59 protein-coding genes (1 of these 59 running past the window's edge) are annotated in these 57671 nt (G+C 45.6%); 11 read left to right on the top strand and 48 right to left on the bottom strand.

The window, feature by feature from the left end; genetic code table 11:
* The 3 genes from QGT46_RS09670 to QGT46_RS09660 all read right to left on the bottom strand — a co-directional run.
* Positions 1–891, bottom strand: partial view of a DNA topoisomerase III gene (locus QGT46_RS09670; RefSeq protein ID WP_024727223.1) — the beginning only. The gene continues 1230 nt to the left of window position 1, outside the view; only the first 891 of its 2121 coding nucleotides appear in the window; it begins with the start codon at positions 889–891; its stop codon lies off the left edge, out of view.
* A 15-nt stretch (positions 892–906) separates the two neighbouring features.
* Positions 907–1641, bottom strand: coding sequence for an ankyrin repeat domain-containing protein (locus tag QGT46_RS09665; protein ID WP_148459743.1), 735 nt, complete (start codon positions 1639–1641; stop codon positions 907–909).
* Positions 1642–1857: 216 nt separating this feature from the next.
* The gene (locus QGT46_RS09660) at positions 1858–2283 is read right to left on the bottom strand and encodes a putative ABC transporter permease (RefSeq protein WP_024727221.1); all 426 of its coding nucleotides are present in this window, start codon (positions 2281–2283) and stop codon (positions 1858–1860) included.
* A 154-nt stretch (positions 2284–2437) separates the two neighbouring features.
* Between QGT46_RS09660 and argH the strand changes: the two genes are divergently transcribed.
* From argH to QGT46_RS09640, 4 genes are read left to right on the top strand one after another with little or no spacing between them, the layout of a single operon-like run.
* Entirely contained in the window at positions 2438–3817 is a 1380-nt protein-coding gene (gene argH / locus QGT46_RS09655; RefSeq protein WP_270430764.1) for an argininosuccinate lyase, read from the top strand.
* Positions 3818–5551: a hypothetical protein gene (locus QGT46_RS09650; RefSeq protein ID WP_270430766.1), complete on the top strand. Its 1734-nt coding sequence runs from the start codon at positions 3818–3820 to the stop codon at positions 5549–5551.
* Positions 5552–5558: 7 nt separating this feature from the next.
* Entirely contained in the window at positions 5559–5807 is a 249-nt protein-coding gene (locus tag QGT46_RS09645) for a class I SAM-dependent methyltransferase (protein ID WP_270430767.1), read from the top strand.
* Between the two features lie 37 nt (positions 5808–5844).
* Positions 5845–6120: a hypothetical protein gene (locus tag QGT46_RS09640; RefSeq protein ID WP_270430768.1), complete on the top strand. Its 276-nt coding sequence runs from the start codon at positions 5845–5847 to the stop codon at positions 6118–6120.
* Positions 6121–6162: 42 nt separating this feature from the next.
* On the opposite strand, the gene QGT46_RS09635 is transcribed toward QGT46_RS09640, so the two are convergent.
* The 10 genes from QGT46_RS09635 to QGT46_RS09590 form a co-directional block, all read right to left on the bottom strand.
* The gene (locus QGT46_RS09635; protein ID WP_024727216.1) at positions 6163–7023 is read right to left on the bottom strand and encodes a mechanosensitive ion channel family protein; all 861 of its coding nucleotides are present in this window, start codon (positions 7021–7023) and stop codon (positions 6163–6165) included.
* A gap of 90 nt (positions 7024–7113) precedes the next feature.
* Positions 7114–8157 (bottom strand): Ig-like domain-containing protein, encoded by a 1044-nt coding sequence (locus tag QGT46_RS09630; RefSeq protein WP_024727215.1) that lies wholly within the window; start codon positions 8155–8157, stop codon positions 7114–7116.
* A gap of 172 nt (positions 8158–8329) precedes the next feature.
* Positions 8330–9415 carry an aspartate-semialdehyde dehydrogenase gene (asd, locus tag QGT46_RS09625; RefSeq protein WP_024727214.1) on the bottom strand — a complete coding sequence of 362 codons (1086 nt, stop codon included), beginning with the start codon at positions 9413–9415 and terminating at the stop codon, positions 8330–8332.
* An 11-nt stretch (positions 9416–9426) separates the two neighbouring features.
* On the bottom strand, positions 9427–10587 hold the full coding sequence (locus QGT46_RS09620; RefSeq protein WP_024727213.1) for a phosphoglycerate dehydrogenase: 1161 nt from the start codon (positions 10585–10587) through the stop codon (positions 9427–9429).
* 12 nt (positions 10588–10599) lie between these two features.
* Complete coding sequence (serC, locus tag QGT46_RS09615) at positions 10600–11682, bottom strand: 3-phosphoserine/phosphohydroxythreonine transaminase (RefSeq protein ID WP_024727212.1); 1083 nt, start codon at positions 11680–11682, stop codon at positions 10600–10602.
* 18 nt (positions 11683–11700) lie between these two features.
* Positions 11701–13389 (bottom strand): biosynthetic-type acetolactate synthase large subunit, encoded by a 1689-nt coding sequence (gene ilvB, locus QGT46_RS09610; protein ID WP_024727211.1) that lies wholly within the window; start codon positions 13387–13389, stop codon positions 11701–11703.
* 12 nt (positions 13390–13401) lie between these two features.
* Positions 13402–15072 (bottom strand): dihydroxy-acid dehydratase, encoded by a 1671-nt coding sequence (gene ilvD, locus QGT46_RS09605; protein WP_024727210.1) that lies wholly within the window; start codon positions 15070–15072, stop codon positions 13402–13404.
* Positions 15073–15156: 84 nt separating this feature from the next.
* On the bottom strand, positions 15157–16239 hold the full coding sequence (leuB, locus tag QGT46_RS09600; protein WP_024727209.1) for a 3-isopropylmalate dehydrogenase: 1083 nt from the start codon (positions 16237–16239) through the stop codon (positions 15157–15159).
* A 16-nt stretch (positions 16240–16255) separates the two neighbouring features.
* The gene (locus QGT46_RS09595; RefSeq protein WP_024727208.1) at positions 16256–16573 is read right to left on the bottom strand and encodes an AzlD domain-containing protein; all 318 of its coding nucleotides are present in this window, start codon (positions 16571–16573) and stop codon (positions 16256–16258) included.
* The gene (locus tag QGT46_RS09590) at positions 16570–17277 is read right to left on the bottom strand and encodes an AzlC family ABC transporter permease (protein WP_024727207.1); all 708 of its coding nucleotides are present in this window, start codon (positions 17275–17277) and stop codon (positions 16570–16572) included. Before QGT46_RS09590 ends, QGT46_RS09595 begins: the two co-directional genes overlap by 4 nt.
* Positions 17278–17579: 302 nt before the next feature.
* Here QGT46_RS09590 and QGT46_RS09585 point away from each other — a divergent pair, with 302 nt between their 5' ends.
* Entirely contained in the window at positions 17580–19043 is a 1464-nt protein-coding gene (locus QGT46_RS09585) for an N-acetylmuramoyl-L-alanine amidase (protein ID WP_270430770.1), read from the top strand.
* A 154-nt stretch (positions 19044–19197) separates the two neighbouring features.
* Positions 19198–20679: an N-acetylmuramoyl-L-alanine amidase gene (locus QGT46_RS09580; RefSeq protein WP_024727205.1), complete on the top strand. Its 1482-nt coding sequence runs from the start codon at positions 19198–19200 to the stop codon at positions 20677–20679.
* 103 nt (positions 20680–20782) lie between these two features.
* On the opposite strand, the gene QGT46_RS09575 is transcribed toward QGT46_RS09580, so the two are convergent.
* Positions 20783–21082 carry a LysM peptidoglycan-binding domain-containing protein gene (locus QGT46_RS09575; protein WP_270430771.1) on the bottom strand — a complete coding sequence of 100 codons (300 nt, stop codon included), beginning with the start codon at positions 21080–21082 and terminating at the stop codon, positions 20783–20785.
* Positions 21083–21233: 151 nt separating this feature from the next.
* Between QGT46_RS09575 and lexA the strand changes: the two genes are divergently transcribed.
* Entirely contained in the window at positions 21234–21851 is a 618-nt protein-coding gene (gene lexA, locus QGT46_RS09570; protein WP_024727203.1) for a transcriptional repressor LexA, read from the top strand.
* 306 nt (positions 21852–22157) lie between these two features.
* Here the strand turns inward: lexA and rsfS are convergent, their stop codons facing one another.
* From rsfS to QGT46_RS09485, 17 genes are all read right to left on the bottom strand, one after another.
* Entirely contained in the window at positions 22158–22511 is a 354-nt protein-coding gene (gene rsfS, locus QGT46_RS09565) for a ribosome silencing factor (RefSeq protein WP_024727202.1), read from the bottom strand.
* Entirely contained in the window at positions 22508–23080 is a 573-nt protein-coding gene (yqeK, locus tag QGT46_RS09560) for a bis(5'-nucleosyl)-tetraphosphatase (symmetrical) YqeK (RefSeq protein ID WP_024727201.1), read from the bottom strand. Before yqeK ends, rsfS begins: the two co-directional genes overlap by 4 nt.
* Entirely contained in the window at positions 23067–23672 is a 606-nt protein-coding gene (gene nadD / locus QGT46_RS09555; RefSeq protein ID WP_024727200.1) for a nicotinate-nucleotide adenylyltransferase, read from the bottom strand. The genes yqeK and nadD overlap by 14 nt, the downstream gene beginning before the upstream one ends.
* A 29-nt stretch (positions 23673–23701) precedes the next feature.
* Positions 23702–23992: a ribosome assembly RNA-binding protein YhbY gene (gene yhbY, locus QGT46_RS09550; RefSeq protein WP_270430775.1), complete on the bottom strand. Its 291-nt coding sequence runs from the start codon at positions 23990–23992 to the stop codon at positions 23702–23704.
* 9 nt (positions 23993–24001) lie between these two features.
* Positions 24002–25285 (bottom strand): GTPase ObgE, encoded by a 1284-nt coding sequence (gene obgE, locus QGT46_RS09545; protein ID WP_024727198.1) that lies wholly within the window; start codon positions 25283–25285, stop codon positions 24002–24004.
* Positions 25286–25384: 99 nt separating this feature from the next.
* Complete coding sequence (gene rpmA / locus QGT46_RS09540) at positions 25385–25666, bottom strand: 50S ribosomal protein L27 (RefSeq protein WP_006566702.1); 282 nt, start codon at positions 25664–25666, stop codon at positions 25385–25387.
* Positions 25667–25670: 4 nt separating this feature from the next.
* Complete coding sequence (locus QGT46_RS09535) at positions 25671–25997, bottom strand: ribosomal-processing cysteine protease Prp (RefSeq protein ID WP_024727197.1); 327 nt, start codon at positions 25995–25997, stop codon at positions 25671–25673.
* Between the two features lie 15 nt (positions 25998–26012).
* Positions 26013–26321 (bottom strand): 50S ribosomal protein L21, encoded by a 309-nt coding sequence (gene rplU / locus QGT46_RS09530; protein ID WP_024727196.1) that lies wholly within the window; start codon positions 26319–26321, stop codon positions 26013–26015.
* A 120-nt stretch (positions 26322–26441) separates the two neighbouring features.
* Complete coding sequence (locus QGT46_RS09525) at positions 26442–27575, bottom strand: ribonuclease E/G (RefSeq protein WP_270430780.1); 1134 nt, start codon at positions 27573–27575, stop codon at positions 26442–26444.
* A gap of 3 nt (positions 27576–27578) precedes the next feature.
* Positions 27579–28775, bottom strand: a complete 1197-nt coding sequence (fabV, locus tag QGT46_RS09520; RefSeq protein ID WP_024727194.1) for an enoyl-ACP reductase FabV — start codon at positions 28773–28775, stop codon at positions 27579–27581.
* Between the two features lie 63 nt (positions 28776–28838).
* A complete protein-coding gene (locus QGT46_RS09515) occupies positions 28839–29069 on the bottom strand; it encodes a hypothetical protein (protein ID WP_024727193.1) in 231 nt (76 codons plus the stop codon).
* Positions 29070–29454: 385 nt separating this feature from the next.
* Complete coding sequence (locus QGT46_RS09510) at positions 29455–29916, bottom strand: C40 family peptidase (protein WP_024727192.1); 462 nt, start codon at positions 29914–29916, stop codon at positions 29455–29457.
* A gap of 120 nt (positions 29917–30036) precedes the next feature.
* The gene (locus QGT46_RS09505) at positions 30037–32079 is read right to left on the bottom strand and encodes a transglutaminase-like domain-containing protein (RefSeq protein ID WP_270430782.1); all 2043 of its coding nucleotides are present in this window, start codon (positions 32077–32079) and stop codon (positions 30037–30039) included.
* 26 nt (positions 32080–32105) lie between these two features.
* Positions 32106–33098 carry a DUF58 domain-containing protein gene (locus tag QGT46_RS09500; protein ID WP_270430784.1) on the bottom strand — a complete coding sequence of 331 codons (993 nt, stop codon included), beginning with the start codon at positions 33096–33098 and terminating at the stop codon, positions 32106–32108.
* Between the two features lie 9 nt (positions 33099–33107).
* Positions 33108–34040, bottom strand: a complete 933-nt coding sequence (locus QGT46_RS09495; protein WP_148459756.1) for an AAA family ATPase — start codon at positions 34038–34040, stop codon at positions 33108–33110.
* A gap of 10 nt (positions 34041–34050) precedes the next feature.
* Positions 34051–35535 (bottom strand): Na+/H+ antiporter NhaC family protein, encoded by a 1485-nt coding sequence (locus tag QGT46_RS09490; protein ID WP_024727188.1) that lies wholly within the window; start codon positions 35533–35535, stop codon positions 34051–34053.
* A gap of 12 nt (positions 35536–35547) precedes the next feature.
* Entirely contained in the window at positions 35548–37836 is a 2289-nt protein-coding gene (locus tag QGT46_RS09485) for a hydratase (protein WP_270430785.1), read from the bottom strand.
* Between the two features lie 171 nt (positions 37837–38007).
* On the opposite strand from QGT46_RS09485, the gene QGT46_RS09480 reads away from it, so the two are divergent.
* Complete coding sequence (locus tag QGT46_RS09480; protein WP_148459758.1) at positions 38008–38538, top strand: ECF transporter S component; 531 nt, start codon at positions 38008–38010, stop codon at positions 38536–38538.
* A gap of 65 nt (positions 38539–38603) precedes the next feature.
* On the opposite strand, the gene rhaD is transcribed toward QGT46_RS09480, so the two are convergent.
* The 12 genes from rhaD to QGT46_RS09420 form a co-directional block, all read right to left on the bottom strand.
* A complete protein-coding gene (rhaD, locus tag QGT46_RS09475) occupies positions 38604–39434 on the bottom strand; it encodes a rhamnulose-1-phosphate aldolase (protein WP_270430787.1) in 831 nt (276 codons plus the stop codon).
* Positions 39435–39446: 12 nt separating this feature from the next.
* Positions 39447–40694: an L-rhamnose isomerase gene (locus tag QGT46_RS09470; protein WP_270430789.1), complete on the bottom strand. Its 1248-nt coding sequence runs from the start codon at positions 40692–40694 to the stop codon at positions 39447–39449.
* Positions 40691–42115, bottom strand: a complete 1425-nt coding sequence (rhaB, locus tag QGT46_RS09465; RefSeq protein ID WP_270430791.1) for a rhamnulokinase — start codon at positions 42113–42115, stop codon at positions 40691–40693. Before rhaB ends, QGT46_RS09470 begins: the two co-directional genes overlap by 4 nt.
* Before the next feature lie 16 nt (positions 42116–42131).
* Positions 42132–42449 carry an L-rhamnose mutarotase gene (rhaM, locus tag QGT46_RS09460; protein ID WP_024727182.1) on the bottom strand — a complete coding sequence of 106 codons (318 nt, stop codon included), beginning with the start codon at positions 42447–42449 and terminating at the stop codon, positions 42132–42134.
* Positions 42412–44157, bottom strand: a complete 1746-nt coding sequence (locus tag QGT46_RS09455; RefSeq protein WP_270430793.1) for a purine-cytosine permease family protein — start codon at positions 44155–44157, stop codon at positions 42412–42414. Before QGT46_RS09455 ends, rhaM begins: the two co-directional genes overlap by 38 nt.
* A 209-nt stretch (positions 44158–44366) precedes the next feature.
* The gene (locus tag QGT46_RS17280) at positions 44367–44537 is read right to left on the bottom strand and encodes a Txe/YoeB family addiction module toxin (protein WP_369882343.1); all 171 of its coding nucleotides are present in this window, start codon (positions 44535–44537) and stop codon (positions 44367–44369) included.
* Positions 44538–44546: 9 nt separating this feature from the next.
* Positions 44547–44729, bottom strand: a complete 183-nt coding sequence (locus QGT46_RS09445) for a type II toxin-antitoxin system Phd/YefM family antitoxin (RefSeq protein WP_024727180.1) — start codon at positions 44727–44729, stop codon at positions 44547–44549.
* A gap of 66 nt (positions 44730–44795) precedes the next feature.
* Positions 44796–45776 (bottom strand): AraC family transcriptional regulator, encoded by a 981-nt coding sequence (locus tag QGT46_RS09440; RefSeq protein WP_024727179.1) that lies wholly within the window; start codon positions 45774–45776, stop codon positions 44796–44798.
* Between the two features lie 35 nt (positions 45777–45811).
* Entirely contained in the window at positions 45812–46594 is a 783-nt protein-coding gene (thiD, locus tag QGT46_RS09435; protein ID WP_270430796.1) for a bifunctional hydroxymethylpyrimidine kinase/phosphomethylpyrimidine kinase, read from the bottom strand.
* On the bottom strand, positions 46591–47211 hold the full coding sequence (gene thiE / locus QGT46_RS09430) for a thiamine phosphate synthase (RefSeq protein WP_270430820.1): 621 nt from the start codon (positions 47209–47211) through the stop codon (positions 46591–46593). Before thiE ends, thiD begins: the two co-directional genes overlap by 4 nt.
* A 4-nt stretch (positions 47212–47215) precedes the next feature.
* Positions 47216–48031, bottom strand: coding sequence for a hydroxyethylthiazole kinase (thiM, locus tag QGT46_RS09425; protein ID WP_270430798.1), 816 nt, complete (start codon positions 48029–48031; stop codon positions 47216–47218).
* Between the two features lie 164 nt (positions 48032–48195).
* On the bottom strand, positions 48196–51726 hold the full coding sequence (locus tag QGT46_RS09420; RefSeq protein WP_301590571.1) for a S8 family serine peptidase: 3531 nt from the start codon (positions 51724–51726) through the stop codon (positions 48196–48198).
* Positions 51727–51930: 204 nt separating this feature from the next.
* Between QGT46_RS09420 and QGT46_RS09415 the strand changes: the two genes are divergently transcribed.
* The gene (locus QGT46_RS09415) at positions 51931–52158 is read left to right on the top strand and encodes a hypothetical protein (RefSeq protein WP_024727174.1); all 228 of its coding nucleotides are present in this window, start codon (positions 51931–51933) and stop codon (positions 52156–52158) included.
* A gap of 156 nt (positions 52159–52314) precedes the next feature.
* Here QGT46_RS09415 and QGT46_RS09410 read toward each other — a convergent pair whose 3' ends face one another.
* The gene (locus tag QGT46_RS09410) at positions 52315–52491 is read right to left on the bottom strand and encodes a hypothetical protein (protein ID WP_186992435.1); all 177 of its coding nucleotides are present in this window, start codon (positions 52489–52491) and stop codon (positions 52315–52317) included.
* Positions 52492–52550: 59 nt separating this feature from the next.
* On the opposite strand from QGT46_RS09410, the gene QGT46_RS09405 reads away from it, so the two are divergent.
* Both QGT46_RS09405 and QGT46_RS09400 read left to right on the top strand, forming a co-directional pair.
* Positions 52551–53045: a hypothetical protein gene (locus tag QGT46_RS09405; protein WP_024727173.1), complete on the top strand. Its 495-nt coding sequence runs from the start codon at positions 52551–52553 to the stop codon at positions 53043–53045.
* Between the two features lie 10 nt (positions 53046–53055).
* Positions 53056–53319 carry a hypothetical protein gene (locus QGT46_RS09400; protein WP_034549159.1) on the top strand — a complete coding sequence of 88 codons (264 nt, stop codon included), beginning with the start codon at positions 53056–53058 and terminating at the stop codon, positions 53317–53319.
* Between the two features lie 48 nt (positions 53320–53367).
* Here the strand turns inward: QGT46_RS09400 and QGT46_RS09395 are convergent, their stop codons facing one another.
* The 4 genes from QGT46_RS09395 to QGT46_RS09380 form a co-directional block, all read right to left on the bottom strand.
* A complete protein-coding gene (locus QGT46_RS09395; RefSeq protein WP_301590565.1) occupies positions 53368–55806 on the bottom strand; it encodes an ABC transporter permease in 2439 nt (812 codons plus the stop codon).
* Entirely contained in the window at positions 55807–56481 is a 675-nt protein-coding gene (locus QGT46_RS09390; RefSeq protein WP_148460343.1) for an ABC transporter ATP-binding protein, read from the bottom strand.
* Between the two features lie 284 nt (positions 56482–56765).
* On the bottom strand, positions 56766–56900 hold the full coding sequence (locus tag QGT46_RS09385) for a winged helix-turn-helix domain-containing protein (protein ID WP_301590640.1): 135 nt from the start codon (positions 56898–56900) through the stop codon (positions 56766–56768).
* 238 nt (positions 56901–57138) lie between these two features.
* On the bottom strand, positions 57139–57588 hold the full coding sequence (locus tag QGT46_RS09380) for a TipAS antibiotic-recognition domain-containing protein (protein WP_301590563.1): 450 nt from the start codon (positions 57586–57588) through the stop codon (positions 57139–57141).
* Between the last annotated feature and the right edge of the window lie 83 nt (positions 57589–57671).

Below are 57671 nucleotides of genomic sequence, written 5' to 3'. Positions count from 1 at the left end.
CAGATTCAGCGTCTGTTTGGCAGAAAATCCGAACCTTTTGTTTGCATCGGTCTGAAGGTCCGTCAGGTTATAGAGGGCAGGCGCATAGGCTTTCTTCGGCTTTTTTGATACTTTCTGAACAAGGAGGGGCGCTCCGTCCGCGGCTGTTTTTACCTTTTCTATTCTTTCCCTGTCAAAACTCTGGCTGCTTCCTGACCTGTGATCTTTCCACGTAAATGTCAAGCCTTGGCTGACAGCTTTAAGTCCATAATAGTTTTTCGGCCGGAAACTGCGGATCTCCTCTTCTCTTTCAGCAATCATGGCAAGCGTAGGAGTCTGTACTCTGCCGCAGGATAATTGGGCGTTATACTTGCAGGTCAGCGCCCTCGTGGCATTGATCCCTACCAGCCAGTCTGCCTCTGCCCTTGCCACAGCCGCGTGATACAGGTTTTCATATTCTTTTCCCGGTTTCAGCTTTAAAAATCCCTCCCGGATAGCTTTGTCCGTGACCGATGAAATCCACAGCCGCTTTACAGGCTTTTTATTTCCCGCTTTCAAGAGAATCCACCGGGCCACCAGTTCACCCTCGCGCCCCGCATCTGTCGCAATGATAATATCCGACACATCCTCCCTGAAGATCAGCTTTTTGACAGACTGAAACTGTCTGGACGTCTTCCCGATCACCACGAGTTTCCACTGTTTTGGCATCATCGGAAGTGTATCCATGCTCCACTGCTTATACTGGTTCCCATACTGCTCCGGATCTGCCAGAGTCACCAGATGACCCAGTGCCCAGGTCACGATGTACTGATCCCCCTCCATAAAGGAAGATCCCTTCTGCCTGCATCCCAAAACCCTGGCGATATCCCTTGCCACCGAAGGTTTCTCTGCAATTACTAATTGTTTTTTCATTTTCCATCCTCATTTCTATCGCCGGCTGCCGACCGCACGGTCCAGCAAAACCCGGATCTTTCCCAGATACCGCCGGCTCTGTTTCTTCTCTTCGTCGGTTAAGCCGCTGTTTTCCATATCGGCTTCCATATTTCTGCGTCCCATTTCAAAATAATCTTCGGCTGTTTTTCCGTCCTTATTTACGGCAGACGGATCTGCACCTGCATCCAAAAGACTCCGGATGATATCTACCGAGTTTTGATTCACGTTTCCATTTGCCATATAGCAGGCAAACATCAGCGGCGTTGTCCCGTCTTTATCCTGATAAGCCGCATCTGCCCCGGCCTTCAAAAGCTGACCGAGCAGCTTTCGGTCTCCGAAGGAGATGGCCTCATAAAGCGGAGTCCTGCGTCTAAAGACAATATCATTTTCTGCAGAATAATCCGCATTCACTTCTGCCCCCTGCCCAGTCAGAAATTCCACCATGCCGTACATCCGGTTCCGGTCGAGAACATCGATCGCCATGAGCAAAGGTGCATTGGATGCGGATTGATCCGGGTCGTTCAGATCAAAGCCCTGCTTTACCATCCGTCTGATTTCTTTCTTGTTATTATAGAAAATATTGTATTGGATCGTTCCATTTTTATATACAGTTTTTTTGGCTGTCTTTTTTCCTGATGTATATAAAACCCCCGTCAGAAAACATCCCACTAATAAGACAAACAGCAGGACAGCTGCCAATTTTTTATGTACTGTCGGTATTTTTTTCATAAGAATCACCTCGCAGCTACCATTATATAAAACTCTTTCTGGCTAATTCTTATGAAAATACTTATGATTTTATTATAGTTTAATAAGAAATCGATTCACTGCAATCCAATCTTGCCTATATTCTCCTGACAATAATATCATAAAAAGAACCTGATGTCTTCCAAAAAAATGATCAGAAAAAGGCAAAAACAGCCTCCTTCTGATCGCAAGAAAGACTCAAAGGATTTTGTAATGAGGTTTTTCTTCATGAAACAGTTTATACCTTAAAAAATCATCCATGACAATCGCAACGCTGGATGCAAAAAACCAGAGCACCGAGTACAGAAGACAGATCTGCCCTTTAAAATTATATGGCAGCTCAGAGTAATCCCAAATGTCCCAGCCAAGCCAAACGTTGACGATCAGTCCCGTGACCAGTTCAAGCCCTGTGATGATAAACGTAGAAAGAACCATCTGGCTTATAAAGCTCATCTTGATCTTTACGCTCTCGTTTAAAAGCCCGATACATAAAAAACAGGCTCCTCCGCACAGGAACATCGTATAATGAGAATATCCCCTCACTAAAACTTCCAGGAAGAAATATCCCATTCCTCCCAAAACAAATAAAATTAAATGCTTTTCTATTTTTAATCTTCGTTCCATTCTATTCACCCGTTTTTTAAATATTGTGTGCGATGCCGGGTTTGGATATACGCTCTTTTTCCAATAAAAATATAGTAAATATTGCATTTATAGTGTAAAATATTATGGTTAGAATTTATCAAAAGACAAAATAATAAGAAATGAGGAAATACATATGGCACAATTATGGGGTGGCAGATTCACCAAAGAAACCGACCAGCTGGTTTACAACTTCAATGCATCCATCGGATTTGACCAGAAATTTTACCGCCAGGATATAGAGGGCAGCATTGCACACGTTACTATGCTTGAAAGTATCGGTGTTCTCACAGCGGCTGAGAGAGACCTGATCATCGGCGGTTTAAACGGTATCCTCTCGGACATCGAGTCAGGAGCCATTGAGATCACAAGTGAGTATGAAGACATTCACAGTTTTGTGGAAGCCAACTTAATCGACCGCATCGGCGATGCCGGAAAGAAGCTTCACACCGGAAGAAGCCGAAACGATCAGGTAGCTCTGGACATGAAACTTTACACCAGAGATGAAATCACCTCTCTCAAGGAACTTTTAAAGGACCTGATGGAGAATCTGCATCAGATCATGAAAGATAATCTTGATACATTTATGCCCGGCTTTACACATCTGCAGAAGGCACAGCCGGTAACACTTGCCCATCACGTGGGCGCTTATATGGAGATGTTTAAAAGGGACTACTCCCGCCTTACAGATATTTATGAGAGAATGAACTACTGTCCATTAGGCTCAGGAGCACTGGCCGGGACAACCTATCCGCTGGACAGAAAAATGACCGCAGATCTTCTGGACTTTTACGGGCCGACCTTGAACAGCATGGATTCTGTTTCCGACCGGGATTATATCATAGAACTATTATCTGCTCTTTCAACTGTTATGATGCATTTAAGCCGGTTCAGCGAAGAGATCATCATATGGAATTCCAATGAATACCAATTTGTGTCCATCGATGACGGATTCAGTACCGGAAGCAGCATTATGCCGCAGAAGAAAAACCCGGATATCGCAGAGCTGGTACGAGGAAAGACCGGCCGTGTCTATGCGGCTCTTAATTCCATCCTCACGACTATGAAGGGAATTCCGCTGGCCTATAACAAAGACATGCAGGAAGATAAAGAATATACTTTCGATGCCATTGACACGGTAAAAGGGTGTTTAAGCCTGTTCACAGGAATGATAAAGACGATGACGTTTCACAGAGACCGCATGGAAAGCAGCGCAAAGAACGGCTTTACTAATGCCACCGATGCTGCGGATTATCTCGTAAATCACGGGGTTCCGTTCCGGGACGCTCACGGTATCGTGGGTCAGCTGGTGCTTTTATGTATTAAAAAAGGTATTTCCCTGGATGAGCTCTCTCTTGAGGAATATCAGGAGATCAGCCCTGCCTTTGAGGAAGATATTTATGATGCGATCAGCATGAAGACCTGCGTGGAAAAGAGAAATACGATCGGAGCTCCGGGACAGGATGCGATGAAAAAAGTAATCGAAATTAATGAAGCATATTTAAAGGAAATGTAAATGAAAAAGAAATGTTTGCTGTCTCTTATGCTGTTCTCTCTCATATTTTTGTGGGGCTGCGGACTTGAACTCAACAGCCGCATGGAACTGAATAAAGATTTTTCCGGACACAGGCTCATGACCTGTACGGTCAGTTCTGCCGATCTGACCAGATATTTTTCCGGTTCCAAAAAAGATTTAGACAGGGTCATACGGGATGCCTGCCCGAAAGCCCTTGTCTATAAGCAGACCACGGAAAAAGACGACACGGTCTACACCTTCCGCATGGACTTTTCTTCCCTGAAAGATTACAGAAAAAAAGTCGAGTCCCTGCTGAACTTTGCTCCGGAGATCAGTTACAGCTATGCAGATTCTCCGTTTGCAAAGGGACTTCGCTATTCAGAAAATTTCTCCACGAAAGATCTGATGTCCTGGCTCTATACAGCCCTCTATGAGAAGGGGTACGTAGATCAAAAGTCTGTCAATGACCTGTGGAACCTGAAAAGCACAGAATTTACGTTCGCAGGAAAAAAGTACGAGACCGATGAAAAGATCAGTATTAACGAAATGACTTATGTACCTGTCTCCTCCATTGATATAAAAACCCGGGAGACAAGCAGCAGAAAACTCAAAAGGACTATTTCCATCCGGCTCCCGAAAGAAACGCTGGAAAAGCACTCTTCTGCCATCAGCAGCTATTTTTCCGGCTCCTCCTATGAAAAACGCTGGAAAAATGAAAAAGACGGAAAGACTCTGGTCATCACCTTTACCAAAGACAATTTTTCCGATCTGTGCGCCGTCACACGAAAGGTGCTGCACACATCAGATACGGGAGGCACGTACCGGGTGGAGACAAAGAGCGGCAGCCCGTTTAAATTTCTCCTGGATTATGAAGAGACATTAGATTTTAAAAACTTTGCAGACGAAACCGGAAAGGTTCCCGTCACCTACACTCATATTTCCAATGCCGCCTATTCCGGCAGCGGCGAACAGACTCTGATCGACGGAAAAACAGGCAAAAAGAAAGTAAATTTCTCATCTTCCTTTGGACAGCCGGTGAGAAAATATGAGATTGCAGAAGTCTACAAGAATAAAAACGATATCCGAAGGAGTTTCAGCCTTATTTTCTCTTCTGTCTGCAACAAACGGGAACTTGCAAAACTCAAAGAAGCCTTTATGGGCAGTACTGTCTCCAATGTTTCACTGGACAAAGAAGATGATTATCGCCTTTCTTTCACACAGAAGGGTACCGTGAACCAGTGTGATGCAGACTTGAAAAAGATCTGGAAGGGCAGTTCTTCTTCCTATGAGACAAAGAAGTCCCTTTTCCGCGGGCAGACATCCGGCTATACCGGAAAATTCAGACTGCATCTGAACAATAAGAAAGCCAAAGGCACTTTCACTTTTGCCTCCGTGAGCAAAGATTCCTCTGCCGATATTTCTGTGACCGCAGATCATTACAAAAACATAAAAATGGCACAGAACGTAGCGGATAAACCGGTCTCTGCCCTGATGGAGGGAGACGAAACAGTTGCTTCTATCCATAAGGTAGAACTCACAGGCGATTCTTTTACTTTAAACTATGAAGGAAGCACCTCGGATCATTTCGTATTAAATGTACTGAAATTCCTTCTGCCTCTAATCCTTCTGCTCGTTGCCGGAATCCTTATTTATATCAAACAGAATTCGGTCCTCTGCTGGCTGAAAAGAACAAAGGAAAAATTACAGGAACAGATAAAGAAATTTCAGAGGTGAATATACAATGAAACGTGATTCATATGAGAGCATCGAAAGTACAAAAAAAGGATTTGAAGAAAGTTTTAAGACAGGAACCTTTTACAATAAACAGACCCAGGACCAAAAGCATCTGGAATTGATACTAAATTGTCTGAATGTAAGCCCTAGAATGAAAATTCTTGATCTCGGCACAGGGACAAACTATCTGGCTTTTCCCATTGCCCGGAAATATCCTGCGGCAGAAGTTACCGGAGATTACCGATGCTTTTCATGAAATCCACAGGGTATTGAAACCAAACGGAAATATGCAGATGAAAAAAGACGGACATATCAAGTTCTATACAAAAGAGGAGTGGCTTAAACTCGGCGAATTGACAGGTTTTCATTATACAGACGGCTTTGAAAGTCATATACGGTTTCCTAAGAAAAAGAAGGATGCCCCTGAATTCGATCAAATAGTACACAGGTTTGATCCGCAGGTCACTGCCGGCTATGATATAGAAATTACAAAAGATGAAATCTGGATCACCGAAAAGGTAAACAATCTTTTGTTTCATAAAATCAAAAATGAGGAAGAATATCTGTAATCCGCAGATATTCTCCCTCTCTTATTTTGTATCATACTGGCTTTACACTGTACTCTGTTCCTGATCCGTTCCTTTCATCTCCACTACATTGACATCCAGTTTGTTGTAAGGAATTTCAATGCCTTCCCGGTCAAAGGCATCTTTGATATGTTCCAGCAAAGACCACTTGGTGGACACGTAGACCTCCGTGGACACCCATGCTCTCAGTCCCATGATGACGGAACTGTCGGCCAGATCGCTGACAAACACCTGAATGTTCTCATCCTGTGTCATGTGCTCTTTTTTTGCCACATGAAGCATCGTCTCTTTTACTTTCTGAATATCACTGTCATAGGCGATTCCAATCTTTAAATCGATCAGCCTGCTGTCCTGCTTTGTGTTATTAATCAAATTGCTGTTGCTCAGTGTTCCGTTTGGGATCACGATGACCCGATTGTCCACGGTCTTGAGCTTTGTGTAGAAAATGTCCATGGATGCCACTTCACCTTCACAGCCCGTACCGTCCACCACAATATAATCTCCCACCTGAAATGGTTTCAGAATCAGAAGAAGCACTCCGCCCGCAATATTGGAGAGACTCCCCTGCAGGGCCAGACCTACGGCAACACCGGCTGATCCAAACAGAGCCACAATGGACGTCCCCTTCACTCCCAAACGCTCTACTGCCATGAAAATGACAATGCACCTCAGGGCAATTTTCAGGAAGGAACAGCTGAAGGTTACAACTCCAAGATCTACTTTCCGCTTCTCCATTCCTTTCCGGAACAGGGAAACCAGCCATTTGCTCAGCTTAAACCCGACACCGATAATAATCAGTGCCACTAATATATTCAGTGCAAAATCTAAAATCTGATCTGTATAATGATTCAATACGACATTCCAATTCACGCTTGATGCTATCATCTTATGTTCTTCTCCTGTTATTTATAAGTATTTTTTATATCTTCCGCTTTAAAACAGAAGAAACACGCAGTGCGTGTTTCTCTATGTACTCTATTTTACGGTAACTTTGCATGTCTTCTTCGTGGATGTGCCCGGAATCCATGCGGTGATCGTTGCTGTACCCTTTTTCTTCTTTTTCTTCACAACGCCTTTGGAAGAAACGGTTGCAATCTTTTTATTGCTTGTTTTGTACTTCAGCTTGTCGTTGGATCTCTTATTATAAATAACACCCTTTAGAGGGTAACTCTTTACCTTGATCAACGTCAGTCTGCTGGCATTCAGCTTGATACTTCTGGAACCCAATGACACTGATACTTTACACTTTTTAGAAAGGTTTGTTCCCTTGACCGTAGCTGTGACATAACAGGTTCCCGTTTTAACTCCGGTGATCACCCCTCTGGATGAAACCGTGGCAATCTTTTTATTTGATGATGAGAATGTGACGGTATCACCACTTCTCTTATTGCCGATTGTAGCTGTGAGCGTTGCGGTCGCTCTGGTCTTGACATTAAGACTTGTCCTATTGATGGACAAGGTTCTTGGTTTTGAAACAGAGGATGATGAACTGCTGCTGCCATTTAACACTTCTTTTCCGTTTTTATCATAATAGCGGAAATACTTCATCTCACTCTTTGAAACAACCCTGTCTGCTTTGGCATAAGTTTTCTTTCCTTCTGTCCATTTCCAATTCTGTTCCAATAAGGTGACACTGTTTCCTGAAACATTCTGTACTATGGCCCAGTGTGTGTCTTTTGCCGCAATATCCCCTACTTTTGGCGTAGAAACCTTTTTAAAATTTCCACCCTTTTCGTCCTCAACAGGTGTTCTTCCTGGTAAAAGATTGTACGGTGTAAATCCACATCTGATTTGGTAATACTTCTTTATCAGTGCCGCGCATGAGTAGGTCTTGTCATCACCGTCCCATTTGCCCGGGCGGTACACAGCATTTACGCCCTGAAACTCATCGACGACCTGTCCTGTCTTTTTTACTTCTACAACTGTCATAGCAGCCTTTAATTTCCCTCCTGCCGGAAAAGCAACTGCCAGACCCAGTACCAGTCCTAAAATCCCCCATCTTATCCTTTTCTTGCTCATCTGTCTCTCCCTTTGTCCCCGTAAAATGTTTTTACATTTAAACAACCTTATTATAATATAAATTGTGAACAAATACAATTGTTTTTGTAACATTTGTAACATCTCAATCGAGGTAATTTGTGGAAGAAAAAACCAGCCATAAAAATGAATGGCTGGTTCTGAAACATATAAATTATTTTTTTGCGATAAATCCCTTGGCTTTTAAAGTCTCTGCACAGAGAACAGCTCCGCCGGCCGCTCCGCGGACCGTATTGTGGGATAATCCTACAAATTTATAATCATAGACAGTATCTTCTCTGAGACGTCCGATTGATACGCCCATTCCATTTTCATAGTCCACATCCATGCTTACCTGAGGACGGTTGTCGTCTTCTAAGTACTGGATCATCTGTTTCGGCGCACTTGGAAGACTTAATTCCTGAGGAATTCCCTTAAAGTTTATAAGCTTTTCGATCAGCTGGTCTTTTGTAGGATTCTTCTTAAACTTCACAAATACTGCCGCGGTATGTCCGTTTAATACCGGAACACGGATACACTGAGTCGTGATGACCGGAGACTCTGCCTTCACGATTTCTCCGTTTTCAATGTGTCCCCAGAGACGAAGCGGCTCCTGCTCGCTCTTCTCTTCTTCTCCGCCGATAAACGGGATGATATTTCCTACCATCTCAGGCCAGTCTGTAAAATTCTTTCCTGCTCCGGAAATCGCCTGATATGTAGTCGCTACTACTTCATACGGTTCAAATTCCTTCCATGCGGTGAGGACCGGTGCATAGCTCTGGATAGAACAGTTAGGCTTTACGGCAACGAAACCTCTCCTTGTGCCGAGACGTTTCTTCTGGCTTTCAATGACATCAAAATGTTCCGGGTTGATTTCCGGCACGACCATCGGTACGTCCGGCGTCCAGCGGTGTGCACTGTTATTGGATACTACCGGGGTCTCCGTCTTTGCATAGTCTTCTTCGATCTTCTTGATCTCTTCTTTTGACATATCCACCGCACTGAAAACAAAGTCTACTTCAGATGCTACTTCTTCCACTTCGTTTACATTTTTTACAACAAGCTTCTTCACTGTCTCCGGCATCGGGGTGTCCATTTTCCAGCGCGCACCCACTGCCTCTTCATAAGTTTTTCCGGCGGATCTCGGGCTGGCCGCCAACGTAGTCACCTCAAACCAGGGATGATTTTCCAGAAGGGAAATAAATCTCTGACCTACCATTCCGGTAGCGCCAAGAATTCCGACTCTCAATTTTTCTCTCATATTTTTCACCTCTATAATACTCTTAAACGAATGACACCATCGATCTGCTTCATTTTTGAAAGTACTTTCTCTGAAGGGCGCTTCTCCACATCAAAGATAGAATAAGCATAATCTTTTTTGGACTTGTTGAGCATGTTTTCAATATTATATCCTTCTTCTGCCAGAGCTGATGTAAGCTGTCCGATCATGTTCGGAAGGTTCTTGTGGTGAACCGTAATCCTGCATTCTGCCTCGATATCTCCCAAATCACAGTTTGGATAGTTGACAGAGTTTACAATGTTTCCTTTTTCCAGGTAGTTCATCAGCTGGTCGACTGCCATCTCCGCACAGTTTTCTTCAGATTCCTCAGTGGAAGCCCCAAGATGAGGGATCGTAATCACGCCGTCTGCCGCTGCCACCGCCGGTCTCGGGAAGTCTGTCACATAATGTTTAATCTTTTTGGATGCGAGTCCGTCCAGTACCGCCTGATCGTCCACCAGCTCACCTCTTGCAAAGTTTAGGATGGTCGCTCCGTCTTTCATCTTCTGGACAGCTTCTTTTCCGATCATACCCTTTGTGCTCTCCATGTACGGAACGTGGATGGTCAGAAAATCGCATTTCTCATAGATTTCGTCTAAGGAACTGCTGTGGTTTACCATTCTTGACAGGCTCCATGCAGAACGAACAGATACATACGGATCATATCCGTAGACATTCATGCCGAGACGATTGCAGATATTCGCAACCAGAACACCGATGGCTCCGAGCCCGATTACACCGATGCTCTTTCCTTTTAGCTCATTTCCAGCAAATGCTTTTTTCTTCTTCTCGATCATCTTTGCAAGATCTGCCTCTTTTGCATTCTCTTTTACCCAGTTCACACCACCGATGATGTCTCTGGAAGCTAAAAGAAGACCTGCAACTACTAATTCTTTCACACCATTTGCATTGGCACCCGGCGTATTAAAAACGGTGATTCCTTTTTCTGCATATTCATTCAATGGAATATTGTTGACTCCTGCTCCTGCACGTGCCACTGCAAGCATGGAATCCGGCACTTCCAGATCATGCATAGATGCACTGCGGACTAAAACTGCGTCTGCAGCATTAAGATCATCAATTACCTCGAACTCGCTTGTAAATAAATCCAATCCCCGGTTTGAAATCGGGTTTAAGCATTTTACTGTATACATTCTCAACACCCCTTATTTGTTTTCTTCTTCAAATTTTTTCATGAACTCAACTAACTTCTCTACGCCTTCTGTCGGCATTGCATTGTAAATACTTGCCCTCATTCCGCCGACTGTGCGGTGTCCCTTTAAGTTTTCAAATCCGGCTTCCTTTGCTTCTTTGACAAACTTGGCATCCATTTCATCATTACCTGTGACAAACGGAACGTTCATGAGAGAACGGTCTTCTTTTACAACAGTTCCTTTAAACATTTCACTCTGGTCTAAGAAATCATAGAGGATCTTTGCTTTCTCTTCATTGTGCTTTTTCATTGCTTCAAGTCCGCCCTGTTTTTTCAGCCACTGAAATACTTTTCCGCAGATATAAATTCCGTAGCACGGAGGCGTATTATATAAGGATTTTGCATCTGCATGAGTCTTCCACTTTAACATGGTCGGTGTTCCCGGAAGCACATCGTCCGTGATCAGATCTTCTCGGATGACTGCAACTACAACTCCCGCAGGTCCTACATTTTTCTGTACTCCAAAGTAGATTACTCCAAAGTCTTCCACATTTACCGGCTCAGACAAGATGCAGGAAGACATATCTGCAACCAGAATCTTTCCTTTTGTATCCGGCACCTGCTGATACTTGGTTCCATAAATCGTATTATTATAGCATACATACACGTAGTCTGCATTTTCAGAAATGTTCAGATCAGAACAATCCGGAATATATGTAAAAGTCTTGTCTTCGGATGAAGCGATAATGTTCGCTTTTCCATAACGGCTTGCTTCCTGATACGCTTTCTTTGCCCACTGGCCTGTGATGATAAAGTCTGCCTCTTTGTTTCTCATCAGGTTCATCGGGATCGCAGAAAACTGTGAAGAAGCTCCGCCCTGTAAAAATAATACTTTATAGTTGTCAGGAATGTTCATTAATTCTCTTAAGTCAGCTTCCGCCGTCTCGATAATGTCAGAGAACATTTTGGATCTGTGGCTCATCTCCATTACAGACATGCCGCAGCCTTTATAGTCCAGCATCTCCTCTGCCGCTTCCTTTAACACTTCTTCCGGCAGCACTGCCGGACCTGCTGAAAAGTTATACACTCTTGTCATTTTCATAATCCTCCAAATTTACTTTGTTGTTTTTTCCAAGTCTTCTTTTGTATATGCCTCCTGAATTGCGGCTCCTGGATTCACCATCGGCCAGACTTTATCGTCCAGATCCACATGACAGTCCAGAACAACCGGTCTTCCTGCTTCGAGTGCTTCCTCGAATGCAAACTCAAACTCTTCAAGAGTCGTCACCCGTTTCGCCAGCGCACCCATGCCTTCCGCAACCTTCACAAAATCCACTGGATCCTCGAAGGTCGTGTAAGAATAATGCTCTGAATAAAACAGGTTCTGCCACTGACGTACCATTCCGAGCACACTGTTGTTGATAATGACCTCAATGATCGGAATATTATATCTGGTCGCCGTTGCAAGTTCATTTAAATTCATACGGAAACATCCGTCTCCTGCGATATTAATAACAGTCTTTTCAGGGCTGCCCACTTTCGCTCCGATGCTGGCTCCCAGACCGTATCCCATAGTCCCCAGGCCTCCCGATGTCAGGAACGTCCTCGGCTTTTTATATTTATAGAACTGTGCAGCCCACATCTGGTGCTGGCCCACTTCGGTAACGATCACGGCATCTCCTTTTGTCCTCTCGTAGATTACCTCCACAATCTGAGGGCCGGAAAGCTTCGATTTGTCATAGATCAGCGGATAATTCACTTTATCCACCATGACATTCTTCACCCAGGTGTTATGATTCTGCTGGCCGAGCCTGCGGTTTACCATGGTGAGTACAGCCTTGATATCACCAATAATATGGGTATGTGCCATGATATTTTTATTGATCTCCGCAGGATCGATATCGATCTGCAGGATCTTTGCATTCTTTGCGAAAGAATCCGGATTGCCCAATACTCTGTCGCTGAATCTGGTTCCGATGGCAATCAGCAGATCACAGGCCGAGACTCCCAGATTGGAAGTTTTGGTCCCATGCATACCGAGCATACCGGTATACAGGGCATCTGTCCCGTCAAAAGCGCCTTTGCCCATCAGCGTATCGGCAACCGGAGCGTGAACTTTTTCCACGAACTCCCTGAGTTCTTCCGATGCGTCCGAGAGCACGGCTCCGCCGCCCACGAGGATGAACGGTTTTTTGGACGATTCGATCAGTTTAATGGCCTGCCGGATATCCATTTCTTTGATATTATCAATCTTTCTCTTGATTTCTTTTGGCTTCTGTGCTTTATAATTAGTGACTGCTGCCGTCACATCTTTCGGAATGTCGATAAGGACCGGTCCTTTTCTCCCGGTCTGGGCAATCCTGAACGCCCTTCGGATCGTGTCTGCAAGGTCTTCCACATTCTTTACAATAAAGTTATGCTTTGTGATGGGAAGAGTGATCCCCGTGATGTCCACTTCCTGAAAGCTGTCCTTTCCGAGAAGACTGACTCCTACATTACATGTAATCGCCACCACAGGGATAGAATCCATATATGCGGTTGCAATCCCTGTGACAATATTTGTCGCCCCCGGACCGGAAGTTGCAAAACACACGCCTACCTTTCCGGTGGATCTGGCATAACCGTCTGCCGCATGGGAAGCGCCCTGCTCATGTCCGGTAAGAATATGGGTAAAGCAGTCCTGCTGCTTGTATAATTCATCATAGATGTTTAAGATGGCACCGCCAGGATAGCCGAAAACCGTATTGACCCCCTGCTCTTTCAAGCACTCTAAAACAATCTGTGATCCCGTCAATTGCTTCATAAGAATACCTCTCTATTTGTCCTGGTTGATTTCTAAGATGGCACCGCGGTTTCCTGAAGTAACAAGAGACGCATATCTTGCCAGATATCCGGTTGTGATCTTCGGTTCTCTCGGTACCCAGTTTTCTCTTCGTCTCTGCATCTCTTCATCAGATACTTTTACATTCAGTGAATTTGCATTGATGTCGATGGAGATCGTATCCCCTTCTTCCACAAGGGCGATCGGTCCGCCGACCGCTGCCTCCGGAGAAACGTGTCCGATGCATGCGCCTCTGGAAGCCCCTGAAAAACGTCCGTCTGTGATCAGAGCCACGCTGGAGCCGAGTCCCATGCCCATGATCGCTGAAGTCGGATTGAGCATCTCCCGCATTCCCGGTCCGCCCTTCGGTCCCTCATAGCGGATGACAACCACATCCCCCTCTTTGATCGCACCTCCTTTGATCGCGTCAATGGCATCTTCCTCACAGTCAAACACTCTGGCCGGCCCTTCCATCTTTAACATTTCCGGAGCCACGGCAGAACGTTTTACCACACCGGAATCCGGTGCAAGATTTCCTTTGAGCACTGCAATTCCGCCTGTTTCGCTGTAAGGGTTCTCCACCGGTCGGATCACTTCGGGATCACGGTTGATGCATCCCTCAATGTTTTCTGCCACTGTTTTTCCCGTTGCGGTGATCAGGTCTGTATGTAACAGTTCCTTCTTATTTAATTCATTCATAACTGCATAAACGCCGCCAGCCTCATTTAAATCTTCTATATAAGTATGGCCTGCCGGAGCTAAATGGCAGAGATTCGGCGTCTTCGCACTGATTTCGTTTGCCAGTTCCAGATTCAGTTCCACACCTGCTTCATGGGCGATGGCCGGCAAATGGAGCATGCTGTTTGTGCTGCACCCCAGTGCCATATCAACAGTCAGCGCATTCAAAAATGCCTTTTCCGTCATAATGTCTCTCGGACGGATATTCTTTTCAAGCAGCTCCATGACTTTCATTCCTGCATGCTTCGCGAGCTTGATCCTCTCTGAATATACTGCCGGGATGGTTCCGTTTCCTTTCAGTCCCATACCCAACACTTCAGTAAGGCAGTTCATAGAGTTTGCCGTGTACATCCCGGAACAGGAACCGCAGGTCGGACATGCCTTGTTTTCAAATTCGTCCAGTTCTTCCTTCGAGATAGAACCGGCAGCATATGAGCCCACCGCCTCAAACATGCTGGACAGACTGGTTTTCTGTCCCTTTACACGTCCTGCGAGCATTGGTCCGCCACTGACGAACACTGTGGGTACATTGACGCGTGCCGCTGCCATCAAGAGTCCCGGAACATTTTTGTCGCAGTTCGGGACCATGACTAAGGCGTCAAACTGATGGGCCAGTGCCATTGCCTCTGTGGAATCCGCGATCAAATCTCTTGTCACAAGAGAATATTTCATTCCGATATGCCCCATGGCAATTCCGTCACAGACTGCGATCGCCGGAAAGACGACCGGGGTTCCGCCTGCCATAGCTACTCCCATCTTTACTGCTTCTACGATCTTATCCAGGTTCATGTGTCCCGGCACGATCTCATTGTATGAGCTGACGATACCGACTAACGGCTTTTCCATCTCTTCTTTGGTATAGCCCAATGCGTTAAACAACGATCTCTGAGGAGCAAAATTCTCTCCATTTGTATAAGTATTACTCATATCGCACTTCCTCCTAAATATTATCTATGCCTCCGGGATTCCGGAGGCTTTTTATATGCCTTTGGCACTTTATATCATGTTGTCTTATATTCTTTCGATGATCAGATCTCCCATCGCTTTGGTTCCCACTTGGATCATTCCGTCGGACATGATATCCACGGTTCGGTATCCGTCTTCCAACACTTTCTTCACTGCCTTTTCGATCATGTCAGCTTCTGCATCCAGATCGAACGAATATCTGAGCATCATGGCTGCCGACAGGACCGTAGCGATCGGGTTGGCAATATCTTTTCCTGCGATATCAGGGGCAGAACCATGGCTCGGCTCATATAATCCGAATTTACCCTCCCCAAGGCTGGCCGATGAAAGCATCCCGATGGATCCGGTAATCATACTGGCCTCGTCTGATAAAATATCGCCGAACATGTTCTCTGTGAGGATCACATCAAACTGTTTCGGGTCATTGACCAGCTGCATGGCACAGTTGTCAACCAACATGTGCTCGTAAGTTACATCGTCATAGTCCTCTGCGACCTCTTCCACTACCTGTCTCCAGAGTCTTGAAGAGTCCAATACATTGGCCTTGTCAACACTGATAACATGTTTCTTTCTCTTGCGGGCGATATCGAAGGCTTTGACTGCAATCCTTCTGATCTCATTTTCATTGTATGTCAGAGAATCCTTCGCTACCCGGATGCCGTCTACCACGTCGGTGCTTCTCTCGCCAAAATAAAGTCCCCCTGTCAGTTCTCTCATGATCACCATGTCAAAACCGTCGCCGATGATCTCGTCTCTTAACGGACAGGCTTTCTTTAACTCTTCATATAAATAAGCCGGACGGATGTTTGCAAACAGACCTAATCCTTTTCTCAGGGCAAGAAGCCCTGCCTCCGGACGAAGCTCAGCAGGCAGCCGGTACCACGGCGATGTGGTAGTATTGCCTCCGATAGACCCCATCAAGACTGCATCGCTGTTTCCCGCAGTCTCCAGTGTTTCCTCTGTAAGAGGCTTTCCATAGACGTCAATGGATGCCCCTCCCATTAAAATCTGTTTATATGTAAACTTATGTCCCGACTTCTCTGCCGCTGCATCCAGAACTCTCACAGCCTGTTCTACGATCTCAGGGCCGATCCCATCTCCTTTGATAACTGCTACATTAAAATTCATAGTCTTCTCCTCTTCCTTATAATATCACTGATATCATCTCCGCTGCCAAAGCTGCCGCACAGCTTAAACAGGCTACTGTGACGATGTTCATTTCTCTGTATGAAAGTATCACCGCTGCCGCAAAACCTGTGATTGATGATCCAAAACTCTTTGTAGCTGAAAACACTGCCGGTATGACCATAGCAGCCAAAACGGCATATGGCACATAAAAAAGAAATGATCGAAAAAAACGATTGGTTATCTTTTTCTGAAAGACCGTAAGCGGAATCATTCTTACAAGATATGTAGTCACTGCCATTGCAATGATATACAAAAACAATCTCCAAAGACTCATTCATCTTCCTCCTTCACCGGAAAAAATACAGCTCCTGCCCCCGCTGCAATCAGCGTGCAGAGAATAATGGAAAATCCACTGGAAATGAAAGAAAACAGTTTTACATAATGAAATAATAAACTAAAACATACAGATACAATGATAACTGCCACTATATTTTTATTATGCTTTGACGGCGGAATAATGATCGCAATCAGCATTCCGTAGATGGCAATCCCCAGTGCGTTCATCACCATCTGAGGCAGCAGCCCGCTTGCAGTGGCCCCCAGAAAGGTACCCAGCGTCCATGCGAGCCATGAAAAACTCATGAGTCCATAAAAGTATTTTGGACCTATCTCGCCTTTCCGGCCGCAGGCCATGGCAAAAATCTCATCGGTCACTCCGAATGCCATCAAAAATCTGTTCCAAAGTTTTGTCCTCGATTCAAGCTTCTGTCCAATCGCAATGGACATGATAGAATATCTTAGGTTGATGATAACCTGAGACAGGACCAGCTCGATCAGAGTTCCCCCTGCGGTAATGGAAATCAGCCCTGCAAACTGGCCTGCTGATGTAAGGCAGGTGGCAGATATGAGCGTTACCGCCCAGACAGGAACACCCTTGGCACTCCCGGCGATTCCAAAAGCAAAAGAAACTGCCAGATACGCAAGCGCTATCGGAATCGAATCCAAAGCTCCCCGGCGAAAGCTGTTCTCTACTTTCATTTTCTTCTCCTGTCGCTATTTCATTGATTGTTCTTCTTCTATAATATAGAGGGTTCCCTCTCCCTCCCGAAGCGAACTTATATAATAGAATACCATATTTCAATATAGATTGAAAATAGTTTTTTCATTGAATATGTGATTCTCTGGACCTTTTTGTTGTTTTAACATGATTTATAACAAATTATTTGAATTAGCCCATAATTTTCTTTCATAATTTACCATTCCCTATTACACTATTGTTTCAGACAGAAAAATATATTATAATGGCAGAAAAAGAATAAAAAAGGAAAAGGGGAATACATATGAATCGAAAGACACTTCTTTGCGCTGGCCTCTCCGCCATGATGCTTGCCGCAAGCATTCATCCGGCTTCTGCTATCAGTGCAGGGAGCATTTTTAAAGTACAGTATACTCACAACAAAAAAACCTATACAAAGAAAGCTCTGAATGCCCGGTACAATAACACCGTTATTAAGACAAATATGCCCGGATTTTTGGACGGTTCCACGTCCATGTACTCTGCCTACTGGATTTTTGGCAAGTGCAAATCTTTAGGTACCTCTTATAAATATACAAGCAAGACAAAGAAAATTACTTTTAAAAGAGGCAATAAGACAGTCGTCATGACCCTAGACAGCAAAAAAGCCACTTTAAACGGTAAATCTTTTACACTTCCCGCTGCCCCAAGAAAAGTCCGCTATGTGGCAAAAAAGAAAAATTATATTATGGTGCCGGGACAGACTGTTGCCGGAAAGCTCGGCATTTCCTATACCTGGAACAATCGGCTCTTATCCGGCGTGATGAAAGCTTCTTCCTCATCTGGCCAAGGATCAGCTCCACCCACATCCACAGCTCCGTCTACCGGCGGGGTAGTTGCACCGAAAACAAAAGTCACCGCAAGCAGCAGCAATTATTCAATCCGCCTGAAAAAACCTGCCGGCTTGTCTTCATCTGCGGTCACCTCTGAGGATGATTATTGGAACAAACGGCTAGTATTAAATATCAACGGCAATTATAAAACCCATTTTTCCTCTTCTTCCAACCGGAATATAAAGGATAGTCTGACCTATTCCGTATCCTATACCGGAGGAAAGACCAAGATCTATCTGAAAACAAGCTCCATCAAAGGCTTTAGCATCACACAGGATTCCAGTTATATCTATGTGAAGTATGCGGCTCCGAAATCTATGTTTTCGAGAGTTATCGTTGTGGATGCAGGACATGGAGGAAGCGATACGGGCGCCACAGGAAACGGACTTCAGGAAAAAAATATGACCCTCTCCATTGTACAGAAAACGAAGTATTATTTTGATCGGAATGCCAATTATAAAGTTTATTACACGAGACTTTCTGACTGGTATCCAACTCTGTCAGAGCGGTATCAGATGGCAAACAACGTAGGGGCAGACCGGTTTGTCAGTGTCCATATCAATGATGTAGGAAAGATCAGTTATTCAGCCAAAGGTACTGAGACCCTCTACAATCCAAAAGGCGGAAAGGCTCCTTCTCCTTACAGCAGCCTGACCGGCAAAGCACTGGCAAAGGACGTTCACAAAAAACTGAGAAGCGCAACAGGATTTACAGACCGAGGATTAAAACAAAGAGTTCCTGGTGTCAACGGGGTTGCTGTTCTGACTTACTCCAAAACCGCAGCAACGCTCGGAGAGGTGGGGTTCATATCCAATCCTACGGAGGCGTCCTCCATGAAAAACAATTATACAAAGATCGGAAAAGCATTTTATGATGGAATCCTGGCCTCATTTTAGCTGCACAGAACGCCAGTGATCATGACCTCAGCTGAAATCCCATGATATTTCTTTTGGAGAATCCCCCAAAAAGTAAAGTATTATGGGATTTTTTATATATTCATTGCATTTTTATTACGATTATGTTACAATTTACGCGAAAGGACGGAAAAGTATGAATAATTTAAAAAAATCTATTGCTTATTTATCAATTATGATGCTAACAGCAACTACGATCCCTGCATCCACCGTACAAGCTGCCTCAGTACCAAAAGCAGGCAAATATTATACCTTAAAGATTGCAGGAAAAAAGCAGAAAAAGAAATGCCGGAATGTCAAAATCAACGGCACAATTGTAAAGACCTATGCTCCTGGATTTTCACGGGCTAATACTTCTATGTACTCAGCATACTGGCTGTTTGAAAAACAAAAGAGCCTGGGGGTGTCTTACAGCTACTCATCCAAAACAAAAAAAGTAACCCTGAAACGGGGAAGCAAATCTGTGGTCATGACTCTTGACAGCATGTATGCTTATGTAAACGGCAAGAAGACCAAGATGCCTACACCGGCAAGAAAGGTATATTCTTATGCACGTAAAAAGAATTATATCTATGTGCCTGGTGCATTCTGTATCACAAAACTCGGACACAGTTATAAGTGGAGCTCCTCACAGAAAAGCGGTCTCATAACAACGAAGAGTCTGTCTTCCTCATCTTCTGGAAGCAGTTCAGGTTCCTCTTGCTCAGGCACTTCAAGTATCACGCCCGGAACAAGGATCACTGCTTCTGCCTCAAATTACAGTGTGAGGATAAAGAAACCAAGCGGACTTTCATCTTCGGCTATCTCGACATCAGATGATTACAGCAACCGCAGACTGATCATCAAGGTAAAGGGCAACTATAAAACACACTTTAGCTCCAGTTCCAACCGCTACATAAAAACGGACAAGTACTTCCGTTCCTATACTGTCACATACAGCGGCGGCTATACGAATATCTATATCCGTCCGAGAAAAGATGTGATTAAGGCTTATGCAGTCTCACAGACATCTGATTATATCTATGTAAAGTATGATTCACCGAAGAAGATATACAGCCGCATTGTTGTATTGGATGCGGGACACGGAGGGTCTGATTCCGGAGCTACCGGAAACGGGCTCAGGGAAAAAGATCTGACACTCAAAATCGTCCAGTCTGCCAAATCATATTTTAACAAGAATTCCGGATATAAAGTCTACTACACACGGCTGTCCGACTGGTATCCGTCTTTGTCATACCGCTCAGATCTGGCAAACAATGTAGGGGCTGACCGTTTTATCAGTGTCCACATAAACTCAGCGACTCCTTCCGCCCACGGAACAGAGACTCTCTATAACTCCAAAGGTTATAAGTCATCCTCAGGTCTTACCAGTTATAACTGGTCAAACAAGATCCATGCATATGTGCGGCCTGCCACAGGCTTTACGAACCGGGGACTTAAAAACCGGACAGGACTGGCTGTCCTGAGAAACACAAAGACTGCTTCCAGTCTTACAGAAATCGGTTTCATCTCCAACGAGGCAGAAGCAAAAAAAATGAAAAGCAATACCGGTACCTATGGAAAAGCCGTATACAACGCTATCGTAAACTCTTTTTCCACGTATCCGAGCAAACGATAAGAAATTTATCTGTTACAGGAGGCCGGAACAACTCAATGCCAAGTTGTTCCGGCCTTTTATGTTAACTTCCGAAGCGATTCGTAACCTCATACTCGTCACAGGGTCATTTGTAATATGGGACAACCAGATACATACCTTCCTTGATCTCGCCGTCATAGATATGATTGGTCTCGCATACTTCTTCCATATATTCACCGACAGAGCTGTATTCCTCCGATATACGGCTTTTTGCTATATTCCAAAGACTGTCTCCCTTTTTAATCCGGATACTGGTAAAATACTTCTTTCTGCCGTCGGCAGCTCCCGCCACCTGCCGGCTCTCTGCCATAACGGCGCCAGCGATACCCAAAATCGTAACAATAAATAAGACTGTGATCAAAACTTTTATCTTCAGTGTTTTCATAACGCATCCTCCTATCGAACATTTGTTTATGATTCTATTATAAAGAACGCGCGTTCGTTTGTCAACGTCTTTTCGAAAATTTGTTCGGGAACACTTGTTTCAATCTGTAATATATGGTAAGATAATAGCAAGAAAATAAAGGAGGCACATTATGAGCAAACAAAAGCTGAGCCCAAAACAAGAACAAATCTTAGAATATATAAAATCTCAGATACTGGAAAAGGGTTATCCGCCCGCAGTCCGTGAGATTTGTGCCGCTGTCAGTCTGAAGTCCACCTCTTCTGTCCATTCCCACTTGGAGTCTTTAGAGCGCAAGGGCTATATCCGAAGAGATCCGACAAAACCAAGGGCCATTGAGATCATTGACGATGACTTCCAGCTCACGAGGCGCGAGGTTGTGAACATTCCTATAGTAGGAACCGTGACCGCAGGAGAACCGATCATCGCCACTGAGAACATCGAAGACTACTTTCCCATGCTTCCTGAGTTTATCGGCTCCAAAAGCACCTTTATGCTCCATGTGAAAGGCGACAGCATGATCAATATCGGCATCTATGACGGTGACATGGTGATCGTCGAGGAAACTCCTTCCGCTGAAAATAACGACATCGTGGTAGCTCTTATAGAAGATTCCGCCACAGTCAAACGATTCTTCAAAGAAGACGGGCATTACCGACTTCAGCCGGAAAACGATTTTATGGACCCGATCATCGTAGATGAAGTTTCTATTTTAGGAAAGGTCATCGGCCTTTACCGCAGCATGTCATAATCTGACATCCAGACTATACATAATCTTAACAAAAAAGAAGAAAAGCACCTTGGCTTTTCTTCTTTTTTCCTGTCCATCCTTCTCTACAGTTTCTTTTTCTTTCCGATCAGCAGAGCTTACTTTGGTTTGCTCCTGAGGCAGATTTAAAATAACTTGTAAACCCCATTGCATTCACAAGATCCAGGTTTATCAAAGTCTCACCTATGAAAAAAACTGCCGAACAGCCAAATATCTCAGCTCATGCGGCAGTTTGTCCTAAGTTATAACTGAAAACGGTCCGCCCGCTTCTTGCCTTCTGGCAGAGTGCTATTCTCCCTCTTCCAAAGAGACTTCCACTCCGTCCTTCCAGATTCTCTCGAGATCATAAAACAGACGGTTTTCCTGATCAAAAATATGGATCACGATATCACCGAAGTCTATCAAAACCCAAGTTCCGTTCTGATATCCTTCCATCTGTTTCATCTCATATCCCGCTTTCTGCAAAGCATCCTGTACATTGTCGACAATGGCCTGCACCTGATTCTTATTTTTTCCGTTGGCTATGATAAAATAATCGGCAATGACGGAGATCGAGCGGATGTCTAAGACCTTGATCTCCTCCGCCAGCTTTTCTTCTAACGCTTTATAAGCAATTTTTGTCATTTCTAAAGACTGATTCATGTGTGATCACCCTCCTTGTAGTATTCATGAGTCTCTGTCGTCCTTGGATCAATCGCCTGATCCCTGCTTTTCAGATACTGCATGGTATTTTCAATTATTTTGAGAAGACATTGGTTGATATCCGAAAATGCAAGCCGCCTGGCCTCGGAAAGACCCGGTATGTCCTTTCTGCCCGGCTCTATATAGTCGGCGATAAATATAATCTTATCTAAAAGGCTCATTCCTGGCTTTCCGGTTGTATGACATTCCACCGCAGATGCAATCTCTGCATCCTCATTGCCGTAGCAGTCCCTTGCTATATACGGTGCCAGTGCAGAGTGAAGAAGCTGCGGACTTTCTTTCATTTCTCTTGTCAATATGATCCCATATTGACTGCAGAGTTTCATCTGCCGTTCTATGGGATACCCTTTCGCACAGTCGTGGAGCAGCCCTGCCCTGAATGCCTTTTGAATGTCCGCTCCCAGAGCCATTGCCATCGCAGATGCGGTGTAGGCCACACCTAGCGTATGTGTATAACGGCTCTCTTTCAGGTTTCCCGACAGCTTTTTCTTTATCTCATTGAGTTCCATACAAATCATTTCTTTCTATATAAAGTCTGACCTCTTCCGGCACAAAATACCGGATGCTCTGTCCTCTGGATGCCCTTTTCCTGATCTCATTCGATGAGATCTCCAAATCTGGACTGTCCAAATGATAAATACGTCCCTGATACTTATCCTGAATGTATTCAATCTGCGCATCCAATGCACTCCTGGAATCATTCCTGGATGCAACCAAAATCGTTGCCATTGACAAGATCTGGCCTGGATCTTTCCACGATTCGATCTGATACAGAGAATCTGCACCCATGATAAAATAGTAGTCTGCATCAGGATGCAGTCTGGTGAGCTTTCTCAGTGTATCTACTGTATAAGTATATCCTTCCCTGTCCAGTTCAATGTCAGAAAATTCAAAACCGGGATGGTTCTCTATGGCCATCCTGACCATATTGACACGGTCCTCGATCTCTACATTTTTGGATATTTTTTTGTAGGCCGGATTTTTGGTCGGGACGATCAGCACCTTATCCAATCCAAAATCCTCAAGGGCAGTCTGCCCGAGAATCAGGTGTCCGTGATGGATTGGGTTGAATGTCCCGCCAAGAATTCCTATCTTCTTCATAATCCCTCCGAAAAGCCCTTCTCCTTATATTATTTCGGCAGCTGGATCTTCTTGTGATCCCTGGACTCTTTATATAACACGATCTTCTTCCCGATGACCTGTACTAATTCAGATCTGGTACGCTCGGCCAGTGTCTGCGCCACTTCCTTCGGGTCATCCATGCAGTTTTGAAGAACTGCGATCTTTATCAGTTCCCTGGCATCTATGGCTTCTCTGACTCCCTCGATCAATTCCGGGGATATGCTGTCTTTCCCAATCCTGAATATAGGATCAATCTTCATCGCCAGGCTTTTCAAATAAGCTCTCTGTTTACTCGTCATTGCTTCTCCTTACTTGTAATAATCAAATTCTAAATCATATAATTTTACGGTATCTCCTTCTTCGATTCCCAGGGCTTCCAGTTCTTCAAGAACACCGTTTCGTTTCAGGAATTTCTGGAAAAAATCGAATCCGCGCTCTGACTCCAGGTTTGTGTAGCCGAGCATTCGCTCTACCTTCGGACCTTCCACCGTGAAGACTCCTTCTTCCGGATTTGCTACGGTGATTCCTCCCTCTTCATCCTCAAAGCTTAAGTCGTATTCCTGCTCGAATTCCATTGCCCCTTCCGGAAGCTCGTCCAGAAGCTTTCTTACATGCCACAAAAGCTCCTTGACACCTTCTCCGGTGACAGCCGAGATCGGAAATACTTCGATACCGTTCTCTGCAAATTCTTCCTTCAGCAGATCCATCACGGTTTCCCGGTCTTCTTCGGTCATGGCATCGATCTTATTAGCCGCGATGACCTGCGGTCTCTTTAAGATCTCCGGATTGTATTTTTCCAGTTCGCCGTTGATGGCCCTGATATCCGCAATTGGATCTCTGCCTTCCACAGAAGCCGCATCCACCAGGTGGATTGTGACCTTCGTCCTGTCGATGTGGCGGAGAAACTCAAATCCCAGGCCAACTCCCTCAGACGCTCCCTCAATGATCCCCGGAATATCCGCGATGACAAACCCTTTTCCTCCGGCCAGATCAACGACACCCAGATTAGGATTCAGTGTGGTAAAATGATAGTTTGCGATCTTCGGCCTTGCATTGGTCACCCTGGATAAGAACGTAGATTTCCCCACATTTGGAAAACCTATCAGTCCCACATCGGCGATCACCTTCAGTTCCAGGATCACCTCAAGTTCCTGGCATTTGCCTCCCGGCTGCGCATATTTGGGTGCCTGCATCACAGCCGTAGCATAATGCTGATTGCCCTTCCCTCCGCGGCCTCCCTTTAAAAGCACTACCGGTTCTTTTTTATTTGACATATCAAGGATTACTTTCCCTGTTTCTTTCTCTTTTATGATCGTTCCGGGCGGGACCTTCAGCACAACATCCTGTCCGTCGGCACCATGACAGCGTCTCTTTCCGCCCTCTTCGCCGTCTCCTGCTTTATATTTTCGTTTATGACGGTAATCAGCCAGGGTATTCATCCCTTCATCCACAGCGAAGATCACGTCGCCGCCGCGTCCTCCGTCACCGCCGTCCGGACCGCCGTTAGGCACATAGAGCTCTCTTCGGAAACTCACATGGCCGTTGCCGCCTTTTCCTGATCTGATATATATATTTGCTCTGTCTGCAAACATCGGCTTTTCCTTTCTGATTTTCAAAAAAACGGCTCCAAATTGTGAAATTTGAAGCCGTTAAACATTCAACTGTCTGCCTGTACAAACACTAGCCGACAACTATGCAACTGGGTGTACAGAACACTGTTTCTTATCTCTGCCTTTTCTCTCGAAACGCACGATACCATCTGTCAATGCAAATAAAGTATCATCACCACCGCGTCCTACGTTGACTCCCGGATGGATCTTTGTTCCTCTCTGGCGGTAAAGAATATTTCCAGCTTTTACAAATTGTCCGTCAGCTCTTTTCGCACCTAATCTCTTAGATTCAGAATCTCTTCCGTTCTTTGTGGAACCCATTCCCTTTTTATGAGCGAAAAATTGAAGGTTCATTTTCATCATTGTCTTACACCTCCTCAAATACTACGTGAATATATGGACGATACTCCGATTCAATGTTGGTTATCCCAAGAACCAGAGAATCCAATAAAATCTGTCCTTCTTCAGAACATGTCCCTGAAACTCTGAACTCAATCACTGCATCGTCTTCCGATGTGTGACATGTGCCGGCATCCTCTGTCAGCTGTTCAAAAGAATTCAGGAAGTTAATGACCAGTGCAGATACCGCGGCACAGACAATATCCTGTCCTTCCTCCGCATATCCGGCATGGTCCTTTGCCTGAAAGCCTGCAGGCTTTCCCTGATGGTCCCGGTAGAATGTGATCTGTGTCATTCTCTCGGTCCTTTATTATCCAACAATGTTATCGATCTTCACTTGTGTGAATAATTGTCTGTGACCATTTTTCTTGTGGTATCCGGTTTTTCTCTTATACTTGTAAACAATGACTTTTTTGTCTTTGCCTTCGCTTACAACTGAAGCTTCAACCTTTGCACCATCTACGTTCGGTGTTCCTACCTTTACAGTATCTCCACCAACTAATAAAACATTATCAAAAGTAATCTTTGCTCCGACTTCTGCGTCAAGCTTCTCAACTTTGATCACATCACCTTCGCTTACTTTGTACTGTTTTCCTCCTGTTGCAATAATGGCGTACATCTATGGCACCTCCTATAATCAAACTCGCCAGCTTTGGTGATCCTTATGGATTCTTATACCTCGCTGTGCGGCATACTGTTACAGTATAGCAACTTATTTTTTCCATGTCAAGCAATAATCTTACAGGAAATCTTCTTTTTCTATGGGTCTTCTGACCTTCTTTCTCGTGATCTCCATCAGTCCAAGCTTCGTCATGTCTACGGCCACCGCTTTCTTGGAATCCCTGTTCAGCACAGACTGCATATAGGAAAGGAGCCTGTCCTCTTCTTCTTTTTCTTTCATATCGATAAAATCCACGAGGATAATCCCGGATAAATTTCTGAGCCTGATCTGTCTGGCCGTCTCTCTTGCCGCCTCCCGGTTTATCTTTATAATATGGCCTTCCTTCTGTCCCCGCCCGATCGATTTTCCTGTATTTACGTCGACCACTGTCATGGCCTCTGTGCGCTCGATGATCAGAAACCCTCCCGATCTGAGCCACACTCTCGTATGAAAAACTGCCTCCAGTGCATGAGAAAGCCGGTATCCCCTCTCAATAGACTGATCCTGTCTGTCCATCCGGCGGACCTGATATCCATTCTCCTCTGCCTCCCTGCAGATCACCTCATCATCGGAGATGATACGTTCCACACGGGAAGGAGAAAGTCCAAATACATAACGGGACGAGAAATTCTGATTTGTGGCCAGAAGCTTGCAAGGCTTCATATACTGCTGTTTCTCCTGGATCTGAACATATCTCTCAGCCAGACTTGCTGCTTCTCTCCCGATCTTTTCTTTATCCGCATTTGCAGCCTCTGTCCTCACAATAAATCCATACCCTCCGGTGACAAAAGCAGAGACGAACCTCTTTAAGTCTTCCTTTTTTTCTTTATCCCGGATTTTCCCTGATATACCCACGAACGACTTATCAGAGGACAGCACAAGATATTCTCCGGTCAGTTCAATGTTCTCTGTGGCTAACGGTTCCTTCTTGTCTGTGCCGTCTTTTTTTACCTGGATGAGGATTTCTTTTTCGTTTTTGAGTTTTCCCGGTTTTCTTCGTTCGTCCAGAGGATAAAAGCAGAGCCTGCCCTTGTCGATCTCAACGAAAGCTCCGTGGATGTTTCCTACGATATTCTTCACCCTGGCTTTGTAAATATTTCCGACCAGACTGCCTTCCTCTACCGGTTCGGATGAAAACTCCGCGAATTCTCCGTCCTCAAGCCATGCGCTGACGATATGCCTTCCGAGCCTTGTTATGATTACTTCATTCATATATTATTCTGCGTCCGGTATACTCGGAATATTCACGGAAGGGTCCAGATCTTTTTCGTAATCCACTCCGTCCATATCAAAGCCAAACATCTGGTAAAAGTCTTCCCAGTATCCCTCGATATCGGCATATTCCTTAACATTTTTCGTATTGATCTTCTCCCAGCGCCGTTCCACTTCTGCCTGTACTTCCGGCTTTAACTCCCAGTCATCCAGACGGATCAGTCCCTGACCGTCTGTCTCTGCCTGTCCGAACACAGCCTTTTCTCCAAACAGCCTGGTGATCTGTTCGATACATCCTTCGTGGAGGCCTCTTTCTTTCATGATACTGTAAAGCACTGCCATATACAGGGGAACGATCGGAATTGCAGAGCTTGCCTGAGTGACGAGACCCTTGTTGACCGAAATATATGCCCTGATGCCTCTTTCTTTAAATTCTTCATTGATCTCACCTGCGGTCTTGTGCAGATGTTTCTTTGCAGCACCGATGGTTCCCTCAAAATAGATGGGATAAGTGAGCTCCGGCCCGATATAAGAGTAGGCGAAAGTAACAGTGTCTTCTTCAATGGCATCTGCATCTGTGAGTGCCCGAATCCATGCCTTCCAGTCCTCTCCGCCCATTACCTTCACCGTCGCTTCCACTTCTTCCTCTGTGGCAGCCTCAATGGTTTTCTCTCCGATGGTGTTGTCTTTCAGATTCAGGTTCTTATTTGTAAAATCTTCTCCGGTCGTCTTTAGCACAGACTGGTACACGGTGCCGTCCTCGGCAGTTCTTCTCGGTGCGGCCAGACTGTAAATGACGGCGTCGACTTTCCCTAAATCCTTCTTGATCAGATCGATCACCTTCTCCTTGACTTCCCTGGAGAATGCATCTCCGTTGACTGTCTTGGCATATAGATCCTCATTGGCTGCCGCATGTTCAAATGCAGCCGTATTATACCAGCCCGCCGTGGCAGTCCTCTTTCCAGCCGCCTGTCTCTCAAACATGACACCTACCGTAGCTGCTTTGCATCCGAATGCCGCGTTGATCCTTGATGCCAGCCCGTATCCGGTGGACGCTCCGATGACCAGGACTTTCTTTGGCCCGTTCTTGACTTCGCTGTGCTTCTTTACATATGTAATCTGATTCTCAACATTTTTTCTGCAGCCCTCTGGATGTGCAGTAAGGCACAAAAAATCCCGGACTTTTGGACTTATTTTCATGTATATCTCCTTTTTTTCAAGTTCAATCATTACTGAAAATTATAATCGTTCCTTTTTCCACTGTCAAGTTTCCCCAAGGTTCGGGGCTTTCATCACCTTCCAAAGCGTATCCATCAGCACTTCTAAATCGACAGGTTTGGCCACATGAGCGTTCATCCCCTGCCTGTAAACTTGACCGTGTTGCTCAGAAGGTTGATGGGGATCTGATTGATGCAGAGCAGATCTCCGTAAAAATCTCTTTACTTTTTCCTTCACTTCCGGAAGGTCTTCCCTGTGTACCCCCTGAAATGCCATCTCCTGGCTGATCTCCCTGGCATGCTTCTCGGAACAGCCTGATGTTTCATAGAATGAGGAGTTGCGGAATACCGGATAAATCCGGCCTTCTTTATAAATATATACACACTCCGCCTGGAATCATCTCCAGAGCCTCTTGGGCCTCACGCCTTATCTTCCCCATCCACAGCACTGCCTTTGCTACTGCTTTTCACATTGGACAGGAATAAAAGTTCTTATCCCGGCACCAACTCTGTCCATATATATTAATCAATTTTACCATATAAGGTGAAAAAGTACAATGATCACAGACGGATCAAGTGCTGAGCGTTTTTTATTTTTCAGGAAAAAAACTGCTGTATCAGTGGTATGAACACTAATACAACAGTTTTATGTTTATGTATACCTATTTAAAAATTCTTCTTACTGCCACGATCTTTCTGTATTTCGCATTCTTGGAGATCTTGATCCCACCTCTGGGATACGGTGCAGAGTTGCTTGCATGGACAATTTTATTATTTCCCATATAAATTGCCACATGTCCGCTGTAACAGATGATATCACCCGGCTTCGCCTTCTTGATTCCGCCTTTTACTTTCTTTCCTGCTTTTCTCATTCCGTAGGAAGAGTGCGGAAGTCTTTTGCCGAATTTTCTGTAAACAGACATTACATATCCGGAGCAGTCAGCTCCTCTCGTCAAACTGGTTCCGCCATATTTATATTTATTACCGACAAAGCGTTTTGCATAATTCACAACTTTCTGCCCTTTATTGGAAGCAGCTTCTGTCTCTCTAGTCCCGCCGATTGCAGAACATCCCACAACTGTGAGCATTATGACTACTATTGCTTTTACTACCAAACGTTTCATGTGTTCTCCTAATCAATCAATACAAATACTACAATAATGTTTCATGTATTTCTTTCACTGTTGCTATTGTAGCTTATATGTAATGAAATTGTCAAGAGTTTTTTAACATTTGTGTAACAATTATATTTTATTCTTTAATATATCGACAAATCTCTTCACATATCTTAGTTCTTCGTCGGTGATCTCATGCTGGCTGAACCTACCTTTTTCCGTGATTTTACGCACTTTTTCGAGGGTCAGGACATATTTTTCGTCCAGCTTCTTACCATCTGTCAGGGAATTTATTAAATTTTGATAAATTATGACTTTTTCCTTGTTGGTACTTTTTCTCCAATTCCTGTACCGGATAATTTCCCCCGCAATCTTAATAATTGTAACAATTATGAAAAAAGATAAAAGCAGCGCAGCCAGGCTCTGAAGAACCATATTTTTCTTCAAAAGAGACTCTCTTCCTTCTTCTGTGTATGAAACCTCCTCCTCTGTCTGATCCTGTTCGGACAGCAGATTCCGGGTGTTGGTCACTTCCACCGGGACCCACCCCACATTCTCTACGTATATTTCGGGCCAAGCGTGAGCATAGAAATCCGTGACCTGGGCTGTACGATCTCTCTTAAACTTCTGTTCATCGATCCGATATCCCTCCACATATCTGGACGGGATCCCCGCAGAGCGGAACATCATGACCGCAGCGGAAGCATACTGCGTACAGTAGCCTTTTTTATTCTCATTCAGAAAATACCAGATGGGATCTTTTCCCTCCGGTGTAGTTCCGGACTCGCTTGTATATCGATAATTTTCTCTCAAAAGTGTCTGGATCATCTCGGTCTTTTTCCGCATGGAGACCACCTGTAGCAGTTCCGGAAATTTCTTTGTAAGCTTCTTCTTTAATTCTCCGGGGACCTTCAAATACTGTCTCCTGACATATGTATTGTAGGAATCCATTGCCTCAAAATACTCCCTTTCCAAAGTCACATCCCCGGTCTGGCCATCCAGAAGGGCATCTGTGATCCTTCCGTCTGCCTTCAGCATACTGTCCAAGGATACAGGATAATATGTGAGAGTTTCCTTTTCCCTTTTTCCGGTCCTTTTCATATTGTAATCTCCGTAGTACCTCCCCTTTTCCGGAGAGATACTGCTGAAATAAGGCCAAAGGTAATATTCATCCGTAAATTTCTGATAGCGGATCTCTGCTTTTTCCGGCTTTTTCTGAAGACCTGTATCTAAAAGTTCAAGACTGAGCTCAGGAATCTTGAGATCAAAAAACTGGTAAGGCAGATCCAGACTGTTCTCTCCCAGGATCACCTTTGCGTCTCTCTTTTCTTTTTTCCACATGCCTTTCTCATAAACACCGCTTGTGAATCCCTTCAGATACAGCGTCTCCGGTTTTGAAAGCTTCACTTGAAACAGCTTTGTTCCCCTCGGCGACACGGAACCAATCTTCCCAATATCTCCGCTTCCGATCCCTCCTGCCACCTGATAATCTTTGCCCTGTGACAGCGTCCTTACGAATTCCAGTGCCGTCTCCTTGACCGGATTGCTGTCTGCAGGCTCCCCGGCAGTTCCGGATACTGCGACAGCCCCCAGGAGAAGGCATACGGATATTAACGATGCGCTAAATGTCTTTTTGCGTGTCCAGAGTACATAGCCGGTCAAGCCGCATAAAAACAGCAGAAACGGTCCCGTGATGGAATACGGAGTCAGGATCAGCAGGCAGGCTTCGACTGCAGATACCACTGCCGCAAAGCTCTTCGTCTTCTTCGTCAGATGATGAAAGATCACACTGCCCACCAGGAATAAAAGCAGGATAAACAGGATGCTGTCCCGCCGCGTATACTCAGGCCGGATATCCACGTAATAATAAAACCCCATATCAAACACTTGATTTACTGCATCGGCCATCCGGTTGCTGATCAGCTGAAATCCATTGACAAGAGAGCTCCTTAAAAAAAATGAAGCCGCTGCCGCAAAGCCAACTGCGCCGAAGACAGCTTTCGGATACCTTTCTAACAGAACGCAGAGCACTGTCAGGATCGCCACGCCGGCACAGAGCAGATAGTATTGAAAGGCTCTCGTAAAAAACCCGACAAAAACACTGTCTGTCAAGCCAAGAAATATCATGCTCAGAAATATATATTTCATATATGGTTCAATTTTTTCCTTCATAATAAAAAGACCCCTTGCAATCTGCTTCAAAATAATTCCAGATCATAGATTCCCTGCTCCAGCCTGCTCCTGTCGACTGCATTCGTCTCCGATTCTGTTTCTACATAAATCAGATCAGTCTCTGTCTCTCTCATATAGATATGAATTCCCTCATGCTCCCTGTTTTCAAAGTCCCCGCCGAAGTCTGACGCAAACATCTCCCCAAACAATTCTTCATACTGCTGATACCGTTCCAGGTAGTATTCCTTTGTCCCCCAGTATATTGTCTGCGGCATTCCCTGCTCCAAAAAAAACTTTGAGACAGAGAAAAATACAGTAAAAAAATCATCATATGCTTCTCCCCACTCCGGCAGGCTTAGAAAGATAAAGAGCTTTTCCTCCCTTTCTTCCTCCATGTCCTTCACCATCAGCAGATTTTTTCCTGCGAGCAGTTTCCAGTGAATCCTGGAACCCTTGTCTCCAGGGCGGTATTCCTTGAGTCCGTCATATTCATACGGGTCCATGGTCTTTGCCTCCACCGCCTGATCTGACATCCGGCCCAGCGGATACGCATCCGGCATGATAAGCACCACGGCTTTGGCTTTTACAAATTTATCTGCCCAGAACAGGCCCGTCATATCCCGCATTTTTATCTTAGCCACCGTTATGTGCACTTCGTCACAGTGATCAAATCTGAGCGGGATCAAAAAGCCCTCCGACTCCTTTCCGGAATACTCAAATCTCTCTTTTATGACTTTTTTCCGTCCCATGAGCCAATAGCGAACCTGATAGGTAATCTGGCACTCTGCTGCATCCAGACACCGGATTCCTTTAAAGATACCCTTTAATTGAATCTCTTCCTTCCTTGAGGCAGCTTTCCGGTCAAGAGACACTTCAATCCTCAGCTTCGATGCCTTCCTCCGCACGTTCCACCAGGATATTAACACCAAAACAAATAAGGATGCCAGAAGGCATCCTCCGATGATATTTTGATATAAGATAACATAAATCACACTTAGGATGATAATTCCAATGATCATGGATGCTCCTTATCTGCTCTTTGGTACCGGGATCTCTTCGGCTATGGACTTAAGAATATCCCTGACCGTCCTGCGTTTGATCCTCGCCTCTTTGCTTTTCATGACACGGTGGGCGGATGTGGCATAAAAAATCTGCTTAATATCATCCGGCACCATATAATCTCTGTCATCGAGATATGCATTTGCTTTGGCCATCTGAAGAAGAGAGATCGTTCCCCTCGGACTGATCCCCATGCTAAGATCGGGATGGTTTCTGGTGGCACATGCAATATCGACAATATACCGGTACAGATCCTCATGGACATATACCCGCTCCGCCTGCTGTTTCATCAGTATGAGATCCGTCACCTGTATGATCTCTTCCAGAGAGTCGATGGCAACATTGACTCTTTCCTGCTTGAGCATCGCCACCTCACTCTCCCTGTCCGGGTATCCCATGGAAATCCGGATCATAAAACGGTCAAGCTGGGCCTCAGGGAGTGAATGGGTCCCCACCGCTCCCAGAGGGTTTTGTGTGGCAATGACCACATATGGATCGGGAAGTTCTCTCGTCACCCCATCTACAGTGATTCTTCCTTCCTCCATGGCCTCCAGGAGAGCCGACTGGGTCTTGGGCGAAGTCCGGTTAATCTCATCTGCCAGGAGGAGGTTGGTGATGGCCGCCCCCTTTTGATATTCAAAGGATTCACTGCCCTGCTTATAGACAGAAAACCCGGCAATATCCGCAGGCATCACATCCGGCGTAAACTGTATCCTCTGGTAATCCAGACCCAGAACCTTAGAAAATGCAATTGCTAGCGTAGTCTTTCCCACGCCCGGAATATCCTCAATCAAAATATGGCCGTTGGCCAGGATCGCAGTCATGACCTGCCTTGTGATATGGTCTTTTCCAATAATCACTTTTCCTATTTCTTCAATTGCCCTTGTGGCCAAATTGCTCATCTTATCACCTCTAAGCCTTCTTTTTTACATTCCACACAATGGAAGCCATAGCCACAGCCAGGGCTCCGGCCGCAACCGCCAGGCCTAAAAACCCGTTTCCTAATGCTCCCGCCGTCAGGTATCCGACTACAGCACAGACTGCCACGATAAACGCATAGGGCATCTGTGTTGCAACATGGTCAATATGGCGGCATCCGGCTCCCGCGGAGGCCAGAATCGTTGTATCGGAGATCGGAGAGATGTGGTCTCCGCATACGGCCCCGGATAAAATAGACCCCACCAGCAGTGTCAGCGCAGAAATGTCATTCCCCACGACAGCCACGGAGATAGGGATCAGGATTCCAAAGGTCCCCCAGGAAGTTCCTGTGGCAAAGGACAGGCCCAGAGCAGCCAAAAAGAACAGGGCCGGCAGCACAGCCGCTGCGGACGTATTTCCACTGATAATTCCACTGACAAACTGTCCGATCCTTAAATATTCTTCTCCGCATATACCGGATAGAGTCCATGCCAGACAAAGGATCATGATCGCTGACGTCATCGACTTAAATCCCTGGCTGAAACTCCCGCAGAAATCCACGAAGGCGACGACCTTTCTCGGAATATACAGAAGAAATGTAAAGATCAGCGTCGAAAAAGACCCCAATACAAGACTTCTTCCGCTGCTGCATTCGGACAGCGCCGTTATGATATCTTTTCCCTCAAAAAATCCTCCCGTATAAAGCATAAATCCAATACAGGAAACGATCAGAAACACGATGGGCAGGATCAGATCCTTTACCTGTCCTCTTCCCACCACAGGCACATCCGCGTCATGCTTCTGGTCATGGGTCTCGTTCCCCTTTTCCTCCTCATACTGTTTCATCTTGGAAAAATCCACGTTGATGATGATCAGAAAGATGAGGAACACCAAAGTCAGGAGAGCATAATAATTAAACGGGATCGCCCTGACAAACAAAGAGAATCCGTCAATCTTGCTTCCCTCTGGAAGCGAGGAGCCCACAGCCGCAGCCCAGCTGGAGATCGGGGCAATGATACAGATCGGCGCTGCGGTGGCGTCGATCACATACGCAAGCTTGGCCCTCGTGACCTTATATTTGTCTGTGATTGGCTTCATGACGGTTCCAACCGTCAGACAGTTGAAATAATCGTCCACGAAGATCACAGTTCCAAGAAGAGACGTGGCAAACATGGCCTGTCTCTTTGACTTGATTGCCTTTAATGCCCATTTCCCATAGGCCCTTGAGGCCCCGGATTTGGTGATCAGGGCTACTAAAATACCCAGCATCACAAGAAAAATCAGGATGTCACAGTTGCCCCCGATTTTTCCAGTCATAATTTCAAATATGGTATTCATTGCTTCCACAGGCTTGAAATGCTCAAACATCAAAGCCCCGGAAGCAATCCCCACCATCAGGGAAAGATAAACCTCTTTTGTGATCAATGCCAGTCCAATGGCAATGACGGGCGGTACCAACGCCCAAATAGTTCCGACCATTTATGCTGCTCCTCAGTTCTCCTCTTTATAGTAATTGATCAGGCATCCCTTCAGGATGATCTCTCTTTCGTCATCGGTGAGTTCTCCCAGAGTCAGGGCAAACTCCCTGAGTCCTCCGTCTTCGACAACAAAAGCCCTGATCCTGCTGTCTTTGTTCTCTACTGCTTTCCTGATACCAGGCAGAAATAAGAAGTCTTTATTCTTAAACGGAAGTTCTCCTTCTTCGATCGTAAGCGGCAGCATGCCCCAGTTGATCAGGTTGGAACGGTAGCGCTTCGTGGCATATCCGTTGGCAATATTTGCCCATCCGCCCAGGACCTTCTGACAGGAAGCCGCCTGTTCCCTGGCAGAGCCGTCTCCAGGCTTCACCGCAAAGATCGTACTTCCGACGCCGATATTTCCTTCTCCGGCTTCAGGATACATTGTGTGGACTGCTTCCATCACAGGTTTTAATTCTTCCACGGCATCCAGAGGGCAGTTCCCCGCCTCTATGGCTTTCTGTGCTTTCTGGATCTCCTTTGCGAGTCCCACGTATGCGGGATCTTTCCTGGACAGTGTAAACTCTGCGAGTCCGAGTGGATTGGAGCGGTAGGATGAAGTCTCCCCTGACGGGATCAGTTCATCTGTAGTTGTCACAGGGTCATGAATCTCAGATACGACCTTTAATACCAGATTCTCCGGAAGTGCGGACATCTCCGGCCAGTCCTTGATGTTCGGCCCGAACTGGACTTCCACGGAAGGATCTGCCACGCCCTTGCTGTCAAAGACACGGTTTTCATAGATTGTCTTGTCAAAGAAATACTTCGGTACGCTGAAGTCTGTATCAATATCTGTTGCCGGGGTCAGGTATCCTTTGTTTGCTGCAGTGGCTGCGATAGATCTTGCATCCATCAGTGCAACTGATGCGATCTGACCGCTCTGGAGCTTGGAGCCTTCCCTGTTCGGGAAGTTTCTTGTAGAGTGGCGGATACTGAACGCATTGTTGGCCGGTGTGTCACCTGCACCGAAGCATGGCCCGCAGAATGCAGTCTTCACGACAGCACCCGCAGCCATCATGTCAGCCACTGCCCCGTTCTTTACAAGTTCCATGAAAACAGGCGTACTTGCAGGGTAAACACTCAGAGTGAATTCATCGGAGCCGATGCTTGCACCCTTTAAGATATTTGCAGCCTCACAGATATTCTCATATCCGCCTCCGGCACATCCTGCGATGATACCCTGATCCACGTAAAGCTTTCCGTCCTTGATCTTGTCCTGAAGAGAGTAATCTACTGCTCCGTCGAGGCTCACCAGGGCACGTTTTTCTACTTCTGCAAGGACATCTTTAAGGTTTGCGTTGACGTCTTCTATTGTATACGTGTTGCTCGGATGGAACGGCATGGCGATCATCGGCTTGATCTTTGACAGATCAACTTCCACCATTCCGTCATAGTATGCAACGGCTCCGGGATTTAATTCTTTATAATCCTTTTCCCTGCCGTGGATCTCGTAAAATTCCTTGATGGTATCATCTGTCTTCCATATAGAAGAAAGACAGGTAGTCTCTGTGGTCATAACGTCGATGCCGATCCGGAAATCGGCAGACAGGTTGGAAACACCCGGTCCGACAAATTCCATTACCTTATTGTTTACGTATCCGCATTCAAACACGGCTCCAATAATGGCCAGAGCCACGTCCTGAGGACCGACTCCTTTTTCGGGTTTTCCGGTAAGGTAAACTCCTACCACGGATGGCATATCAATGTCATAAGTACGGTTCAAAAGCTGCTTTACCAGCTCCGGTCCTCCCTCGCCCATGGCCATGGTTCCCAACGCCCCGTATCTTGTATGGCTGTCAGAACCAAGGATCATCTTTCCTCCGCCTGCGAGCATTTCCCTTGCAAACTGATGGATGACTGCCTGATGAGGAGGTACGTACATGCCGCCGTAGCGCTTTGCGGCAGTCAGGCCGAACATGTGGTCATCCTCATTGATCGTTCCGCCAACGGCACAGAGGCTGTTATGGCAGTTTGTGAGCACATAAGGGACCGGGAACTTTTCAATCCCTGACGCTCTTGCGGTCTGGATGATCCCCACAAAAGTAATGTCATGGGATGTCAATGTATCAAATTTAATCATCAGCTTGTCCATGCTGCCGGACGTGTTATGATCGTTAAGAATTCCATATGCGATGGTGTTTTGTTTCGCTTCTTCTTTTGTCGGGACAGACCCAACAAGCTGGTTTAATCGTTCTGCGTTTTTTTCATCTACAAGTTCGGTGCCGTCTACTAAAAATGCACCTTTTTCATACAAATTAATCATACTTTCCTCCTGAATCTTTTTAGGAGATTATATCATAAGATGCTGTTTTAGGAAAGAAAAATAAGCTGGCACCATTAAAAACTTTATATCTGGTATTTTCATCAATGCCACTTTTTTATTAAGATAAATGAAACGGATTTGAGCAATCTTAATTGAGGAGGAATGATCGTTATGAATCAAACGAAAAAACTTGTATATACCGCTCTTTTCACGGCTTTGTGCTGTGTGGGGACCATGGTCATCCAGATCCCAACCCCTGCCACCCACGGTTATATTCATCTGGGTGATGCCTTTGTCATCTTAAGCGGTGTTATCTTGGGAAAGAAGTACGGCTCTCTGGCCGCCGGCATCGGCTCTGCCTTTGCGGACATCTTTTCAGGCTATGCTTACTATGCGCCGACCACCTTCGTTGTAAAGTTCATGGTGGCGCTCTGTGCAGCCGTACTGTATAAAGCCCTCACCAGTCACGGAGTGAAAGAACTGATCGCCATGATCCCGTGCGGACTGGCCGACATCTTATTTGTGGTGGCAGGATACTTCCTCCACTCCTATATTACGGAGGGAATCGGACCAGCACTTTTAAGCGTGCCTTCCAATGCCATCCAGGGCTGTTCCGGCCTGATTGTGGCAGCCATTCTGCTGCCAATCCTAACGGCTGTTCCGGATATTAAAAAAGCGAAATTGTGCATGAACCACGAGTAGTCTAAAAGAACTGCTGCCCTTGGATATTTCTCCCCGGGGCAACAGTTCTTTTATGCTCTGTATTCTTATTTCTTATCGTATAAAAATTCCTCTGGCAGGTTTACCTGAAATGCTTCACCCAGATCCCTGAAATTCTGCGGTGTGATGGTCTTAAGCTTATCAGGTCTTACAGACAGCACTTTTATGAGAATCTCTGCTGCCTTTTCCACGGTGTGCATCAGACCGAAGGTGTTGTCAAAATCCTCTCCGGAACAAAAGATGCCGTGATGAGCCCATATGATAGCGTTGTACTTATTCATCAGCCTGCTGGATTCCACCGCAATCTCTCTTCCTCCCGGAACCATCCATCCAACAGTTCCGATCCCATCTGGAAATATAACCGGACACTCGGTCATCATTTCCCACAGTTCTCTTGTAAATACCTTGTCATCAATGGGGAGGATAAAGGTCAGTGCAATCACATTAGGTGTGTGGGAATGATAGATCACCCGGTGTGCGCCGCCTGTAGCTTCTTTTTTCACCTCATGGTTCATCAGATGGGAAGGCAGTTCACTGGTGGGCACTCCCCCTCCTTCCAGTCCCCAGACGATCCTGTAATTTTCTCCCCTGCTGTCAATCTCGATGATGGCAATGTTTGACGCCGGTGCAAGTTCCACATTACGGAAATATTTTCCGGAACCCGTCACGAGAAAATACTCACCAGCCAGTCCCGGAACTTCTGTTTTGATCGGAGTAAACTCCCGTTCCAGTTGAAATGCCTCCTTAACTTCTGATACTTCCTCCGGCTTCATACGGTAGGTTGCATTTCCACCGTTCCTCTCGTGCCACCCTTGTAAAAAGCCGTCTGTGCACATTCTGATAAATCCTTTGATAAACTCTGCTTCTAATATATTCATGTTCCGCCTCCTCTAATTGCGCTGTAACAGGATATTGTTTTCGTAAGCTTTTACTTCCTGAAACCAGTCCTCTTTTGCAGGTACCCCGTTGATCTCACAGAAGTAATTCCATACGTCCCCTACCGGGTACAGCTTTAATTCCTCCTGCATCACCATAAGCTCTGTAAATTCCCTGTTCTCCTGGAGAGACTTAAGCTTCTCATTAGGTCTAAGCATGGCTGTGAGCAGGGCTTTCTGCATATTTCTCATGCCGACCACCCAGGCTGAAATACGGTTGATGCTGGCATCAAAGAAGTCCAGCGCAAGGAGCACATGTTCTGTCCCGTTCATGACGATTTCTTTTGCGATCTCCTTTGTCTCATCATCCAGGAGAACCACATGATCGCTGTCCCAGCGCACCGGCCTGGTCACATGAAGTGCCACCTTGTCTGAAAACAAAAGCATGGATGAGATTTTGTCAGAGACTACCTCTGTAGGATGGTAATGTCCATTGTCCAGCAGGCAGAGGATATCATTCTTAGCCGCATAATTCATATAAAACTCATGGGAACCTACGGTATAGCTCTCCATCCCAATACCAAACACTTTGGATTCCACTGCCACATTGACTTTTTCCTTGTCATAGCCTGCCGCCAGGATCTGGTCAAGGGAGTCCTTCAGTCTTGCCCTGGGTGCCTTTCTGTCTGAGGGAATGTCCTTAAAGCCGTCAGGGATCCAGATGTTCATTGTGCAGGGAGTTCCAAGCTCCTCTGCAAAATATTCGGAGATCCTTAAGCATGCCTGGCCGTGACGGATCCAGAACTGCCTGATCTCTTCATTTTCACTGGAAAGTGTTGCTTCCTCCGCTTTTGGATGAGAGAAATAAGTAGGGTTAAAATCCAGGCCCAAACCTCTTTCCTTTGCAAATTCCATCCATTTTTTAAAGTGCTTCGGTTCCAGGGCATCCCTGTCCACAAATCCATCTTCAAACACTGCATAGCTGGCATGCAGGTTCAGTCTGTGTTTTCCCGGGATCAGGCACAAAGCCTTGTCGATGTCTGCCATCAGCTCTTTTGGTGTCCTCGCTTTTCCCGGATAGTTTCCCGTAGCCTGAATCCCTCCGGATAACGCTCCCTCTCCTTCAAAACCGGCCACATCGTCTCCCTGCCAGCAGTGCATAGAGATTGATACTTTTTTTAACTTTTCCAGTACCTGATCTGTGTCCACCCCGATGTTTCTATAACTTTCTTTTGCCGCCTCATATCTTTCTTCTACTGTCATGATGCTTTTCCTCCTATATTTTCCGGTTTATAAATTTCTATTTCAAATGACTGTGCCACACATCTTCTGGCTTCTTGTAAGTTTTTAAAACATCCCGCATATCTCATCTGTGTGAGCAGGTTTCCTATGGCTGTTGCCTCTGACGGCCCTGCATATACGGTACACCGGGTATATTTTGCTGTCAGCTCATTGAGGTATCCGGCGTTTGCGCCTCCGCCCACTACATAAATCTTTTCATACGTTTTACCTGTCAGGCTCTCGATCTCCCTGATGGTCTTGGCATAACATTCTGCCAGACTGTGATAGATCACTGCCGCTGTCTCCCACTCGCTCTTCGGCACCTGCTGTGAGGTCTTTATGCAGTAATCCTTCACCGCCTTTATCATGCTGTCCGGTGCCAGAAAAGACTCATCGTTGCAGTCCACAATGGATGGGATCGTCTGCTTGGATGCCATCTCACAGAGATAGGAAAATGAGTATTCCGTGTCAAACTCCTTCTTTACAGACTGTATCATCCACAGGCCCATGATATTTTTTAAATAGCGGAACCGGAAGTCAACGCCTCCCTCATTGGTCAGGTTGGCCTTCATACTTTCCAGGGAACAGTCTGCTTTTTTAAGCTCGGTTCCCATCAGAGACCATGTGCCGGAGCTGATATATAAAGCCTGGTCATCTTCTGTTGGTATAGCTGCCACCGCAGACCCGGTATCATGGGTTGCCGGAAGCACCACCTGGCAGTTAAATCCGATCTCTTTCTGGATCTCCTTAGTGAAGTTTCCGACAAAAGTTCCGGGAACCGCTATTTCCTGAAAGATCCCTTCCGGAAAACCGAGACGTTTTATCAAAGAATAATCCCAATCCTTGGTCTCCGGATCCACCAGTTGCGTTGTGGTGGCATTCGTGTACTCCGTCTTCTTGACTCCTGTCAGCAGAAAGTTGAAGTAGTCCGGGATCATAAGAAGGCTTTTGGCCTGATTAAGCCGTTCTGGCTCCTTTTCCTTGTCCGCTGTCAGCTGGTAAATTGTATTAAAGATCTGTTTCTGTATCCCGGTTCTCTCATACAGTTCCTTCAGGGAGATCTCTTCATACACTTTTGTATCCATTCCCTGCGTCCTGCTGTCACGGTACCCGTAGGGTTTCCCTATAGGACAGTCATGTTCATCCAGCAAAACATAGTCCACTGCCCAAGTGTCGATTCCCATACAGACAGGAATTTTCCCCAGATCCCTGCATTTTTTAAGTCCCTGCTTGATCTCGTAAAACAGAGCGTCTGTGTTCCAGCACAGGGAGCCGTCCTCGTTCTCCATACCGTTTGGAAACCGGTAGATCTCGTCAAGCTTCAGCTTTCCGTTTTCCAGAGTACCTAAGATATGCCTTCCGCTGGAAGCCCCGATGTCCACTGCCAAAAAATATTTCTTCATTATCTCTGCCTCCTGATCAATCTAAATGGAATACCAGCTGGAGGTCTTTGCTCACCGGACTGTTGTCAGGATTTGTCTCCATGATATCCGCCATAAAATCCCACCACTTCCGGTTGATCTGCGTGTCTGCTCCCTGGTTCCATTTCTCTTCATCTTCGATTTCTATGTATCCGTACAAAACATTGGTTTCCGGGTCCAGATAGATAGAATAATTGCTTCCGCCATACTCATGGATCATAGCTTTCATCTCCGGCCACAGCTGATTGTGCCTCTTTTCATATTCCTCCGCCTGCCCTTCATAGAGCTTCATTTTGAATCCTTTGTATCGTTTCATTCTTTACCTCCTGCTGTTCTTTGACTTCCGTTAATCCATACTTCAGATAGGTGGCAATGCCTCCCAGCACAAAGTAACAGACCGTGATCGGAAAAGAGATTGTTTTCCATGTTTCTACACCGATGCCTCCTGCGAATACCAAAACTGTCACAACTGCCAGAGCGGCTAAAATTGCATAAGACAGGAGCGCTGCCGCTTTCTGGACTTCAGGTTTCTTCGGCACATATTCGATGATATTTTCATCTTCCTCTTCCATTAATTCCTCAAGTGCCGCCCGCACCTTCTGGTCTTCTTCCTTCTGGGCCATATAGTCCTCTCTGGCTCCCATGAAACAGGCCAGGATGATATAACTTACCATGGCAAGAAGATAGGTAGGCAGGAACAAAAGATAAGAGTGGATGGCTCCGGTCAATGTCATGACCGCCACAAATGCCAGTGAGATCAGCCATGCAAAGAGACCTGCATAATTAATCTTCCATCCTTTAAATGTAGCCCAGTATCTGGTACCGCCCATTTTCGGAAGAATCCAGTGTTCCGTAAAGATCACTGCCCCGATGGCCGGAATCACAAGCACAATGATGTTGACAATCGCCATAATGTTCATGGTAATCGGGAAGCATGCCGCAAAGGTCATGACTGCGCCGATCACATAGGTAAGCTTTTTCAGAGGTATCTTATTAAATATGGTTTCAAATGCGAGACTTGCCCGGTAAATATTCGGATTGGCAGTGGTCCACCCAGCCACAATGACTGCCAGCAGGCCGGTTGCCCCCAAAACGGCACCTGTGATGGCTCCTGAATCCAGGATGAGCAGCGATTTGTTCAATATGACAGAAGCTGTTGCTCCCATGATCCCCGCACTTCCCCATGCAAAGAAATGTCCTATAAACATTCCATAAGAGGTAATAAATCCGTATTTTGGAGTCTTTGCGTAGCGGAACAATGCCATATCGTTCAGTCCGCCGTGGTAAGCCAGATTGCACATCCAGGCAAATCCAATGACATGGATGATACCCAGCTTCTGTCCTCCCGGAATGACTGCCCCGTTCCACACACTGGTGTTTAGAAGATTCATAAAGTCGGTAAAGCTCTGTACTGGCGCCCCGTTGGTCACCTTGATCAGTTCAGGGACAACCACGAAGATTCCTGCGGCAAAAATAATGATCATCCACGGCACACAGACCGATGAGAATTTGGCCACCGCCTCAAATCCGTTTGCCGCCACTAAAGTTACAATGATGCCCAGCACAATGACCACCAGAATAAATTTGATATCCGTCGGATACCACTGGGTCTGCAGCCTGATCCCAAAGATCTCTCTCACTGCAGAGGCCGATACGGTCAGCATGGATGCCGCCATGGCGATGGATGCCAGCCCCCAGACAAAGTTGTAAACCTTCTGCATGTAAGGTCCCATGACCTTTTTTAAGTAAGAATATAGGGTAACTCTTGTGTCAGTCCCAATCGGTGCACAGATCAGTGCGTATGTCAGCGTTGCCAGAATGTTGCCGATAAACAGTCCGATAAAAATGTCTGTGGCCTTGACACCCCAGGTCACCAGTGTAGCGCCGATGACAAACTCTGTAGCCGCGATGTGTTCTCCGCCATAAATCCCAAAGAAATTCCCAAGTCCGGAAATGTTCTTTTTGGAAATGGGCCGGTCTTCCGGCGGGACAGCCGATGCCTTCCTTCGATACTCTGCGTTCATATGTTTCTCCTCCTTTTGATTTCGTTCTTTTCTTCGATACATTATTTTCTTCGATACATTAAGTATAAGAAAAACCACGCCCAAAAGTTAGGACGTGGTTTGACGAAAAAGGTGTCTTTATTTGACTGTACAAGAGGAACTTTCCTATGGAACAAAAAAATATCCCGAATACGTTTGTTTGTATTCGGGATATTCCAATGATCTTTTTCTTACAACCACTCATAATTCGACCAAAGACTTAAAATTTTTATCGTCTGTTCCTCTTCATGAACTTGATATACAAGACGATATTTTATATTAATGCGCCGGGAAATCAAGCCATCAAAATTCCCCATGAGTTTTTCATACGGAGGCGGATTCTCAAATGGATCCGAAGAAATTTTTGTATTTTACCACTCTTCATCCTCCTTATATTCTTCACAATCTTCAAGAGAAGTCTGCATTCCAGCTTGTAGGTGTTCTCTCATCCCTGGAATCCTATTTAAATACAGGGTTTCCTCAATCGCTTTTCGATCCTGCTCTTCAATTAAAACTGCATTTTGCCCTTTGCTATTTACAATACTCATCATCATCCCCCATTCCCTCTTTCTTCTACTTAAATACATTATAGCGTACGTCAAACATAAACTACTTTACTTTTAAATCCGTATTTGATCTCCGTTTTGGTGAGTCAGGCGGTATTCTCTGGGGGACATATGATATTTTTCTTTAAACTTCCTGTAAAAATAGCTGCTGTTCTCATAACCTACAGCCGCCACGATATCTGCGATGGACAGATTCGTCTCGGACAGTAGTGTCATGGCTTTCTGGAACTTCTTTCTCTGCACCAGTTCCTGGAACGTGTGTCCGAAATTCTGTTTGATCATCCGGCTCAGCACAGACAGGGACTGGTTCAAATCCTCTGAAAGCTTAGAAAGATTCGCCTCCTTGTAATGCTGGTCTATGTAACTCAGTGTTGTCTGGAGTACGATCTCCTTGTAATTTTGGGGAGATGTATAGTCCAGCTTGTCTATATGGTTCAGGATGTGAAGGAACACAAGCCCCATGGACAGCTGGTTGATCTTTTCTTCATTTTTGCCCAGGTTTTTTAAGGAATAGACGATGTTCTCCATAAGATTCTCAATCTCTAAGATACCGGAAAGCTTAAACAGCAGATATTTTTCAGAAAAGGAATTTTGTCTGAGCGTATCCACAAGAAAATCAGCTAACACATTATTTCCCTGGAGCATCTGCAGCGGAATATCAAAGAACTCCGGCAGAGCGATAAAGTTGATCCCCAGATCCTCTCTGGATGCGCAACAGATGCTGTGGCGGACATGCTGATTCAGGATAAGAAAATCTCCCTCCTCCATGACCACTTCCTTACCGCCGATAAAATGAGTGATCCTTCCCTGACACACATACATCATCTCTATATAATTATGATTGTGCTCCGGAAAATCAGTGAATCTTGTGTGTGTCCTCACCTGGATCAGGCGCCCGTTCTTCAAAAGCTTTTCGGCCTCTACCTCAAATGTCTTTTTCGTAGTATATAAGGTTCTGCTTACATCTCGCCCATCCAGAATCCTCTGTTCTTCTTCTGTTATGACTTCCAATTGGCTGATCAGGCATTTCCTCACCAAAACACCCCTTTCTCGCTTGGCCGACGCTTTTTTTATTTCAGACGGTACATATGATTCAAAGGACCGCTGCCTCTTCCAAGGTCCAGTCCATCAAGCAACGCGCCGGTGATATATTCTTTCGCATTCTGAATGCTTGTCTCCATATCGCATCCCATGGCAAGGTTGCACGCAATGGCAGAGGATAAAGTACAGCCTGTCCCGTGGGTATTTTGATTGTCCACTCTTGTACCCCGGAACGTCTTTACCCTTCCATGACAAAACAGATAATCGTTGGCATCCTCCACTGAATGTCCACCCTTCATCAGAATAGCTCCGTCAAAGTATTCCCCGATCTTTGTCGCTGCCTCCTGCATATCCTCTTTGGTCTGGATGCGCACTCCGGAAAGCACCTCCGCCTCCGGCACATTTGGCGTGATGATATCCGCCAGAGGGAACAAGGTCTCTTTCAGTGTGCCGATGGCATCCTCACTGAGCAGACGGCTTTTGCTGGTGGAAACCATGACCGGATCCAGCACAATGTTCTTTGCATCATATTGCTCCAGTTTTCCGGCGATCGCCTGGATCAGCTCTTTTTCCGATACCATCCCAATCTTGACCGAATCGGGATAAATATCCGTAAAAATACAGTCCAACTGCTGCTCAAGAAACTCTTTTGAAACATTATAAATTCCTGCAACTTTAGTAGTATTTTGTGCTGTCAGTGCCGCAACAGCCGACATGCCGTACACACCATGGGCGGCCATCGTTTTTAAATCGGCCTGAATCCCTGCCCCGCCGCTGCAGTCAGATCCCGCAATGGTTAATACTGTCTTCATCGTACCCTCATCTCCTCTGCTTTCTTTCGCAATTCTTCCGTCTCTTTTTTAATGTTCTCGGCGCCGAAAATGGCGGAGACAACTGCGATCCCGTCCACATGGCTGCCCTTTAGCTCCATTAAATTATCTTTTTTGATCCCTCCGATAGCTACGACCGGTATATCTACTGCATCACATACCTTTTTTATCTCCTCGAATTTTACCACCTTGGCATCGGTCTTTGTAGGCGTGGCTTTCACTGCTCCAAGCCCCAGATAATCTGCTCCGTCGGCCTGCGCCTTTAATGCCTCTTTTACATTGTGGACCGATACTCCTATGATCTTATCCGGCCCCAGAAGCTTCCTGGCATTCCGGCACGCCATATCCTCCTGCCCTACATGGACTCCGTCGGCTCCGCATTTAAGTGCGATCTCTACTTCATCATTGATGACAAACGGCACTCCGTACTGCCTGGACAGCTCCGCCATCTCCCCGGCTTCTTTTAAGAACGCATCATAATCCAGCTCTTTCTCCCTGAGCTGGAGAAATGTAATACCTCCGTCCAGCGCATCTTTTACCTGTTCCATCAATGTCTGCTTGCCCACCCATGCCGAATCTGTCACCGCATAGAGGGCCATTGCCTCAGATTCTACTCTCAACGTCCGCACCCCTTTCCAGTTCATCCGCCGTCAGGCTGCTCATGACATCGATCAAATGCATCCTCAGGGAAGAAGTGCCTTCGCATTTTGCTCTGGCCTTCTCTCCGCAGTATCCCATGGCACACACAGCCGCAGCCGTGGCCTCCAAAACCTTGTCCTGATTGGACCCCACAAATCCTGCGATGACTCCGTCAAGCATGCATCCGGTCCCGGTGATCTTTGCCATCATCGGATCACCATTTCTTAAAATAAAAGCTTTATGCTCATCTGCTGCTATATCTGTGGCTCCTGTGATCACAACAACTGCACCGGTCTGTGCAGACAAACGCTTTGCCATGTCCGCTGCTTCCCAAAGGTTTTCTTCCGTCACGGCATCTGCTTCGCTGGCGTCCACACCAGGCGTTGCCCCGCTGCCTTCAAATACCGTCTTGATCTCAGAAATATTTCCCCGGATCACGCTGAACCGGACCTCTTTTAAAAGTCTCTTTACCGTCTCCGTTCTCATAGAGGATGCGCCTGCTCCCACCGGATCAAGGATAACCGGATGTCCCAGTTCATTGGCCCTCTTTCCGGCCAGCACCATTGCCTCAACGGTCCTCGCATTCAGCGTCCCGATATTGATCACAAGTGAGGTACAGATACTCGTGATCTCCTCCACCTCGCTCTTGTCATCCGCCATGATCGGCGAACCGCCGGACGCCAGCACCATGTTGGCCACATCATTGACCGTCACATAGTTGGTTATACAGTGAACAAGAGACGGATGCTTTTGTACATTATGTAATATGTCTTCAAACATAAAAATTCCTCCTGATAATGATTTTTGAAATAAAGCAGACAAAATCCCTGTATCTCTGATTATACCTTACCGCGCTACGCGCGTCCACCCGCAGGGTATGAAATACGGTGTGCCCTTTGGATATACTATAATTCAGAAACACAGGGATCATTTTTTCGGTTTTGCTATCGGATTTTTACTTTGATTTTCGCATAGGACCGGGAACCGTCTTTGGCTCTGGCATAGATTGTGACTGTCTTTCCTCTGCCTGCCTTCTTCACCTTTACCACGCCCTTTTTGGATACCGTGGCGTACTTGCTCTTACTCGTCTTCCATGTAACCGACTTCTTTTTGCCCACAGTCTTTACTTTTGCTTTGAGGCAGTATTTCCCTCCAGCTTTAAGAGTCAGCTTCTTCTTATTCAGTTTTACAACAGTCTTCTTAAATACTGCGGATACTGTTACATTTCCCGTGATGCAGAAGGAATAACTGCTTCCTTTCACCTTTTTACCTGCCGCTTTCATAGTAGAAGGCTTATAGCAGTAATATTTTGCGGCTTTCGGCTTTACCATCACCTTCTGCCCCGGCAGGTATTCTCCCTTTCCAGAGATGGTTCCATGCTTTGTTTTCGCTTTCACCGTCACAAGCCCGGATGTTACAGGATAAGAATATACCGTACAGCTGTCGTCATAATCGTCGTCTTCATCGCTCTGTGCTTTAGCCTGAACCGGCTTCTTCATGCTGTTTAAATTTTTATAATCGAAATCTTCCTGTTCCGTCACAGGCATGAAAAGAAACCGTGAGCCGACAGTTGTCCCTATGATATCTTCTTTAAAGAATGCCTGATAATCCATGGCTTCAAAACGGTCTTTGGAAACAGAATACCGGAACACATTTCCGCAGCCGTCTGTACTAAGGCCCACATAGGCAAGACCATCTCTGCATACACCCACACTCGCCGTATATATCTCTTCGCTTTTATTTTTCGGTATCAGAGAAGCTGATTTTTTCACCCACTTCCTGCTCTTGTCACTATAAACCAAATTCTTGGGGATCTCCCCTTTCTTCCCGCTGCTGCCCAGGGTGAGGATCAGCTGGTTTCCTGACTGGACAGCAACACTCTGATACCGCCCTTCCGGAAGTCCGGGGGCTTTGGACCACTGTTTTTTCTCCTTGTCGTAGCCAAAGACGCTCTTTTCCATAGCTCCGGTCTTTTTATTCCGGCCTCCGATCACATAAATCTTCCCATTATAGGCTGCCAGAGCTGACCCCTCCAGTTTGGCCCCGCCTGTTTTCGACACATAGGAGTCAACTCTCGACCATGATTTCGTCTGAAATGAGTAACTCACAAGAGACCTCTTTGTCTCATATCCCAAGTCCGCCTCGGCTATCGCATAGACAGCCCTGTCACAGTAGACCGGTGCTGAATCCAGACTGAGATCTGCCCGGTCCAGTTCTCCCTTTTTTATGCCTGCAAATGCTTTTTCCCGTGCCATAGAGGCTACTCTGGAAAACTCCTGTTCCTCCTCATCCATCACATAAAGATTCAGCTCTTTGTCCAGATAATACAGCTTCCTGCCATCGGAGACTGCATCCCCTCCATTTGTAATATCCTCGGTTGAAAAGACTTTTTTCGGCCCGTTCTTACCTTTTATAAAGTAGAATGATCCGGTGACAGATTTTCCGCTGCCGGTAAGAATCTCGACTTTGCCCCCGGAAACTGCTGCCCCGGTGAGGATTGCATTCTGATCAGACAGCTTCCTGCCATCCAGAACTCCCCTGGTGATCACAGGCAGATCCTTGACTGTTCTTGTCATTCCAAGGACTGTTTCCCTGTTGGAAAGTGCATCCTTCTTGCCATAGTACCAGGAAGTGTTCGCCACAGCACCGCTCACCAGAGGCGCAGCCATGGATGTTCCGCTGGAAAAATCATATTTTCCGAAATTCCGGCTTAATACACCTGCCTTGCTGACTGCAGTGTCATCCAGAAGGATCGTGAAATCCTGCTTCTCTAACACGACCAGGGTAATACCAACCGCACGCTTTTCATTCTTTGTCGTGCTGCGGGTTGGATAGGAGAGATGTCCCCATGTGTCCGACTCGCCGTTGGCTGCCATCATAGGGATCGTTCCCGTCGTCATGCTTATGACGACATCTTCCGGCGTCAGCGGATCTTCAATCTGACCTTCTTCATCGAGCTTATAGTCCTTTGCGATGACCAGCCCGGCCCCGCCTTCCACTGCCAGACTGCTGGAGGCCTTCAGCATCGTGCTCAGATAAGAGTCTGTAGCGCCCTTGGCACTGTCATAAGGAAGATATACTGTATAAATCTCTCCGGGCACTGCATCCTTCACTGAGATCTTCGCTGACTTTCCGGCGGATTCTTTTCCAAAATAATCACTGTCCGCAGATACCGTCACCGTACCTTTTCCGATGCTGCCTGCTCCCTCTGTCCTTATCTCTGAGACATCACCGTCATTAAAGTTTTTATAAAACTGGCAGTTGGAGTTTCTCTCGCCGTCACTGTAAATCGAAGGATTAAAACAGTCTTCATTGACTGTGGACAAAATCTGATTCCCCGGTGCCGCCATATGTACAGACTCTTTCCCATAGTTTGAATAGGAAGCCAGTCCGTCTTTATCATTGGATGCCGCAACCGATATCACGTAATCGCTGTCGATGCCTGACGGAATAGATGCGGTCCCTTCATTGTCCTTACTGTCGTTTCCGGCGGCACAGACTGTCACCGCCCCTTTCTTTCCCACCAGCTCGATCAGATATTTCATCAATTCCTGTTCTTCAGCCTCATCTATTCCCCAGGAATTGTTTATGGCCGCCACATTGACACCTTCCATCTGCTGCTTATAAATGTAATAGTAGGCATCAATCACGTCAGATATTTCACCGTCTCCGTCTTCATCCAACACCTTCAGTGCCATCAGCTTAATATCACTGCTCTGGCTGATGCCCGCAATACCCTTGCCGTTGCCTGCCTGAGCAGCAATGATGCCGGCACAGTGGGTCCCATGTCCGTAATCGTCGGAAGGGTCTGCATCATGGTTGGCAAAATCATAGCCATGTCTGCCGGCGATCACATCTGACCTGTTTGTCCACAGCCTGTCCCTGAGATCCTCATGTTCGAGGTCGATCCCTGTGTCAACCACCGCCACAACCGTTTCTTTGCCTTTGGACCCGGATGTCTTGTCATAAAACTGGTCATAGCCGACATCCTTCCCGGCACTGCCGCCATTCTGACCGCTGTTTTTATTTGCCCACTGAAAATCAAAACAGGGATCGCTGCCTCCCAAAAGCCTGATCTTATAATTGGGCTGTGCCGCAATCACCTGCGGCTCCTTCTTCAGCTGGCTGACCAGATCATCTGTGCTCTTTCCAGAAGTCACTCTGGCAATAGAAACTGCAGAGTCCCGGGAAGCGCTCCTTGTCTTCCCTTTTACATCCGCCGAAAAATTCCAGGCCTGCTTTACCTTGATTCCGGAGGAAAAAGGAACGGATCTGCTCCTCTGCCCTGATACTGTGGTCCGGTACATGACCAGTGCTTCTCCCTCCGCATATCCTGCTTCCTGTCTGCCGGAAAGCAACTTTTTCATCTCTGTCACCTGGTCTTTTCCGGAAGCCGCACTAACCGCGGCGGGAGCCGATGTTCCCAAAAGAACCGCCGACATCAGCCATGCTGCCCATCTTTTAAAATACCTCATACTCTCTCCTTCCCCCTGCTTATATCTTATTGTTAGAGTATAACACACCTTCTCATTACGTTTGTTACAATTTACTTACAATTCTTTAACCCCCGTTTTCTCCCAGAAAAAAGTAACAGGCAAATAAAAAGATTTTCTTTTTCCGGCACACATTGGAAGAGACCGAATAATATAAACTGTAAATAAAATCAAGGAGGAAACAACATGAGTGATTTAGCTGCAACAGGTTGCGGAACATCATGCAATTCAGGATTCGGAGGAAACAACTGTCTTCTTCTTATTCTCTTATTATGCTGCTGCGGAGGCGACTGCGGATTCGGAAGAGGAGACGGATGCGAATGTGGATGTGATTCTATCATTTGGATCATCATCTTACTGTGCTGCTGCGGAGGCGGATTCGGCGGCGGCAGTGGCTGCGGATGCGGATGCTAATCTGATATGTCCTGATAAACCACGGGCAGCGGGTAATCAACCTGCTGCCCTTTTTGTGTGCCGCGGAGCGTTTTTATTTCATAGGGAAGGTCGTAGAACTTTCCTGTGAAATGAAAAAAGTGTCCGGAAGTGATGCCCCGGACACTGAAATATCTATTATTTAAAGCAGCATAAAAGGGCAACGATCAAAATCAGTATGCTGCCGCCTTCCATACTCTGCTTTTTCATGATTCCATTTCCCTGTCTTGAAAATCCCATTTTTCCTTTTCTTCTGAGACATTCCTCATCCAGTTCGTAAACGGTATTTTCTTCTTCTACAAAAATTTCACTCATAATTTTCTTCACCTCCTAATAATATAGGATATGAGAATAAAACCTAAGGTTGTGACAAAATGGATCAAAAACAAACCCACTGGGAGCACTTTTTCCGTGACGACTCGTCCAATATGCTGGAAGACGCGCTCCCTTATCTCCCTCCCAATCTGAAAAAATCTGCAGCTCTTTACATCAAACTCCATGAACTCCAAAACATCATGGAAGACTTTGACGATGAGGATACTCTCTCCGCATGCGGGCTGGACCAGAACAATGCCTCTCTGGAAATGATGCTTACCGCGATGAGAATGCGGGCGCCTAAGGAAACCTCAAAACAAATCGATCAGATACTCCAGATGATGAAAATGGCAAAAATGTACCAGTCCTATCAGGATTTTCTTCAGGCAAATCCGAATGCCAATGCTTCACCCGGCAATTCTTCAGCCGATTCTGACATGATGGCAAAACTAATGCCGCTGTTTATGTCCCAGTCTCAGCCTGAGAAGCAGGAAGCAGCAAACGCACCCAACAGTGACCTGTTAAATCAAATCAATCAAATTCTGAAAAAGTGAGGTATCCCGCATGGATGAACAATGGAAAATGAATCGCGCGGTTCAGAGCATCGACTCAAAGAAAATAGAAATTATGGAACTTCTCGTGAACCAATGCCGGGGCAAAAACCTGGAAGACATCCTGCCGGATCTTATGGCAGCCTCCAGCCGCCTGGCAGAACAGGGCATCGCATTTACCAACGAAGAAACGGGCATCATCATCGACGCTCTCTCGGAAACTATGACCGGTCAGGAAAAACAGAGACTTGAAATGCTGAGAAATATGATACTTTAAAAAAATTTCCGGATACTTTTAAAAAGTATTCCGGAAATTTTTTTATATTTATTCTTCGTATCTTATCCGTTCAACCAGAGAGTCCTTCTGCAACTTCCTGCTCATAAATGCGGACAGAATGATCTGCAGCATCAGAAGGATGCCTGACATCGCAAGTATCTCAGCCATGGGAAAATGATAGTCATTAAGACCGATCATTCCGGTATTCTTACATTTCAGGAACAGAATATATCCGGCGGCATTTCCAAAGGTCAGTGATATCAGCAGCGTACCCACCGTAAAGATCAGCCCTTCCATCTGGAGCATTCTGGCCAGCTGTACATTGGTCATCCCCAGTGCCTGAAGGATTCCAAGTTCTTTTTTCCGCGTAACAATGCTTGTAATCAATGTATTCGCCATATTCATAAATCCAATGATCCCAATGACAAACAGTAGGGCGTATAAAGAGTCCCTGAGAAACCCAATGCTAAGATCCGCAGTACGGTATGCATCATCGTAAGAGAGCAAGTCATAAAACTCGCTGCCTCCTGTAAGTTTCCTCAGCTGTTTTTCCACTGCCAGCTTTTTTTCCGGACGGCAGGAAACATAAATTTCGCTGGTCAGATCCCCTTTCACATGGAGCTTCTTGAATGTCTCCTCTGTCATAGCCCAGCTGGCATCTAAATGCGAATTTGAAGAACCGGCAATTTTTAACGTAAGAGGTACTTTTCTCTTTCCGTCCAGCAGATCCATAGATATCTTTTCCCCGATGCGATACCTATTTTCATCGAGGAAGTAATCCCAAAGATAGACGGTTCCATTTTCTTTTACCATCTGCTTATAGTCCGCACTTCCGCGCTCTAATTCGCTTTTCACAAATGCATCAAAATCCTCTTTGGATAAAATCTGAATGACCGAAGTTCCTTCTTCTCCATTTACCCGGACTTTTACTGCGGCCCATTTACCAGTCTCTACCTTTGTAACACCATCGATATTTTTGATCTTATCTACTACCGAAGCATTCATGAGCCCCTGTTCCTGAACCCGGTTCAGATTTCTCTCCGGATAGGTCTTATCATCCAGCTTCGTATCCAGTGTCAGATAGAAATCTCCTTTTTTCACATCTTTTTCAGCCTCATAGGCCGGGTCCATATTGCCGCACAGATTGGCGATGGTCACGAACATTACACAGCTTAACCCCATAGTAAAGATCGTCATCAATGTCCGTTTCCGGTTGCTCGACAAATTTGCCCTGGTAAGACCGATCAAATTTACCTGCCTGTATCCTTTCCGCTTCTGTTTCTTTTTCCCGGTGTTCTCCTGATACCGTACCGCTTCCACCGGAGACACTTTGGCTGCAATCTGCATCGGATGCTTCATGGAAAGACAGACGGTAATCAGCGAAAGTATCCCTGCTCCGGCCAAAACAGGTATGCTAAACAGCTGAGTATCTGCGATCACTTCGTTGATGGCTTCGTTTACACTGCTAAACCCGGCGATCTTTGCGAAAAACAGCTCTGTTCCAAAATAACCTGCAATCAGTCCAACAGGAATGCTGATGCCGGACAATATCATGCCTTCCCGGAAGATCATCTGTTTCATCTGCTTCTTTGTCATTCCGATGGCCCGCAGTTTCCCGTATTCCTGTACCTTCTGTATCATACCGACATAAAAAATATTATAGATGACAACGATGCTGAATAAGATGACAACCGCCGCGATAAATACTCCTGCAGCCACGGTTTCTACCCCTGGGTCCGTATCCCACATAATAAATATCGTATTCAGGGAAACATTTTTTTCAGGGATGGAAAGTTTCTCTGCAAGGTGATTGATACTCTCCTTCAGTCCGTTTTCTGTGACTTTATCTGCCTTCTTCATCTTCACACAGACCGTATAGGATCTTTGGTCCACAGGGACAGCCTTTTCAAAAAATTCTTTTGATACTACGGCCCCGTATGCCTGTTTCAGGTCATTCATTTCACTGTCAGGTAGAAATCCGGTAATTGTAAATTTTTTTCTCAGTACGTCTCCTTCCCCATTGATCCGGTAAGGAACCGTGACCGTGTCTCCAATCTTAGGTTTCTTTTTCATGAGGTTCTCAAAAAATGATTTCTGGGCCATGATCTCGTTTTCCCCAGTGGGAATTCTGCTCTGGCTGGTCATCTTTAAGTTCGACATTGCACGGGCATTCTGGTCATAGTAGGAAAGCACGCCGCTGGCTTTCCCCAACTCTACCGTGGCTACAGAGGACATGGAGCCTGTCTTTTCAATTTCGCCTCTGACGGAAATCTCCTGCTTTTTTTCTTCACTGATCCCGGTAAATGCGGCATGAAAATCTCCATAGAGTATCGAGCTGTTTTGGCTGTTCGCTTTCAGTAATCCATTACAGCTTAAACCGATGATCGTTAAGAGAGCCGTCGTCAGCATGATGGAAATCCCAATGAGGATACTTCTGCTTCTGGTCTGCATCAGATTCTTTTTCGATAACTGTGTTACTGCCTTCATTTAATCCACCACCTTGCCGTCTTCGATCAGGATAATTCGGTCGGCCATCTGTGCAATCTCCTCATCATGGGTGATCATGACTAAAGTCTGTCCGTATTTCTTAGCTGTCATTTTCAGCAGGGAAATCACTTCATCTCCGGTCTTGGTATCCAGATTTCCGGTCGGCTCATCTGCCAGAATAATATCAGGCTTTGACGCAATAGCTCTGGCGATGGCAACCCGCTGCTGCTGGCCGCCGGAAAGCGTGTTGGGAAGATTGTGCTTCTTCTCCTCGATACCCAGTGTACACAAAATCTCATTGATGAATACCTTATTCACGCTTCTTCCATCCAGTCCGATGGGAAGAACGATGTTCTCCCAGACGTTTAAAGAAGAAATTAAGTTGAAGGACTGAAAAATAAATCCGATCTTTCTGCGCCGGAAAACAGCAATCTCTTCCTCCTTCATGGAACTGATGTCTTTATCTCCAATCAGGATCTTTCCTTCCGTAGGGCAGTCCAGCCCTCCCAGCATATGAAGAAGAGTACTTTTTCCGGAACCGCTCTTTCCCACAATCGCAGCAAATTCACCCTGGTAGATTTGAAGGGATGTGTGGTCGATGGCCCGCACCTCGTTTTCTCCGCTGCCGTAATATTTACATAAATCCTTTGTCTCTAAAATGACTGTATTCTGCATTTTTTCATACCTCCTGTTCTTACTGTCTATAATAAAGGCCACCTCTTACATTCAGCTTTCAATCCAAAAGAAAAAGCCTTACAGATTTGTAAGACTTCTTTTATTTATAATTGATCTTATGCTGCTGTTGCATAATCCATAATAAAAATTTTGCTGGCCACCTTTTCTAGCGTTCAAGAGCATGAGCACTAATCATTCCTCTTAGTATTAACACCCTCCTTGATATTAACACTGTACATCTTTTTCATATGCTTTACAATGTTTAGTTGAAATTTTTTTCTTAATCAGAAAATCAAATGTCCCCATACGTTATCGTAAAGTTGCTTTTTGGTAAATACCTGTCCCTTGTAAGAATAGAGAAAATAGAGTAGGTCAAATTCTTTAGCAGTTAGATATACTGACTTTCCTTTTTCACTAATAAAAGTTCTAGTAAAAGGATCTATATAAAATCTATTTATTTGCTTTTTAATAAGGACAGGAGTTGTTCCTCGTCATTATTAAATGTAATTATTAGTATTTTCCCATGATACCACTTCCTCTTAAAAATAGGCCGATAACCCATAGACTATATTCTTGGATTATCGGTTCTGCATCTTCGTGTCTGGCTCTGTAACAGTTATTTGTTGTTTTTTTACATTAATTATACTTATATCTATTCTATTCCTCACGACTGCAAAATACTTCAATAGCCATATGAAAGAAATTTGCCAGATCGCCCTGTCCAAAGCGGTTAATAAAATTCGTAAATCTTTCGTCTGTTATGTAGAGATTACCTAAGCACGATAATATTTGTTTATTGCACTCATAGAAATGTTCTGTAATATACTCCTGCCATTTGTGAACTATCTTTTGAACCTCTGGGCAATCAACGGGTTTATCTTCATACATAGCTAATCTTTTAAATATATCTTGAGCCACTAAATAAAATGATTCCATTTTTTCATTTTGTAGCATTTTTGCTTTTCTTGAGAATGTAGCTTCATATTCTTTGAAAATTTCTGTATTTCCCCAACGTTCCAATACTTCATCTCTGAACTGTTCTTGCAATGCTATAATCTTTGAGTTTGAAAATTCAGTAAAAGTGATATTGTCAATATTAGTTGACACATTTTTCTCAAGCATATCACTGACTATGCGGCCAGTTCCAAATCCTCATAATACTGCCTGCGTTTTATCATAGGTGGAAGCCC

The organism is Anaerostipes faecis (genome assembly GCF_910574135.1).
In the GTDB taxonomy this organism is placed as follows: Bacteria; Bacillota; Clostridia; order Lachnospirales; family Lachnospiraceae; genus Anaerostipes; species Anaerostipes hominis.
This window is presented reverse-complemented; position numbering and strand designations above follow the sequence as displayed.

Coding starts and splice junctions, on each gene's coding strand:
- QGT46_RS09630 (WP_024727215.1), bottom strand. CDS start 8,157: ATGAGCAAGAAAAGGATAAGATGGGGGATTTTAGGACTGGTACTGGGT.
- ilvD (WP_024727210.1), bottom strand. CDS start 15,072: ATGAGTAATACTTATACAAATGGAGAGAATTTTGCTCCTCAGAGATCG.
- QGT46_RS09495 (WP_148459756.1), bottom strand. CDS start 34,040: ATGAGCAATTTGGCCACAAGGGCAATTGAAGAAATAGGAAAAGTGATT.
- QGT46_RS09455 (WP_270430793.1), bottom strand. CDS start 44,157: ATGAACGCAGAGTATCGAAGGAAGGCATCGGCTGTCCCGCCGGAAGAC.
- thiD (WP_270430796.1), bottom strand. CDS start 46,594: ATGAAGACAGTATTAACCATTGCGGGATCTGACTGCAGCGGCGGGGCA.
- QGT46_RS09470 (WP_270430789.1), bottom strand. CDS start 40,694: ATGACAGTAGAAGAAAGATATGAGGCGGCAAAAGAAAGTTATAGAAAC.
- QGT46_RS09490 (WP_024727188.1), bottom strand. CDS start 35,535: ATGGTCGGAACTATTTGGGCGTTGGTACCGCCCGTCATTGCCATTGGA.
- rhaB (WP_270430791.1), bottom strand. CDS start 42,115: ATGAAGAAATATTTTTTGGCAGTGGACATCGGGGCTTCCAGCGGAAGG.
- QGT46_RS09405 (WP_024727173.1), top strand. CDS start 52,551: ATGGATCAAAAACAAACCCACTGGGAGCACTTTTTCCGTGACGACTCG.
- QGT46_RS09420 (WP_301590571.1), bottom strand. CDS start 51,726: ATGAGGTATTTTAAAAGATGGGCAGCATGGCTGATGTCGGCGGTTCTT.
- thiM (WP_270430798.1), bottom strand. CDS start 48,031: ATGTTTGAAGACATATTACATAATGTACAAAAGCATCCGTCTCTTGTT.
- QGT46_RS09665 (WP_148459743.1), bottom strand. CDS start 1,641: ATGAAAAAAATACCGACAGTACATAAAAAATTGGCAGCTGTCCTGCTG.
- QGT46_RS09650 (WP_270430766.1), top strand. CDS start 3,818: ATGAAAAAGAAATGTTTGCTGTCTCTTATGCTGTTCTCTCTCATATTT.
- QGT46_RS09535 (WP_024727197.1), bottom strand. CDS start 25,997: ATGACACAGATCACATTCTACCGGGACCATCAGGGAAAGCCTGCAGGC.
- rplU (WP_024727196.1), bottom strand. CDS start 26,321: ATGTACGCCATTATTGCAACAGGAGGAAAACAGTACAAAGTAAGCGAA.
- thiE (WP_270430820.1), bottom strand. CDS start 47,211: ATGGCCCTCTATGCGGTGACAGATTCGGCATGGGTGGGCAAGCAGACA.
- QGT46_RS09645 (WP_270430767.1), top strand. CDS start 5,559: ATGAAACGTGATTCATATGAGAGCATCGAAAGTACAAAAAAAGGATTT.
- lexA (WP_024727203.1), top strand. CDS start 21,234: ATGAGCAAACAAAAGCTGAGCCCAAAACAAGAACAAATCTTAGAATAT.
- QGT46_RS09480 (WP_148459758.1), top strand. CDS start 38,008: ATGAATCAAACGAAAAAACTTGTATATACCGCTCTTTTCACGGCTTTG.
- nadD (WP_024727200.1), bottom strand. CDS start 23,672: ATGAAGAAGATAGGAATTCTTGGCGGGACATTCAACCCAATCCATCAC.
- QGT46_RS09485 (WP_270430785.1), bottom strand. CDS start 37,836: ATGATTAATTTGTATGAAAAAGGTGCATTTTTAGTAGACGGCACCGAA.
- rhaD (WP_270430787.1), bottom strand. CDS start 39,434: ATGAATATATTAGAAGCAGAGTTTATCAAAGGATTTATCAGAATGTGC.
- fabV (WP_024727194.1), bottom strand. CDS start 28,775: ATGAAAATAAGTCCAAAAGTCCGGGATTTTTTGTGCCTTACTGCACAT.
- argH (WP_270430764.1), top strand. CDS start 2,438: ATGGCACAATTATGGGGTGGCAGATTCACCAAAGAAACCGACCAGCTG.
- QGT46_RS09595 (WP_024727208.1), bottom strand. CDS start 16,573: ATGAGTCTTTGGAGATTGTTTTTGTATATCATTGCAATGGCAGTGACT.
- yqeK (WP_024727201.1), bottom strand. CDS start 23,080: ATGGAACTCAATGAGATAAAGAAAAAGCTGTCGGGAAACCTGAAAGAG.
- QGT46_RS09510 (WP_024727192.1), bottom strand. CDS start 29,916: ATGAAACGTTTGGTAGTAAAAGCAATAGTAGTCATAATGCTCACAGTT.
- QGT46_RS09640 (WP_270430768.1), top strand. CDS start 5,845: ATGAAAAAAGACGGACATATCAAGTTCTATACAAAAGAGGAGTGGCTT.
- QGT46_RS09515 (WP_024727193.1), bottom strand. CDS start 29,069: ATGGCATTTCAGGGGGTACACAGGGAAGACCTTCCGGAAGTGAAGGAA.
- asd (WP_024727214.1), bottom strand. CDS start 9,415: ATGAGAGAAAAATTGAGAGTCGGAATTCTTGGCGCTACCGGAATGGTA.
- QGT46_RS09590 (WP_024727207.1), bottom strand. CDS start 17,277: ATGAAAGTAGAGAACAGCTTTCGCCGGGGAGCTTTGGATTCGATTCCG.
- ilvB (WP_024727211.1), bottom strand. CDS start 13,389: ATGAAGCAATTGACGGGATCACAGATTGTTTTAGAGTGCTTGAAAGAG.
- QGT46_RS09400 (WP_034549159.1), top strand. CDS start 53,056: ATGGATGAACAATGGAAAATGAATCGCGCGGTTCAGAGCATCGACTCA.
- QGT46_RS09500 (WP_270430784.1), bottom strand. CDS start 33,098: ATGATCATTGGAATTATCATCCTAAGTGTGATTTATGTTATCTTATAT.
- serC (WP_024727212.1), bottom strand. CDS start 11,682: ATGACAAGAGTGTATAACTTTTCAGCAGGTCCGGCAGTGCTGCCGGAA.
- QGT46_RS09635 (WP_024727216.1), bottom strand. CDS start 7,023: ATGATAGCATCAAGCGTGAATTGGAATGTCGTATTGAATCATTATACA.
- QGT46_RS09415 (WP_024727174.1), top strand. CDS start 51,931: ATGAGTGATTTAGCTGCAACAGGTTGCGGAACATCATGCAATTCAGGA.
- rhaM (WP_024727182.1), bottom strand. CDS start 42,449: ATGAAACGATACAAAGGATTCAAAATGAAGCTCTATGAAGGGCAGGCG.
- QGT46_RS09445 (WP_024727180.1), bottom strand. CDS start 44,729: ATGATGATGAGTATTGTAAATAGCAAAGGGCAAAATGCAGTTTTAATT.
- yhbY (WP_270430775.1), bottom strand. CDS start 23,992: ATGACGAGTAAACAGAGAGCTTATTTGAAAAGCCTGGCGATGAAGATT.
- QGT46_RS09505 (WP_270430782.1), bottom strand. CDS start 32,079: ATGAAGGAAAAAATTGAACCATATATGAAATATATATTTCTGAGCATG.
- obgE (WP_024727198.1), bottom strand. CDS start 25,285: ATGTTTGCAGACAGAGCAAATATATATATCAGATCAGGAAAAGGCGGC.
- QGT46_RS09660 (WP_024727221.1), bottom strand. CDS start 2,283: ATGGAACGAAGATTAAAAATAGAAAAGCATTTAATTTTATTTGTTTTG.
- QGT46_RS09585 (WP_270430770.1), top strand. CDS start 17,580: ATGAATCGAAAGACACTTCTTTGCGCTGGCCTCTCCGCCATGATGCTT.
- QGT46_RS09525 (WP_270430780.1), bottom strand. CDS start 27,575: ATGAATGAAGTAATCATAACAAGGCTCGGAAGGCATATCGTCAGCGCA.
- rpmA (WP_006566702.1), bottom strand. CDS start 25,666: ATGATGAAAATGAACCTTCAATTTTTCGCTCATAAAAAGGGAATGGGT.
- leuB (WP_024727209.1), bottom strand. CDS start 16,239: ATGAATTTTAATGTAGCAGTTATCAAAGGAGATGGGATCGGCCCTGAG.
- QGT46_RS09410 (WP_186992435.1), bottom strand. CDS start 52,491: ATGAGTGAAATTTTTGTAGAAGAAGAAAATACCGTTTACGAACTGGAT.
- rsfS (WP_024727202.1), bottom strand. CDS start 22,511: ATGAATCAGTCTTTAGAAATGACAAAAATTGCTTATAAAGCGTTAGAA.
- QGT46_RS09390 (WP_148460343.1), bottom strand. CDS start 56,481: ATGCAGAATACAGTCATTTTAGAGACAAAGGATTTATGTAAATATTAC.
- QGT46_RS09575 (WP_270430771.1), bottom strand. CDS start 21,082: ATGAAAACACTGAAGATAAAAGTTTTGATCACAGTCTTATTTATTGTT.
- QGT46_RS09620 (WP_024727213.1), bottom strand. CDS start 10,587: ATGTATACAGTAAAATGCTTAAACCCGATTTCAAACCGGGGATTGGAT.
- QGT46_RS09580 (WP_024727205.1), top strand. CDS start 19,198: ATGAATAATTTAAAAAAATCTATTGCTTATTTATCAATTATGATGCTA.
- QGT46_RS09395 (WP_301590565.1), bottom strand. CDS start 55,806: ATGAAGGCAGTAACACAGTTATCGAAAAAGAATCTGATGCAGACCAGA.